Genomic DNA, 56958 nt, shown 5'->3' with positions numbered 1-56958 from the left:
CGCGACGGCTCGCAGTCCGTTCGCCTCGACCGCCGATTCGATGACCGTGAGGTCGATTGCCGGTTCGAGGTCGTCGGTATCGACCGCCGAGTCGAGTGCGCGTTTGACCGTGACGTACCCCGCGAGTGCGAGTGACCCGAGCACAACGACTGGCATGATATGCCGTTCGTTCCCCACTCGGGAAAGGGCGACGACCGCCGCCGCAGCGCGCCGCTGCAAGTCGATGAAGATTCGCCCGCCGTCGGTGGCTGTCGGCGCGCGAGAGTGCGCCTCGCGCACGACTCACGCGAGGTCTGCGCGAGTGAAGCGAGTGCAGGCTCGTCAGAACTGCGTTCTAACGGTGGATGAGCAAAACGAGCGAAGTGAGTGAGCGAATCGGTTGGGGAGGGTGTGGCGCGGTGTGGATGCGGAACCGACAAGCGCTCGAACCGCGAGCGAGCCGGAGGCGAGCGAGCGGCAGTTTTTAGTCCACCGGAAGAGCGAAGCTCTTCCAAGCTGCTTGAAAACGCTTCGCGTTTTCAGCATCACGAAACGGCGAAACCGTTTCGAACGACTTCGTTCACCTTTGGCTCACGAAGACAGGTTTTTGCGAGGACCCTGAGCGAACGGAGTGAGCGAATGGGGACGAGGTAAAAAAGTGGGAGGGAAACCTTTAGGCGGCTCTCCGACGGGCCACGCACATGGCCGAAACTGTCCTGCTCGTCGGCGGCGGCGGGCGCGAACACGCCATTGCACGGACCCTTGCCGGGAGCGATGCTGACCTCTACGGCTGTGCGGACACCCGGAATCCGGGCATCGCCGGCCTCGCGGCAGGATTCGAAACGCTCGATACGACCACCCCGCAGGCCGTCGTCGCCTACGCCGAGGCGGTCGGCGCGACGCTCGCCGTCGTCGGTCCCGAGACCCCGCTCGAAGCGGGCGTCGCCGATGCGCTCGCCGACGCCGGCGTCTTTCCGTTCGGGCCGCGAGCCGACGCGGCGCGCATCGAGACCGACAAGGCTTACCAGCGCCGGTTCATGCGCGAGCACGACATTTCGGGCTGTCCATCGTTCGCAACGTTCGACGACATGGGGCGGGCCTGTGAGCATATCGATGACAGCGACCACGATTTGGTGGTGAAGCCTGCGGGACTCACTGGCGGCAAGGGTGTGCGCGTCATCGGCGAGCAACTCACTTCCGAGGAGGCCAAGGAATACCTCCGCAAATCGGAATACGGCCGCGTGGTGCTCGAAGAGCGCCTCGTCGGCGAGGAATTCACTGTTCAGGCGTTCGTGGCGAACGGCGAGGTGCGCACGACGCCGGCCGTCCAAGACCACAAGCGTGCCTACGAGGGTGATGAGGGACCGAACACGGGTGGGATGGGAAGTTACAGCGCTGCCGCGCGTGAACTTCCCTTCATGACTGAAAGGGACTACGACGCGGCCGTGTCCATCATCGAAGAGACGGTTGCGGCGCTCGACGAGTACACTGGCGTGCTCTATGGCCAGTTCATGCTCACTGCCGAGGGGCCGAAAGTCGTCGAGTTCAACGCGCGCTTTGGCGACCCCGAGGCGATGAACACCCTCCCGGTGCTCGAAACCGACTTTCTGGACGTTCTCACGGCGGCCCGCGACGGGGACCTCCCGACACTCGCCTTCGCCGAGCGGGCGACCGTCTGTAAGTACGCCGTGCCGGCGGGCTATCCCGAGAATCCCGATGCCGGTGCGAAGGTCGATATCGACCCCGAAAGCGCGGGCGATGCGCTGCTGTTCTACGCGAGCGTCGACGAGCGCGACGACGGTATCTACACGACGACCTCGCGGGCGTTCGCAGTCGTCGGGATCGCCGAGACAATCACTGAAGCCGAGGAAATCGCCGACGAAGCACTCACTGCGGCGGACACGGCGGGGTTGCGGGTGCGCCATGACATCGGCAAACCGGACCTCGTCGAGGCGCGAATCGCCCACATGGACGACCTCCGCGGACGCGAAGGCTAATGGGCCGTCACGACCGCCTCGACGTGCATCGGACGCCGGGGCGGCGGAACTCGCTGTGGCACTGGCCCGACGCGAAGACCCCGTGGCGCATCATGTACACCTACGTGTTCGTCCTCGTCGCACGCATTGCACCCTCGCTGCGCGTCAAGAACTGGGCGCTCCGGCGCATCGGCGTCACAGTAGAGAGGGGCGTCTCGTGGGGTCTCGAAGCCACTCCCGACGTCTTCTGGCCGGAACTCATCACCCTCCGGGAGGACGCCATCGTGGGCTACGACGCAACCATCCTCTGTCACGAATTCCTCCAAGACGAGTATCGCACGGGAGCGGTCGTCGTCGGCGAGCGCGCGATGGTCGGTGCGGGCGCTGTCGTTCTGCCGGGCGTCGAAATCGGTGCCGACGCTCGCGTGGCCGCGAACTCGCTCGTCGCCGATGACGTTCCGGCGGGTGTGACGGTCGCGGGCGTGCCGGCGGCAGAGGAGTGAGGGTACCGAGTACGGCCAGCTTTATACGATAGCCACGACCTGCTGTACACGTCTCAATGAGCAGTCACACCGAAGACTCGTCGGACGAACCCGAATGGTCGCTGGTCGGCCCCGGCCTGCTCGTCGCCGCGACCGGCGTGGGTGCCGGCGACCTCGCCGCCGGACTCGTCGCGGGCAACCGATACGGACTGAACTTCGTCTGGGCCGTTCTCGTCGGCATCGTCGTCAAGTTCGCGCTGAACGAGGGGGTCGGGCGCTACCATCTGGCGACCAACGAGACCATCCTCGAAGGGATTCACTCCTTGGGACGGTGGGCGAGCGGCTTTTTCGGTGGTTACTCCCTTCTGTGGGGATTCGTCTACGGCGCTGCGGTCAGTTCCTCCGCGTCGCTGGCGGCGAACGCCCTCGTCCCAGCCGTCCCGTTCTGGGTGTATCTGGTCGCCCACCCGATCCTCGGCGCGGTGTTGGTGCTCGCCAACCGATACGAGACGTTCGAGAACGTGATCACCGTCTTCATCGTGTTGATGGTCGTCACCGTCATCGGCTCCGCAATCGCCGTACTGCCCCAGCTCGGGGCACTCATCGGAACCGGCATTCCGGCGCTGCCTCAGGGGTCGACCGTCTATGCGCTTGGACTCATCGGCGGGACGGGCGGGACGATTACGATGGCGTCGTACGGCTACTGGCTCGCCGAAAAGGAGTGGGACAGCCCGGAGTACATCCCGGTCATGCGCCGCGATGCCTCCTCGGCGTACCTCATCACGGGACTGTTCGTCATCGCGCTCATCGTCATGAGCGCGGCGCTGCTCTACGGGACCGGTGCGAGCGTCTCCGGGGAGGACGGACTGGTCGCCCTCGCCGACAACCTCGGCAACCAGCTCCATCCCGTGCTCCGGTATGCGTTCCTCATCGGCTTCTGGTCGGCCTCGTTCACGTCGCTGCTCGGCACGTGGCACGGCGTTTCGTATCTGTTCGCCGACTTCGTGCAGGAGTTCTCCGGGAACCCGATGGAGGCCGAGCGACTCCGGGACACCAACTCGTACACGTTCTACGTGCTGTGGCTCACGTTCCCGCCGATGTTGCTGCACTTCCTCGGCCAGCCGGTCTTTATAATCATCATCTACGGCGTGCTCGGTGCTGTCTTCATGCCGTTTTTGGCCATCACGCTCCTGTTGCTTCTCAATTCCGACCGTGTGCCCGCACCTGACCGGAATGGGGTGGTGTTCAACGCGCTGTTGGTCATCAGCGCCGGTCTCTTCGTCGTCCTGCTGGCGAACGAACTCAGCACGCTCGTGTAGCCCTCAGCAGCACCGATTTACCGAGTCATCGTCCCTAAAGACAGAAGTTGTGTGCGCTGTTATGCGGTTGCCGAAAGGGTAGTGTCCGCGCGAGCGCAGCGAGCGCGGTTCGCCGCGAGTGAGTCGGAGACGAACGAGCGGGAGTTTTTGATGAACGTTTTTGCAAGCGGGGTCGGGCGAGCGACCACAGGGAGCGAGCGCGACCCTCCGCAGTAAAAAGGTTCTTTAGGTGAAGCTGCCGAGCCCGGTTTGGGTCTGGCCGGATTTGACCTCGTTCCAGGAGATGTCGAGCGCTTCGAGCACGCGCGCAATCGGGCCTTTGAGCGTCTTGTCGAGCATCTTCGGCCAGTCGACGGCGAACTCGTCTGGAATCTGGTCGGCGTACTCGAAGCAGATGACGCCATCGCCGTCGCTCACGTCGCGTTTGAACTCGCGGTAGAGGTCGTTTTCGGCAATCTCCGGTTGGTCGGACTCGATGCGCTGGAAGAAACGGTCGTCGACGCGGTCGAGATAGAGTCGTTTAGGTTTGCTGCCGCGCTGGAAGTTCGTCCCCAGAAGCAGGTTCGCGTACTTCGCGCCGCGGACCTGTGCGGTGTCGGTGTCGTAGTTGCCGAGGCGTTTGCCGATGCCGCCAGGGACACCGACCTGTTCGACGTTCACTTCGCCGTCCTCGAAGCGTTCGATGACGCCACGGACGTAGGCCTTGACCTCGCTCAGGTCCTCGCCGTGGACGATGCGGTCGATGACCTCGTGCTGGACGCGCTTGGTGATGGGGGCGATGTCGGAGCGCTTGTACTCGAAACCCGTGATATCGACGTCATCGACGTCCTTGCCCTCCTTCCAGACGATGTGGCCGGCGTAGCGCTTTTTCTTCCCTGCTTGGAAGAATCGCCGATAGAGCTTCTCGAACTCGATTTCGAAGCGGTGCTCGTCGGCTCCCAACTGTTCGCCCGCGAAGGCGTCGTAGGAGTCGTTGATGTGTTCTTCGATGGTGCCGGCCTGTTCGATGGCCGACTCCTTGGTGACCTCGCCGCCGAGTTCGAGCATGACGCTGTCGGTGTCGCCATACGCAACCTGATAATTCAGTTCGTTTGCAGCGTCTTCGGTGTGTTCGATGACCTCGCGGCCAGTCGCGGTTACTGCGGCACCCATCTCGCGGTCGTAGAGCCGGAAGCGCTCCCAGCCGAGTACCCCGTAGAGGGAGTTCATGATGACCTTGACGGCGGCCTGCTGGCGGTCGAAGCGCTCGTAGGCCCCGCTTCCCGGACTGTGGTCGGCTCGCCGGGCTTTCTTCTCGTCGCGCTCTTCGAGCAGTTCGTCGACCATCTCCCGGATGATTCCATCCGGCTCTTTGCGGAAGTGCGTGCCGTTGGGCGCGCGATAGGTGTCGCCGTCGTAGGTCTCGGGGTCGACTTTCGTCTCCGGGCTCGCGTTCGTGGTGACCATACACATCGGGTACAGACTCTTGAGGTCGAGCACCGCCACCATCTCCCGAACACCCGTAATAGGGTCGAACACCGCGCCGCCCTCGTAGTCCTCCGATTCCTGCTGGCCCTTCGAGGGGAGCGCGAATTTACCATGCGCTTCGTGGAGGACGTACATGTCCACCGCATCGCCCGGCGTCGTGGCGTCTTCGAGTTTGCACCCCACAAAGGAAGCGACCTCCTGCCAGAACGGAATCACGTCCTGCTGGCGGTCGATTTCGACACAGAGTTCGACATCTCTGAGATTGTATTCGAGCAGGCGTTCGGGGTTTTCCTCCCAGAGGTCGCCAATCGAACCGGCATAGCGCTCCTTGCCGGCCCCGAGTTCGACCTCGCCGACGGCGTCGAGTCGATACGAATCGAGTTCGGAGAACTGCGTGCGCTGGTAGGCATAGAGCAGGTCGAAGACCACGCGTCCTTTCACGTTGGGGCCCTGCCAATCCGAGCGCCAGACTTCGTTCACCCGCGAGAGCCGGTCGGGGTCGAGGTCGTGGCTCTCGCAGTCCGCGCCGCCGAGTTCGTCCAGTCTGTCGATGAGGTAGGGTGCGTCGAAATCGGCGAAGTTCCAGCCCGTCAGCACGTCGGGGTCGGTTTCCTCGATGTAGTCGAGGAACGTCGCCAGCATTGCCTCCTCAGTGCCGAACCGGTGGACTGTGGCGTCGATATCCTCCTCGATACCGTCATACTCATCGAGTTCGTCCGGACCGATTCCCTCGCTGGCCTCGTAGAGCCAGACGGCGTACTCGTCGGTTCGGGAGTCGTGACTCGACAGACAGATGATGGTCTCCTCGCCGTCTTCTGGAAAGCCCGAGCGGTCGTCGACCTCGATGTCGAAGGTGCAGACGCGGGCGTCGGTCTCCATCTCGATTGGCTCGACTTCCTCGTGGGGCACCACGAGCGCGTCGTCGTTCGCACGCCGCTCGGGCACGCGAACCCCGCTGCCGATGTCCTTGTCGATGAGGAAGCGGTTCGGAAAGAGGATGTCCGCCTCGTAGTGTTCGAAGCGGTCACGAATCTGGCCGACGTCCCGCGGGGTCTGGCCGAATATCTTGGTGAGTCGCTCGCCGCGGATGCTCTCGTGGGCGTCGCCGTTCTCGTCGGACTCCTCCGCACCGGTGATACGGTCGTGGTCGAACCCATCATTCAAGTTTGCGGTCGGCGCGTAGAAATAGGGTCGAAAGCCGTGAACGCGGACGTGTTCGACCTCGCCCTCCGCGGTACGGCCGAAGACGTGGATGATAGGTGTTTCGTCCGTCCCTGTGCCCGCAATCGTGTAATCGACCTGTGTGACGGCGAGGTCGACTTCGCCATCGGCGTCGGGATAGCGCCGCGCGCTCGGGTCGACGAGTTCGGCCTCGCCACCCCCGTCGCCGGCGACCGTCCGCGCCGCCGCTACCGCATCCGTTCCGTCGCCGGCGGCGCTGTCAAGCGTCGCCTGCTGGGTGGACTCCGTCCCGGTCATGGCCGCCCTTCGCCGTCGCCGGTAAAAACACCGGCGGTCGGCCACGGCGAACCGAAACACGGTTGTTCGCCACGCAGGAGATACTGCTGTGGCCGATGACCTCCCGGACGGCTCGACCGACCAATACGAACCCGACGAGCCCGACCCAGAGGCCGAGTACGGTCCCGACGTGCCGTCGGTCTCGATACCCGATACCACCGATGCCGACGTGCCGCCCGAACTCGCACGGGTCTTCTGGAGCGTGGTCATCGCGGCCAACATCGGCCTGTTCGCGGTGAGCCTCGGTCTCATGGTCGGCGTCTTTCGTGGCCAGTGGCGACTCGGCGCGGGCGCAATCACGCTCGGGGTCGTTGCGCTGCTCCTCGGCTATCGGCGCTACCGACGCCATCAGAACCGCTAACCGCACGGCGTTCCCAGTGGTGGTATGCAGACCGTTCACACCGAGGACGGCGAGCGCTATCTCCTCGTGGACAGTTCTACGGAATCGAGCCGCGTGCGCGACCCCGCGACCGGCGAGGAGCACACCGTCGCCACCGAGCGGCTCGAACCCACGGACGAGCCGGCGCTCGATACGGCCGCTCGTGCGGTCTCGAAACCGGTACGACGGCTGGTGAGTGCCGTCCCCGACGAGAGCGCGCTCGGGTTGCTCTACGAAATCGACGCACGCGGAGCGGTGGCGGCCCGCGACCTCCTCTCGTACGACTACTGTGAGAGCGACCTCCACGGTCTCTGCGGGGAGTTCCGGGCGGCGGGCCTGCTCGAAGCGTGCGAGGTGGCCGGCGAGCGCGGCTACCGGGTAACGCCGGCAGCGAGCGCGGCCCTCGCCGAGCTGCGCGACGATTGACGCGCGAGCGCCCACAGTTTAGTAGCGCCCGCGAGGGCTATTCCTATGGAACTCGATAGAGGGGTACTCGTCGCAGCCGTCGTCGTCTTCGGGGCGCTGTCGCTACTGGTCGTCCTCCCGCTCGCCCAGTACGTGCTGCTCGCGCTGCTGCTCGGCTACGTGCTCCATCCGGTTCAAAAGCGCCTCGCCCCGCGGGTCGGGCCGCGCGTTTCAGCCGGCGGCCTCATCGCCGTGACGGCACTCGTGGTCTTGATTCCGGTCGGAACGGTGATAGCCGTCGCCGCCAAGCAGGCCCTCCAGGTCTATCGAGCCATCCGTGCTGGCCGCCTCGGAATCGGGACTGTCGAACGCTTCCTCCGCGAACAGCTCGGCGTCGCGTTCGACGTCAGCCAGTTGGTCGGCGAGGTGAACCCGAACGAACTGCTCGGCGTGGTCGAGCGCAGCGGCGGTACGGCGCTGTTCGGGAGCGTGATGAACGTCTTCGGTGGTCTCTCGAACGTCGTGCTCGGTCTCACAGTCCTCGTCTTTCTCACCTACTACCTGCTCACCGACGGCGCGGCCGCGCTGGGCTGGCTGCGCGGCGTCACGCCGTTGTCCAACGGCGTCTGGACGGACCTCGTCGAGCGGGTCGACCGGCTCGTGTGGGCCGTCATCGTCGGGAACGTCGCGGTTGCGCTCGTCCAGGGTGTGCTCACCGGCATCGGGTTGGTGGCCCTCGACTTCCCGAGCGCCGTCTTCTGGACGGTCGTCACGGTGGTGCTCGGACTCCTGCCGCTCATCGGCGCGTCAATCGTCTGGGTGCCGGCGGCGGCCTATCTACTCGTTCTCGGTCGCCCCGTCGCCGCCGTGCTGTTGTTCGCCTACGGCGCGACGGTCGTGAGTCTCTCGGATAACTACCTCAGACCGGTTATCGGCGGCCGCGAGGCGGGTCTCAACCCCGGCCTGTTCGTCCTCGGCATCTCCGGCGGGCTGTTCGTCTTCGGCTTTTTGGGCGTGTTCTTCGGGCCGGTCGTCCTCGGAACGCTCAAAGTGTTCGTCGAACTGTTCGCCCGCGAGCGTCGTTCCGACCGCCACACACCATCGAACAGCACGCGGGTCGATACCGCGCCGACCGCCGATACGCCGACCGCCGACGAGCGCCGCGCCAGCTGACCGGCCGGCCGTCGAGTGCGCACATCCAGGTGCTGCCATCGTCTCCAAGTAGATTTCAAACCCCCCGTTTAACGACGTAACGTGCGATTTAAACAGTTAGATACCACGTTTACCGTCGCGTCTCCTGTAGATGTAGTCGACGATGACCTCTCGAACCACGAACATGGATCGACGCTCGCAGTGCCGAGCTGTCGTCGGGTCACGACGAAACCGACCGAACGGGAACGACTGAACATGCTGGGACAACAGACCGGAGGAAAGCTCTCGGAACACGACATCCACGACGTACTGCGAAACGAACGACGAACGCGGACGCTGCGGTACCTGCGGCGCGAGCGGCGGACGGTGACGCTGCGGGAGCTGGCGGAGGCGCTTGCGAGCGCCGAGACCGGCGAGTCGCCGCCACCACGGAACGTCCGCGAGAGCGTGTACAACTCGCTGCATCAGACCCATCTCCCGAAACTCGACGGGTTGGGTATCGTCGAATACGAATCCAACCGGAAACTGATTCACCTGTGTGCGGCGGCCAGACGGGTCGAATTATACATGGAAGTGGTGCCCGACCACGGCGTGACGTGGGCGACGTACTACCGGACGCTCGGGATGCTCTCGCTCGTGGTACTGGGACTTGCTGGGCTCGGTGTGCCGGCGTTCGGGGCGCTGCCGACCGTGGCATGGGCCGGGGGTTTTCTGGTGCTGTTCGTACTCTCGGCGCTCTTTCAACTCCACGACCGGCAGGGGTTCGTCCTCGGGCAGCTCCGTCCATAACCCTCTAGCCTACCGCTATGGTCCGCCCGGCGGGAGGAGTTCGACACCGGCCATCCCCAACAATGCGAGGAGGAGACCGACGACGAACAGATGGCCCAACACGATCAAGACGTTGCGTTTCGTCGCTTGCGGTTGGATGCCCGGGACGGACAAGAAGAGCCGCCATGCGCTGTCGAGCGGCCTGCCTTCGGTCGCCGCAAACTCGTTATCCCACATCGATCCGTCGCGGTCGCGGTATCGGTTCTCGTCCATGGTCGTGTTTCACTCGTCGAGTGGGTTTATCGTTCCTATTCCGGACAGCTATTTAGGTAAGTGGCCGATGGGAGGCGTCCAACCGCTTCATCAGGCGTTCGTGGCCGCTACTGTCGAACGAATACGAGACACACCAATCGATAGCGACTCATGGGATGACGACGCCGGTTTCGTCCACGTATTGTGCGAACGGGCGGCCTCTCCATCGCATGCCGCTGGCCGCCACAATCACACCCATTGAATCGTGTTTCGACCGCCAACAGGGACCGGACGAACCACGTCGACCATGACCGGCCGATAGTACCGGGTATCATCCACGCTTGAGCAGTCATGGTCCATGCACTTATCGCCCCCATCGCTATCTCCGCACGGGAACGCGGGTTACGGAGGGTGGAAACTTCATGGGCCACCTCCACGAGCGTGTCTCTGGCATCACCGCGCCCCGTGTTCCCGGCAGCTGCCAACGGGTGGCTGTGCATGCCGTTTCCGTTCGTCACGGCAGCCAAAGAGTCAAGAGTTGACCCCATGAACGGTCGATATGAATGCCGACAGCAGCCACGACGCCATCGTCGTCGGCGTCGGCGGGATGGGCAGCGCAGCCACGTATCATCTCGCCCGCCGCGGGCTGGACGTCCTGGGACTGGAGCGCTACGACATCCCGCATACGATGGGGTCCTCACACGGCATCACGCGCATCATCCGGCGGGCATACTACGAACATCCCTCGTACATCCCACTGGTCGAGCGCGCCTACGACCTCTGGGACGACCTCGCAGCGCTGTCGGAGCGACCACTCATCCACCGCACCGGTTCCATCGACGCCGGCCCGCCCGACGACCCGGTGTTCGAGGGGTCGCTGCGCTCGTGCGAGGAACACGACATCCCCCACGAGGTGCTCACGGGCGCGGAACTCGCCGAGCGCTTTCCCGGCTACCACCTGCCCGAGGACTACCGTGCGCTCTATCAGGAAGACGGCGGGTTCGTCGTACCCGAGCAGGCTATCATCGCCCACACGCAGGCCGCACAGGCCGAGGGAGCCGAGATACACGCCCGCACGCGGGTCGATGGTTGGACGAAGACGCCCGACGGTGGCGTGCGTGTCGAGACCGCCCGAAAGAGCTACGAAGCCGACAGGCTGGTGCTCGCGGCCGGCGCGTGGAATCAGGAACTCGCCGACGCCTTGGAGGGGGTCGCGGTGCCCGAGCGGCAGGTGCTCGCGTGGCTCCAGCCCGAAACACCGGAACTGTTTCAGCCCGAGAGCTTCCCCGTCTGGAACCTATCGGTGCCCGAGGGTCGGTTCTACGGGCTACCGGCCTACGACGTGCCCGGCATGAAACTCGGTCGGTATCACCACCGCGACGAGCAGGTCGACCCCGACGACTGGAACCGCGACCCCGACGCCGAGGACGAGCGCCTCCTCCGCGAGTTCGCCGAGGACTACTTCCCAGAGGGTGCCGGTCCGACGATGGGTCTCGCCACCTGCATGTTCACCAACTCGCCGGACGAGCACTTCATCCTCGATACGCTGCCCGCGCACCCACAGGTGGCTGTCGGAGCCGGCTTCTCGGGACATGGCTTCAAGTTCGCCAGCGTCATCGGCGAGGTACTCGCCGACCTCGCTACCGGCGGAACTGACCACCCAATCGAGATGTTTCGCCTGAATCGCTTCGAGTGAGTCAGGCGACGTTCGTCTCCTCGCGCAATCCACCCTCTTCGAAACGGTCGCTGCCCAGCACGCCGATATCGACGAGCGATGGTTCGCCGTCGTGGACGATTTCGGCGACGAGCTGTCCGGTCGCGGGCGCGTGCTGGAAGCCATGTCCCGAGAAGCCGGCGGCGACGACCAGCCCCGGCAGTACCTCCTCGATGACGGGGTGGTGGTCGGGTGTCACGGCGTACAGCCCCGCCCAGCCGCGTTTGACCGTCGTCTCGGGACCGAAGTGGTCGGTCCACCCGCTCGCGTTCTCCAGTGCCGCCGTCGCCCAGTCGAAATCCATCGTCTTGTCGTAGCTGCCGGGGTCTTGGGTTGGGTCCGCCTCGCCGAAGTGGCCGCCGACGAGCGCTTGCCCCTCGCGCTCGGGCCGGAAGTACAGCCCCGTATCGAGGTCGATGGTCAGGGGCGCGTCCTCCGGGACTGGCGTTTCGGGATTGGCGATGAGTATCTGCCGGCGCTTCGGCTCGATGGGGAGGTCCACGCCCGCCATCGCACCCAACTGTCCGGCCCACGCACCGGCGGCATCGACCACCATCTCGGCCGCGATGTGCTCGTCAGGTGTCTCGACGCCGCTGACGGTTCCGTTTTCGACCACGATGTCCTCGACGGGTGTTTTCGTCAACACGGTCACATCATCGCCGAGTGCCTGCGCGTAGCCCTGCGCCGCGAGGTTCGGGTCCGCGAAGCCGTCGAGCGGCGAGTAGGTCGCGGCGACGAATCCTTCAGGATTGATGCCCGGTGCGTATGCGGTCAGCTCGCTCGGGTCGAGATACTCACTCTGCCCGCCGCGCTCGTTCTGGAGCACAACGTTTTCACGGAACTCCGCTGCCGTCGTCTCCTCGCGCGTGAGGAAGAGATAGCCGGTCTGCCGGTGGGCGATGTCGACGCCGAAGCGCTCCTCGAACTCGTTCCAGATGGGGAGGCTCGCCAGCGAGAGGTCAATATTCACGCGCGTCGCAAACTGTGTCCGGATGCCGCCGGCCGACCGCTGGGTGCTCTCGCCGCCGATGCTGCCCCGTTCGCAGAGCGTTACTTCGATATCGCGCTCGGCGAGGGCATGGGCACACGACAGTCCGACGATGCCGCCGCCGACCACTACGACGTGCATCGGTGTTCCTCTGCCCGCCGTCGCAAAACGTTTTGCTCGCCGTCGGTTCGGTATGATTCGCTCATTTCGACACCTTCTGTAGCTCCTCGATCTCCCCGTCGGACCAGTCGTAGAACGGTTCGTCGATGTCGCGCAGCGTCTCGACGCAGTCGTCGTATCGGTCGCGTGCCTCGGGGGCGTATTCGTCGTCGGAGTGTGCCCGAATCCACTCGCGGAGTTCGGCGAGCGCCTGCGGCGAGTAGGTGTCGATCTTTCCCTGTTCGTCGAGCAGTTCGAGCTTGCGGTCCTCGTCGCGCAGCGTGCGGAACAGCGCCCAGACCGCCGGAACCCAGAGGAGGGCAATCGACCCGACCATGACGACCCACGCGGCCGCGCTGAGTGCCATCTCAGTCACCCCCCGACTCGACGGGTTTCCCGCGCCGACGCACTGTGCGCATGACGAGCACCGCGCCGACGAGCAACACAGTCATGAGAACGACGCCGCCGACAGTTTGGAGCGTCGAGGCGGCGATGTTCGTCACGAGGTAGTAGGCCATGATGAACACCATGACGCCCGGGATGACGTATTTGATGACGGGGTCCCACCACCCGCCGATGTGGATGTCGGCGTTGCGATTGAGTTCGATGACGCGGAGGCGCTCGGGACCGACCTTCCAGCCCACGGTGCCGATTATCAGCAGCGTCGCCAGCGGCAGCCCCCAGTTGCCGAACATGAAGTCCATGATTCCCAGAAAGCTCGACGAGTAGGCGCTCGGGATGCCGAGCAGCCAGATGACCGTGCAGACGACGAGCACGGTTTGTGTGCGATTCAGCCGCGTTTCCTCGGCGACGGTCGTCACGGCGACCTCGGTGATGACGAGCGCGGTCGAGAAGGCCGCGAAGAAAAACCCGACGAAAAAGAGGATGGCCCACACCGGCCCACCGGCCATCTGCGGGAAGACGCTGACCAGCGAGATGAAGGTCAACTCGGCACCGGCGGTCGGTTCGAGACCGAACGCGAAGACCACGGGAAAGACGGTGAAGACCGCCAACAGCCCGATGCTCGTGTTGCCGATGGCGGTGAAGATACCGGCTCCGAGCGGAATGTCGTCGTTCGGTCTGAGGTAGCTGCCGAGCGTGAGCGCGATGCCCCAGCCGAGACCGGTCGAGAACAGCGCCTGTCCGAGCGCGGCGATCCACGTCTGGCCGCGCACGAGGTAGTTCCAGTCCGGCGTGAGTGCGAAGGCAAGCCCCTCGGTCGCGCCGGGCAGCGTCAGCCCACGGACGGCGATGACGATGAGGGTGAGAACGAGCAGCGGAATCATCCACTTGACGACGCGCTCGATGCCGCGGCGAATCCCGAAGGAGAGCACCACGGCGACGAGGGCAATGGCGAGCGTGTGCGTCCCAATCGTCAACAGCGGGGAGGCGGTGAAGGCGTTCCAGAAGGGCACAGACTCGAAGCCCGGCTGGGAGAAGGTCAACAGGAGCGAGTGGATGGCGTAGTAGATGACCTGCCCGACGACCGGGAGGTAGTAGGAAGTGAGTGCAATCGTGACCACCACGACGACGAGTCCGAACCCCTCGGACCAACCGCGCCCATAGGTCTTCTTGAACGCACCGATGACGCCCTGTTTGGTGTAGGAACCGAGCGCGCTCTCGGCCATCAGTCCCGGGATGGCGATGACGAACAGCAGGACGATGTACGCCAGCAGGAAGGCCCCGCCGCCGTTCTGGCCGGTGGTGTACGGCATCCGCCAGATGTTGCCCGAGCCGACCATCCCCCCGAGCATCGCCATCAGAAATCCGAACCGCGTGCCCCATTCCTCGCGGGCCGTTCGCGCGTCAGTTTCGCTTGCCATATGACACCACATCGGATATCAGGACACCTCATTATAAATTCATCGGCGGGATGTCCACGCCGGCCGAGTGCGCTTCGAGGGAACCGAGCGCTCGGAACGATCCGTCGTCGGTCAGCGACCGAGCGCCGCGGGTCCGCGCGCCGGATAGCCGATGAGGGTATCGACGCCGACCGACCGGAGTTCGTCGATGCGCTCGTCGATTTGTTCATTCGTGCCGACGAGTGCGAACCGCTCGATGGCCTCTAACAGCACCGACCGGGGTTTGTCCGTCGCCCCCGCGTCGGCTCCCATTCCGTCGGCGGCCGCGACGCCCTCGCCGCGCGCGTCATCGAGGGCGGCGGCGACCGAACCACGGCGGGCGACGTAGGCTCCGAGCGCGTCGAGGAGCGTGTCCTCCTCGGCGCTGCGGACGACCGGGGCATACACGGCGACCTCGTCGTCGAAGCCCGCCGCCCGGAGCGCGCGCACCTCGCGGACGGTCGGCGGCGCGAGCAGCTCGAACTGGGTGCCGCCGGCCGCCAGCGCGACCCGCCCGATGCCCTCGGTGCCGACCCACGCCGCCGGTGCGCGTTCGCGGGCCGCACCGATGCGCGGTGCGATGGCGCGGTTGCGCTCGCGTTCGGTGAGGTAGGCGGGATTGCCCGCGACGAGCACTCGGCCGACGCTTTCGGGAAGCGTCTCCGAGAGGTGGTCGTCGCCGAGCGGGTCGAAGCCGTCGGCGCGGACCGGCGTCGTGACGGACAGTCGTGTCTCGCGGGCGCACTCGGCGAGTACGTCGGAATCGGGAACGTGCTCGCGGCCCTCGTAGTCGACGACGGCGCGGTCGACGCCGGCGAGGGCGACCGCTGCGACGTCGATCTCGGTCGGCTTGAGCGCGACGCCGTCGAACCCGCTCGCAAAATCCTGTAGCTCGGTCACGAGCGTTCACCACCGGCACTCGAAGAACACGGTTCGGTACGACTATCGCGGAACACGATCCATCGTCTGTGCGACCATGCCGCCGTTCCGAGAATCGACGACAAAACTCCATCGGTTCGCGCTCCCGCCGAACCGTGGCGCTCATTGAACGCGACGGCGAAGCGACCGCAACGGACGACACCCGGATGACGAGCGGACAGGAACAGCATGCAAACGGCAACAACCGACCAGCACCCGACGCACACCGGGACGGAGACGGCGTATTTCTCGCTACGGGGGATGCACACTCGTGCCTGCGAGTCGTTTCTCGAAACCCTCGCGACCGACATCGACGGCGTTCACGACGCGGCGGCGAGCTACAGCGCCGAGACGGTTCGCGTGACCCACGACCCCGAGCGGGTCGACATCGATGCCATCGCCGACGGTCTCTCGCGGTGGGGGTATCGGGCATCCGAGCCCGAGCCGACGGCGACCGACGCCGACCGCAGCGCGCTCGCGTTCGACCACCTCAGGACGGCCTTCGCCGTCATCGTCATCGCGCCGGTCTACATGCTCTATCTGGTCTTCTTCTATCCGGTCTACCTCGGGGTCTACCCCGAGGCGTATCTCGACAATCATGCAATCGTCGTCGGCCTCTACGGTCCGGTCGTCCTGTTCACGACGATTGCCGTCTTCGGCGTCGGCTTCCCCGTCTTTCGTTCGGCGTATATCAGCCTCCGCGAGCGCCGGCTCACCCTCGACGCCCTGATCGCGCTGTCGGCGCTCGCTGCGTACACGTATTCGGTGCTCTCGCTCGCCTTCTTCGACAAAAGCTATCTCTCCTTCGACGTCGCGATGACCATCGTCGTCGTGGCGACGATTGCCAACTACGTGCGCTCGAAGTACAAACAACGCAGCGTCGCGGACCTCACGGAACGCCTCGACCGTTCGGAAGCACGTGCGACGCGACTCACAGACGGCGGCACCGAGACGGTTTCGACCGACGACTGCGAGGCGGGCGACACGCTACTGGTCAAGCCCGGCGAGTACGTCCCGCTCGACGGTCGGGTGCTCGACGGCCGCGGGGCGGTCGACGAGGCGCTCGTCACCGGCGAGGCGCGCCCACAGCGGAAGGTCCCCGGCGACGGCGTGGTCGGCGGCTCGGTCGCGGTCGATGGAGCCTTCGAGGTCCGGGTCGGCAACGGCGCGACCAGTCTACTCGACCGGCTTCGTGCGCTCGTCTGGGACCTCCAGGCGACGCGGACGAACGCCGCCCGGCTCACGAGCCGTATCGCCACGGGCTACGTCCCGCTGGCCACTGCGCTCGCGGTCGTGACGTTCGCGGGCTGGCTGCTCGCCGGGGCGACGCTCGATACGGCGTTGCTGACGGGGCTGTCGGTGCTGGTCGTCGCCTGTCCGGTGGCGCTGACGCTGGCCGGTCCGCTCGCGCTCGGGCGTGGTCTCGCGGCGGCGGCCGACCGTGACGTGGCGGTGCTCGACCAGACGCTGCTCGAACGCATCACCGACGTGGATGTCGTCGCCTTCGATAAGACCGGGACGCTCACGACCGGCGAACTGCGTGTCACCGGCGTCGATGCGCTCGGCGACCGCGACGAACTGCTCGCGCGTGCGGCCGCCGTCGAGTCGCGCTCGGGCCATCCGGTCGCGGCGGCCATCGACGAGCGGGCGACGCCAACTGGGGAAATCGGCGAGTTCGAACGCTATCGCTACGGCGTCAGCGCCACTGTGGAGGGGTCGCGGACGGCGGTCGGTAACCCGGCGCTGTTCGACGAATTCGGGTGGGACGTTCCAGAGACGGTGCGGGCGCGAGTCGCGGAAATCCGTGCGGCGGGCGACCTCCCGACGGTCGTCGGCTGGGACGGCGCGGCGACCGGCGTCATCGCGCTCGCGGACGCACCACGGGAGAGGTGGGAAGACGTCGTCGAACGGCTCGCGGCCGACGGGCGGCGGGTCGTCTGCATCACGGGCGACGACCCGCAGGTCGCCGCCCGGTTCGAGAACTCGGCCATCGCGGAGGTGTTCGCGGATGTGCCGCCAGAGGAGAAAGAAGCAATCGTGCAGGGACTCAGAGGGGAGGGGAGGGTGGCGATGGTCGGCGACGGCACCAACGACGCGCCGGCGCTCGCGGCGGCCGACATCGGCGTGGCGATGGCGTCGGGTAGCGACTTCACCGCCACGGCCGCCGACGCGCTGTTGACGGGTGACGACCTCGATGCATTCGTCGACTGTCTCGCAATCGCCCGCGGGACGCGTCGGCGACTCGTCGAGAACCTCACGCTCGCGCTCGCCGTCCCGGTCGTCGGGCTGGCGTTGGCGGTCGCGGGCGTCGTCACCCCCGTCGTCGCGTCCGCGCTGCTCGCCGTCGGCACCCTTCTCGTCGTCGCCAACAGCCGTCGCTCGCTGTCGATGGAGGGTTCCTGAACGCGACGCAGGCCATCGACGAGAGTTGCTGTCTCGCACCGAACGAACGCACGATGGCCAACGAACACCGGAAGAGCTACGGACGCGCCACGAGGTGAGTCCGCCATGAGCGTTCGCGCCCGCGACATCATGACGAGCGAGGTCGAGACCGTCGACCCGGACGAGGAGATAAGTACGGTGCTGACGCGGCTCTCGCGGGCCGCGTTCAACGGCTTTCCGGTCGTCGACGACGGGCGGCTGGTCGGCATCGTCACGCAGGGCGACCTCGTGAAACTCTTCCAGCCGAGCGACCGCACGCTCTGGATTCCCATCGGTCTGCCACCCTTCATCGAGCCAATCGACTACGCGTTCGACTTCTCGTGGGACGACCTCGACGTAAACCTCGACCTCGCCAAACACGCCGGCAGGCCCATCAGCAGCGTGATGACCAGCGAGGTCGTCACCGTCGCGCCCGATGCCAGCGTGGACGAGGTGCTCGCGGTGCTGGCCGACGAAGAGCGCGACATCAATCGGGTGCCGGTCGTCGACGACGAGGAAATCGTCGGCATCATCACCCGCGAGGACCTCCTGCGGACGCTCGACCGCGAGCAAACGTGACTCTCGTGTGCCGTTCCAGTTTTCCATACCGACGACCGGGTGTGGACAGCGACCGCACGCGGCGCACTCGGTGGAAATCACACCGTCCCGGCGAGTGCCAGCAGTCGCTCCTGTAGCGTCGCCGGCGAGCGGGCGAACAGCCGACACATCGCCTCCCAGCCGAGCGCTCCCCTGTCGAACACCGCAGTGGGAACCGTCTCGCGGCCGGCCATCGCCCGCTCGACCGCCCACGCCGCCGAATCGTCCGCACGCTCCTCGCCCACGGCGTCGGGTTCGGCTGTCCGGTCGACCTCGACGGCGTCGAAGTGTTGGGTGACGGCCGCGGCAACCGCGTCGTCGAGGCGGACGTTCGCGGCTGCACGGAGCGCGGAATCGTGTTCCCGGGCGGCGAGCAGCAGCCGGGCGACGTGATCGGATGCACCGAGCCGGGGACAGTCGGCAGCCACCACGCCGTCGGTGGTCCGGTGGAGTCGTCCATCGATTGCGGCCACGTCGTCGGCATCCATCGCGTACGGCGTGGCGATGGCGACGTTCAGACCGACTTCGGGAACGAGCGCGGCGACATCGTGGGTTTCGAGCGCATCCACGAGGTCGCGCACCTCAGCCAGCGCGCCAGCGCGGGCGGCGTCATTGTACAGTCCGGCGAGGTGGTTGACCGGTCCAGCGCCGTTGCCGACCGCGAGACCGTAACGAACGGCGCGGTCGATGAACGTCTCGGCGCGTTCGACGGCCGCCGGTACCGTCGCTCCGCCAGCGAGTTCGGCAGCGATGGAGGCAGAGATCGTACAGCCGCTGCCGTGGGTGTCGGCGGTGTCCCGGCGTGGTTTGCGGAACGTGCGCGTTTCGCCGTCGGCGGAGAGCACGTCGACGAGTTCGTCCTCGTGGAGGTGGCCACCGGTCACGAGGACACCATCGGGACCGTCGGCGGCGATTTCCGCGGCAGCCGCGCGCATGTCGTCTTCGTCTTCGACCGCCATATCGGTGAGTACCGCCGCCTCCGGCAGGTTCGGCGTCACGAGCGTCGCCTGTGGGAGCAGCTTCTCCTGAAGCACGGTCTCGGCCTCCTCGGCGAGCAGGCGGTCGCCGCTCTGGGCGACCATCACGGGGTCGACGACGAGCGGGAACTCGCGGGGAGCGAGACAATCGGCGACCGTCTCGATAATGACTGTCGAACTGAGCATTCCAGTCTTCGCCGCGCCGACGGCGAAGTCGTCCGCGACGGCGCGAATCTGTGCCGCTATCACGTCGGTCGAAACGTCCTCGATTGCCTCGACCCCCCGCGTGTTCTGGGCGGTGACGCTCGTCAGGGCGCTCGTCCCGAAAACGCCGTGGGCCTCCATCGTCTTCAGGTCGGCCTGCACCCCGGCCCCGCCGCCGCTGTCCGACCCCGCAACCGTCAACGCGACGTCGCGCTCGGTCATGGGTCCACCTCGGCTCCCGGCGACGAATCCGTTTCGGCCCGCGCGCCCCGGACGAGCATCACGAGAAGGGAGACGAAGACGACGGCGACTGCCGCGAGGCTACCCCAGACGAGCACCGCGAACGCGAATTCGCCGACGATCATCGCTCGACCCCCTGAGCCTCCGTTCCGTCGTTCGTCGGCCGTCCCCCGTCGGTCACGGGACCGGCCGCGTCGTCGAGCGAGTGGACCTCGGCGGCGAGGCTATCGAGGTCGAACCGGCCATCGGTCAGTCGCGCCGAGAGCACCGATATCAGGGCGGAAACGCCCGCTGCGCCCGCGAAGGAGTGGATGAACGAGCCACCGGGCAACAGCGACCCGACGGTCGGGAGTGCGGTCAGCGTGCCGTGGAACGTCGGGAAGTAGGCGAGCCCGACGAGCAGTCCGGCGACGCTGGCGAGCAGGGCACCCCGCTCGTTCGCACGACCGGAGTAGAGACCGTGCAGGAACGGGACGAACGTCGCCGCGCCGAGGAGGTCGGCGAGCAAGAACAGTTCGAGGACCGAGTAGCCCCGTGCGCCGATGGCGATGGCCGCGAGGGCGACGACGACCGTCAGCGCGCGGGCGGCGTACTGGAGCGTCCGTTCGTCGGGGTCCTCAAGCACGCGCGAGAGGTCGGCAGTGACGATGCTCGCGATCCCGTTGAACAGCGTGTCGGCCGTGCTCGTCACGAGCAGGACCACGAGAACGACGACTCCGAGCGTCGCCCACTCGGGCAGCGCCGCGGCGACGGCGACGAACAGCGCGACGCTCGGACCCGCATCGCCCATCAATCCGAGTCCGGCGGCCGCGACGCCGAGCAGCCCCGCCAGCAGGATCATCGGGACGGTGACGACCGCCGCGATGGCGAACCCGCGCCGGAGCGACGTATCGTCGGCGGCGGCGAAGACGCGCTGCCAGCGGCCCTGATTGAAGACGCTCGCGCCGGTGATGGCGATGACGACGTAGCCGCCGAAGGCGAGACCGGGCACGAACCCGAGGTCAAGCAGGTGTGGGTTCGCGCTCACGATGGCTTGGTGGATGGCACCGGTGCCGCCGAGTCCGACGACGACCGCCGCGAAGCTGAGGGTGAGCAGCGGCAGGATGACCAGCGTCTGGACCGTGTCGGTGAAGATGCTCGCCACGAGCCCGCCGTAGCCGGTATAGACGAGCACGAAGCCGCCGATGATGCTCGCGGTGAGCCAGGCCGGCACATCGGCCACGAACGCGAGCGCGTCAGCGGCGGCGGTCATCCCCGCAGCCAGCGAGATGAACATGTAGAAGACCGCTATCAGGAGGGCGTAGCCGTACATCCACGGACCGTAGCGGCCATAAACGTACTCGGTCAGCGAGTGGCCCTGTGGGAGATACTCACGGAGACGGACGCCGACCGAGATAAAGAGGAACAGCGGAACGGCGCTGCCGATGGCGTAGCCACCGACCGCCGCGAGCCCACCGAATCCCGCGCCGGCCTCGGCGGGACTGAACAGTATCCACGCACCCATCCCGGAGGCGATCAGCGTGGCCGCCGTCGTCCCCGAATCCGCCGAGTTACGCGCGCTGATGTAGTCCTCGACCGAGAGCATGCGCGTGTGGGAGTGGGCGACCCCGAGGACGGTCATGGCCGCGAGCACCGCGACCGTAACCCCGAGCGCGAGCGCGGTCGCGACCACTCAGACGACCTCCTGCCGGCGCGCGTGCGGCCAGGATTCCTCGGTATAGGCCATCCCCCAGAAGGCGTGTTCGAGCTGCGCACAGCGCCGGAAGGCGGCTTCCATCTCGTCACGGAGCGATGGATGGCGCTCGGCACAGCGGTCGACCAGTTCACTCATCCACGCCACCGATTCGCGGAACTCGTCACTAGTGTACTTCTCGATGAACGGCGTGTAGCGGTGCTCGTCGTCGGAGCGCTCGGCCATGTGCTCGGCGATATCGAGATAGCCCCGTCCGCAGGGGTAGATCGCGGCCGCGCCCACGCCGAGCGGGCGCTCGGTGGCGGTCCGCAGCAGATAGTTCGTGTAGGCGACACACGTGGGAACCTTCTCGACGGCCGCGAGGTCATCGGGGGTGAGACCGTACTCGGCGGCGAACTCGCGGTGGAGGTCCATCTCCTCGTCGACGATGGTCCCCGCGACCGCAAAACAGTGGGCCATCGTTTCCTCGTTGCGCGCTTTCGTCCCGAGCACGGCGAACGTGCGCGCGTAATCGTGGAGATAGCGGTAGTCCTGCTCGACCCACGTCCGGAACGCCGCTTCGTCGAGGGTCCCGTCGGCCAGTTCGCGGACGAACGGGTGGGCCTTCTGTGCGGTCCACAGCTCGGATTCGGTCTCGACGAGGTGGTCGCTGAAACGCATCGAGGGGACATCGGAGTCCACCAGTGATATAACTAACGAATACTACTTAGTAATACCAGTTGTCGTTTAGATAGATTTCGATGCGACGGAAGGTTCCGACGACGGAATCCACCGTTCACGAGACCGCGGAAGACAGTAGGTAAGATAAATTTTGAAATTAGCAACCAACACACAGATGCCATTCTCATTGATGAACTCATATAGTTATGAGAAAAACGACGAGGTGTTTCGACGCCGTGAGAGCGACACGCCATCCAGAGGTGGGTCGTCGAGAACCCCATTCGGAGAAACACGGTCACAGAGACCACCGGATTCGAAGTTCTGCTAGAAAGCCGAAGAGACGAACCACAGAGCGTCCGTAATGGGGTGAGGGACCGTGTGAGTGGCCGATAGTGAACACCCGAACCGGTGGCGAATCGTTATCGACTTTCGATGCGCCACCCACAGTGGCGGGCGACGATTGTCGGTCTCGTGTTGCCGACCGGGTGTTGCTGTTTGGCTCGGGTGAAAACGCTCTATACCTACCGATGCGAATGGCGTCACCACTCAACGAGAACGCGAATCGGAGAACACCATCAGTTCCAGCGACATCACACCATCCGTACCGGCCAAATTTCTATCGCTCTCTGGATTCCAGAAGTTATCTTAACATTAGCTGTGTGTTGGTGGGGACGATTGTTTTCGTCTCGAACCATCGACCTCACAACCTCACCAGTCATCCTTCGAGGGAAGTCATGGGGCCAGTATCAGAAGGACCGATGGCGGCCGGCCCCGTCGTCGTGTGTATCTCCCGCGCGCGAAATCCGGTTGATTTCGATCTTTCGGAGGACTTCATTCGTCGATTTCGGGGACGACCGGCCCACGCATCCAATCGAGGCGACGACCCGGTGTGACCGAACGGTTCGGAGTACATGACAACAGTGTCGTTGTCATGGTTGATCCGAACGAACAGCAGTTCATCGGTACGGTCGACGAGCTCCAAGCGTCGTGAAAGCCGGCCCTCGGTGGATTTTCGGTGTGGCGAATGTCGAAACGTGGCTCGTGATTCGGGCAGTAGCGCGGCTATTTCGTTTTTCGAAATCAGGAGTGGGATCGACGCTCGCTTTCGAGACGTCGTCGATGGAGCACGTTCCGTTATTCTAGCCGGCTCGAACGGACCGAGGCCGGCTTGGACGGATGGTTGCTACTTCGTTGCGTTCCCTCTACTCAGACAAGGCGACGTTTCGGTGATTTCTGGAGGAGGAACGGATACTAGACGGAAAGAAACAGGTAAGTCGTAAATATGAACAGCTATTTTGTTATAGAGTGTACTGCGGCCAAAGAGCGAAATCGCTGTCGGTGAAAGAGCAGCCGCTTGAGCGGTCCGGTGGCTGCCTGAGGGCAGTGACCTGTTATCGACGACTTTCGAGTCGTGCTAACCACGTTCGCTTTCGAAGCAACGATATCACTCACGGACACATAGGCGAGGGTGAACGTCATCGTATCCCCATCCAGTTCCGAACAGCGGAGCTTTCATACTGTGCACGGTGTGTCGTTCGACAGTATTAACTGACCGGCAAGCCGAGCGGTCGAACGTATGAGTGAACTCACAGTGGCGGAGTCGAATCAGCTCGACGAGGATGCATTCGTCGACCAGTTCGGAAGCGTCTACGAGACGTCGCCGTGGGTAGCCGAGCGGAGTTGGTCACACCAACCGTTTTCCTCGGTGAGGGGCCTCCAGGAGACCTTCGAAGCGACCGTCGAAAACGCCTCGCGCGAGCGCAAACTGGAACTGCTGCAGGCCCATCCCGACCTCGGCGAACGGACCGAGATGACCGACGCGTCCCGAGAAGAGCAGGCCTCGGCCGGGCTTGACCAGCTATCCCCGGAACAGTACGAGGCGTTCCAACGGCTCAACGAGACGTATCGGGAGAAGTTCGGCTTCCCGTTCATCATGTCGGTGGACGACGAATCCCCGGAGGCGATACGGAGCGCCATGGAAGAACGCATCGAGCACTCCCGGGACGAGGAGTTCCGGACCGCGCTGGACGAAGTACACGAGATCGCACGGCTGCGACTCGAAGACATGCTGTCGTAAATCCGCACGCACGCGGCGATTGCACAGCGGTTCGGCGAAACGGTGAGCAACAGCGTTTCGGTGCCTTCCACGTCCCGTTGCCGTTTTCGGACCGGTGTGGCGACGGAACGTCATGATAGACGGTGAATAAAGTCTTTTGTAGTGGGTGGGAGAAACGGAAAACTGTCGATGACGACCAACAAATACCGGTCGCCCGAACCCGAGGACGGTGAACGGCTAATGAACTACGGCAAGGAGAAGATCGCCGTCTATCGAACGTACGCGGAACCGCTGGAGGACGTCCGCACCATTCCGGAATCGTCGTTCGACGGCCGAGACAACACGCTGTTCGGGCTGGACGTTCGCGTCCGGCTGGAAGGTGAGGAGTTCTTGCCGTCGTTCAGCGAGGCTGACAACAGCATGGTGGTCGCAACGGACACGATGAAGAACTTCGTCCACCATCAGTTGGGCGAGTACGACGGCGCGACGACCGAGGGGTTCCTCGATTTCGTGGGTCGGCAGTTCCTCGATGAGTACTCCCAGATCGATGCCGTGCAGATGTCGGCCGACCAGATTCCCTTCGACGAATTGGATGTGCCCACCGGCGATGGTGAGTTCGAACCCAGCGACCTCGTCTTCCGCGTCTCCGAGGACGAATCCGGCTTCGGCGAGGTCTACCTCACCCGTGGCGACGACGGCCCGACGCTCGAAGAGCAGACCAGCGGCATCACGGACCTGCAACTGGTCAAGGTGAAGGGCAGTTCGTTCACCGACTACGTACAGGACGAGCACACGACCCTGCCCGAGCGCGAGGACCGCACGCTGTACGTCTCGATGGACATTTTCTGGAACTACGAGAACCCCGAAGACGCCCTCGGCGAGGAACCACAGCGCTACGTCCCGGCCGAGCAAGTGCGCGACATCGCCCACGTCATGTTCGACGAAGTCTACTCGAACTCGATTCAAGACCTCATCTATCAGATCGGCCTGCGCGTGCTCGAACGGTTCCCGCAGCTCGAATCGGTCAATTTCGAGGCCAACAACCGCACGTGGATCGCGGTCCGCGAGGAGATCGACGGCGACGAGGACGTCAGAGTGCTGCGCGAGCCGGACCGACCGACCGGCTATCAGCAATTTTCAATGGATCGAGACGACCTCGGGGAGGAATAATCCGATGAGCGCAGAACTCACAACCCACGTGCTCGACACGAGCCGGGAGGGTCCCGCCGAGGGTGTCGAAGTGACGCTCCAGCGCATCGATTCCGCCGGCGACCCCGAAACGGTCAGCGAAGGCACGACCAACGACGACGGACGCCTCGACGAACCGCTCCTGACGGTCGACGAGATGGAATCGGGAACCTACCAACTGCTGTTCGACGTCGGAACCTACTACCGGGAAGGGCCGTCGGAATCGACGTTCCTGGAGACGGTGCCGGTGCGATTCGTCATCGACGACCCCGAGGAGCACTACCACGTCCCGCTGCTGCTCTCGCCCGGTGGGTACACGACCTATCGGGGTAGCTGAGCGGCTATCCGACGGCCCTTCGCACGTGTTTCGAGCAGGGCCGTTGTGGACGGGCTTTGCAGGGGGGTGGAGGGGGGGGACACCGACCGAAAAAAGCGAAGCGCCGTCCGTCTACCGGTCGAGGAGCCGACCGACTTCGAGTGCCGTAGCGGCACGTATCGGGACGTAGAGGCTGTCTTCGGGCGTAAATCAGCATCGTTAAGTGACTTCGAGCGAGACCCGATGTCAGGCAATGTATGACACAGTCAGGTGATTCCGGCCGGTCGAGCGTCGTCTACGACATCGAAGAGAAGCCACCGCTCGGGGAATCGATACCGCTCGCCTTTCAGCACGTGCTGGCGATGGTGCTCGGCAACATCGCCGTCCCGCTGATAATCGCCTCCTCGTTGGGGCTTGCGACCGGCCAAACGACGTTCCTCGTCCAGATGGCGCTCATCGTTGCCGGTGTCGCGAGCCTCGTGCAGGCGTACCCCGTCGGTCCCGTCGGCGCTCGGCTGCCGATAATGATGGGCACGAGCTTCGCGTTCCTCGGGACACTGCTGCTCATCGGGCAGGACGCCGGTCTCCCGGCGATATTCGGCGCGGCGCTCGTCGGCTCGGTCGTCCAGATATTCATCGGGGCGAACTACGAGCGGTTCAAGCCGCTGTTTCCGCCGCTGGTCAACGGCATCGTCGTGATGCTCATCGGGCTAACGCTCATCCCGACGGGTATCGACTACGCCGCCGGCGCAGCGTCCGGTCCGGGCGCGGAAGGCTACGCTTCGCTGATGAACCTCGGCGTGGCCTCGCTCGTGTTCGTCGTGACGCTCGTGTTGAATCAGTTCTTCCGGGGTATCCTCCGCATCGCGAGCGTCTTTTTCGGCATCCTCGTCGGCTACGTCGTCGCGGTGTTCCTCGGAATGGTCGAGTTCGCGCCGGTCGCACAGGCCGGCTGGTTCGCCGTTCCCGTCCCGCTGAAGTTCGGCATCGCGTTCGAACCCGGAGCAATCATCGCCGTCGCGGCCGTCTATCTCATCGTCGCGATGGAGACGATTGGCAACATCTCGGCAATCGTCTCCGAGACCGGACGGAACGCGTCGAACAGCCAGATTCGTGGCGGGCTGCTCGGCGATGGCGTCATGAGCGGTATCGCATCGATCTTCAACGCCTTCCCGAACACCTCCTTCGCCCAGAACGTCGGTCTGATTAGCTTCACCGGCGTCGCCAGTCGGTACATCGTCGGCATCGGGGGTGCCATCCTGCTCGTCTCCGGGTTCATTCCGAAGGTCGGTGCGGTCATCACGACCGTGCCCGACCCCGTCCTCGGTGGCGGCACGCTCATCCTCTTCGCGCAGATATTCACCAGCGGTCTGAACATCATCCATCGTGAGGTCGTCCTCACCCAGCGCAACACGACCATTATCGCGACGGCCGTCGCCCTCGGGCTGGGCGTCACGTTCCGTCCCGAACTGGTGCAGAACCTCCCCGAGATGGTGCAGACGCTGTTCGGTTCGGGCGTCGTCATGGGCGGACTCGCCGGACTCGTGCTCAACATCGTGATTCCCCGGGACAGTCCCGTCGACAGCCCCACGGAGAACGAGACTACCGCAACGGAGACCAACGATTGACCGAGCGAGGACGACGATTCGACTACCCATCCGCCGGGTATAGTGTTCGTTCGGAGAACACCCACGGTGGCGAGCGTCTCAGTTCCATTGAAGCGTCGAGTCACCGATAGTTTTAGGACCCCTTCTCACGGAGCACGTAGCATGAAGCGGGCACTCGTCGTCGTCGAAGGAACCGAATCGACGAAGGAACTCATCCGGGAAGCCGGCGAACTCGCCGCTGGAGTCGGTGCCGAGCTGTTGTTGGTACACGTGACGACCAGAGAAGCGTTCAGCGAGTACGCCACCTCGATGGCGGACATCCCGGAGCGCGACGTCGGCTATAGCACCGAGCGAGCGCGTGAAGGGGCACGCCAGTTCGCCGACGACATCGGCACCGAGGTGTTCGAAGGTCTCGACGTCGAGTACGACGCCATCGGCGCGCTCGGCGACAAGGAAGAGCAGATACTCGACGTCGCCTACGAACGGGACTGTGACCACATCTTCATCAACGGGCGAAAGCGCTCGCCGACGGGCAAGGCGATCTTCGGCGACCTCGCCCAGTCGGTTCTCCTCAAGTTCGACGGCACGGTGACCATCACCACTCACTGAGCCACCGCTTGCGTTCCAGCGGTCGATTCGCCACGAGCAATCACATCCCTCAACAGGAAACCGACGACAGCCGGAACGCCTGCGTCAGTTACCGACGTTGGTGGCGCGCTCGACGACATCGGTACCGTAGAGTTCTTCGAGGTCGTCGTGTTGGTCCGGTCGGTGTTCGTGGACGTCCTGGAAGAGGGTCACGGGCGTCATCGCGGCCTGATAGGTCGCCTCGTCCCACATCCGGTCGTTGCTGACGTCGACGTCGATGCCGTTGATTTCGATGGTGGCGGCCCGCTCCATCGCAATCGCGCCGGTGCCGGCATCGCGCGCCTCCTCGAACTGCTCCATCGAGTCGACGATGTCGTCCATGCTCGGGACGTATTCGACCATGTCGAGCAGTTCCTCGCGCAACTCCTCGTCGTCGAGGTACTGCTCGTCGCTACCGACCCGCAGGGTGTACCCATCGCTACTCTCGTCGAGCGAGACACGCTCGCCGGTGTAGACCTCGCGGTCGCCATCGCTTTCGAGGGCGACCTGCTGGCTCCCGTCGTCGAGCAGCCACCGCCCCGATTCCGGTGGCAGCGGCGATTTGTTGGCCTCGACGACCTGCCCGGGCGTGAGCGCCCAGATGCCGGTCATCCCCTTCGCTTGGTTGGCGGTCATCCGCTCGCGGTAGCCCTCGACGTCACGGATGTCGTCGTAGGGACCGTCGACCGCAATCAACCCGGCGGCGCTCGCGCCACGGGAGGTGTTGTGGCGGAGTTCGGGCCACGGCGGCAGGTTGCCCGTCGGCGTGATGGCGCGCATGTCCTTGGTGTAGTCGACTTCGCCATCCACGAGCATGAACAATCGTTCGAGGTTGTTGGTGGGCTTGCCCATCTCCTCTCGCAACTGCCCCATCGCCAACTCCGACTGGCCGCTCTCGATGATCACCGACATCGCTATCGAACCTTCTTCGAGGCCGTGCTCCTCTTCGACGATGGTGACGAACTCGTCGGCCTTCTTCCAGTCGTCGATGCCGCCCACCTCCGGGATGACGAACCCGTCCAAGTGCTCGATGGCCCCCTCCGCGGGGTCGGCTATCCGCAGCATCCGCTCGAAGCCCTGATATCGAGTCGAGGGACTGTCGCGATGCCAGACCACCCGCGGGTGGATTTCGCCGGGGAACTCCGCGCCGTTCTCGGCAACGACGTCGATGATATTGCGAGCGCCCTCGTCGCGCATCGAGGGGGCGGTGGCGTCCTCGTTGTCCGGCACCCACACATCGGGTGCCTGCATGCCTCGCAGCCCGCTTGCACTTTTTATCATCTTCGCCGAATCCTCCTCGCCCTCCACGGCGGTGGGGGAGGTGAAAAACGTCCGCACGAACTTCCTGTCGTGGAGTCGCTCGTCGTGTCTCTGTGTCATTGGTTGATACTGTATCCGTCATCGGTTCGCTGGCTGCACATCGAAGACCCTTCTGTGACGTTCATCCTGCATTATCATGTGATTCGAGAACCTACTTTAAGTTTCGGTATCGCTGTGGGACAAATCGACCGTGCCGGGTGTGCCGACCTGTCCGTTGGCAGGTCACGCCGCCTCCATCGGAAGCGAGTATCGGGTGGTTTCACAACGTTTATGAGATGGGCGGTTGCGTCGATGGGTATGGGAGAACTGGAATTCGACATCGACGGCGATGTCTACACGGCCGAACTGCTCGAAGACGAGGCTCCTCGCTCGGTCGAGGCGATTCGGGACTTCCTGCCGCTCGAATCACACCTGATGCACGTCCGCTGGAGCGGGCACGCGACGTGGGTCAACATCGACGAAATCGAACTTCCCGAAATTCCCCGCGAGAACCACACTGTCTACCCCTCCCGCGGTGACATCCTGCTCTACCCGGGCTACCGAAATGAAAAAGAAATCCTCGTTCCCTGTGGCTCGACGTGCTTCAAGAGTCCAGCGGGCGAACTCGCCGGCAACCATGTCGCAAAGCTCGACGCGACACAGGAGGAACTCCGCGAAATCGAACAGGACACATTGAAGAACGGACAGAAAGAGATCGTCGTCCGCGAAGTCTAACTGGGCAGCGACGTTTTCGAGCGGACTGTATCGCTAACCGGGCCAAGTGGCCGGTCCGTGTGGTTGTCCGATGGCAGCTAGCTGACGACCGAGGTTTGTCGGCGAATGATTCGCAATCAGAAACGAACGGCGATTCGACCGCGATAGTGCGCCTTAGACGCTCCAGTCGGGTCGCTCGCGCGGGACGAACTCGCCGTGGCCGGTTTCGACGACTTCACCGTCGTCGGCGACGACCTCGCCGCGAACCAGCGTCGTCTCGACGCGGCCGGTGACCTCACGACCCTCGTAGATCGAGTAGTCGGCGACCGAGGCGTTGTCCGCGGCGGAAATGGTATAGGACTCGTTCGGGTCGAACAGGACGATATCGGCGTCGGTGCCGGGGTCGAGGGTGCCTTTCTCGGCGAACCCGAAGGTTCGTGCCGGGTTCGCACACATCGTCCGGACCAAGAACGGGTACGAGAAGCCGCGCTCGTTCACCGCCTCGTCGTGGAACACCGCGAGGCTCGCCTGGAGTCCGTTGGCTCCGTACGGGTCCTCCCACCACTCGGTGGTCTCCTTCCGTTCGCGCGTCTGGGCGACGTGATCGGTCGAGACGACGCTCAGCGCGCCCTCACGGAGGTGCTCGAACAGCCCATCGTTGTCGTCGGCGGTCCGCAGCGGCGGCGTGAGCTTCGGGAGGTTGCCCAGCTCGTCGTAGCGCTCCTTCGTCAGCGTGGTGTGATGGACGCAGGCCTCGCCGCGAATGTGGCTCCCATCGCGCTGGTAGCGCGCGAGCGCGTCCGCCGCCTTCCGGGAGGCGGTGTGGAAGCCGTAATACTGTGTCCCGGTCTCGTGAGCGAGCCTGGCGACATCGTCGGCGGCCATCGCCTCGGCGTAGTCCGGCCGTGCCTCGGCGAGCCAGCGGGGGTCGTCCCGCCCCGCTTCCCGGAACTCCTCGGTCAGGGACTCACAGACGCTATGGTCCTCAGTGTGGACGACCGCGACGGCACCGAGGTCCTGCAATGTCTCGAACACCCGACGCATGAAGCCGTTCGAGAGACCGAAATCGTAGGTGCTGTACATCTTGAAGGAAGTGATGCCGTCCTCAACGAGACTCTCTAGCTCGTCGAAGGCGTCCTCGCCCTCCCGAAGAAAGCCGCCGTGCAGACTGAAATCGACCACCGGGTTCTCGGCCTTTTCGTGCTTGGTTTCGACACCTTCTCGCAGCGTGCCCTCCTCGTCCCACGCGCTGTCCTCGCTGACGTACGCCTGCCAGCCGAAGTCGATGACCGACGTCACGCCGCCGAGCGCGGCCGCGCTGGTCGCCGATTCGTAACTATCGAGCGAGACGTGGTCGTCGATGTGGACGTGCGGGTCGACCACACCCGGCATCACGAGACGGTCCGAGGCGTCGATGGTGGTCGACGCCGCCGGCAGCGTGTCTTCGTCGCCGACGCCGACGATGGTTCCATCGTCTATCGCAACGGCACCATCGAAAGTGCTCTCGCTCGTGACGACGATCCCGTTTGCAATCACTGTGTCAACGGACATCGACTGCCGATTCTACCCAGCGACGTATAATCGTTTGGCCGTTCGATGCCACTGACGAATCAAACCTGGCACAAACTCTTCGAGTGAGGCGGCGTTTCGGGAACGATTGCTGAACGTCGTCCCGAACACCAACGAAAGATATATGATGTCACTCCACGACGTGCGAGATACGATGCCATACGAGGAGATACCATGACCGAATCGAGTGCGGAAGGGTTGGAACCGATTCCGGACGGCGAGCGGTCGATGAGCCTCTCCCACTATATCCCGGTCTGGTGGGCGTCGTTCATCATCGTGCAAGGATTCGCGACGGCGTTTTTCGCCGTCTATCCGCAGGGACCGCTGAACGTGGTGCAGGCAGCGGTCGCGATGACCATTGGCGCGGTGACGTCGGCGGTCTTCTTCGTCCTCAACGGTCGCTGGGGCTACGAGGAGGGAATCCCCTTCGTCGCCCAGGCGCGGGCCGCCTTCGGTACTCGCGGGGCAGTCATCCCGAACGTCGTTCGCTCGCTTCCGGCAATCATCTGGCTCGGCATCGGCAACTGGATCGGCGCACTGGCGATTCAAAGCATCACCATGACGCTGTGGGGGTTCGGTAACGTCCAGCTATACTTCGTGCTGTTCTTGGTGCTGAACGTCGCCCTCGCGTGGGGCGGTATCAGTTCGATCAAGTGGTTCGATTCGATTGCCGCCGGTGTCATCATCGTCCTGCTCGCGTACACGGTGTTCATCGTCGTCTCAAGACAGGGCATCTCGTCGGGTTCGATCACCTACGGCGGGACGTGGGGGCTGCCCTTCCTCACCATCGTCGCGGCCCACGTCGGGACGGCGATGACGGGCGCACTCAACGCGTCCGACCTCAGTCGCCACCTCGAAAAGGAGCGTGGCTCGTGGAACCACATCCTCGGCCATCTGCTCGGGGTCGCCCCAGCAATGTTGTACATGGCGCTCGTGGGAATCATCTTCGGCACGTCCATCACGACGAACACCCAGAACCCGGTGTTCGCCATCATGGACGTGGCACCGAACCCGACGGTCGGCGTCGCCGTGATGGTGTTCGTCCTCGCGGCCCAGACCTCCTCGAACCTGACCTTGAATCTCATCCCGACCGTCCACGTCCTTCAGGACGCCATCGGTACCACATGGGAGCGCGGTCTCATCATCACGAGCGTGCTCTCGGTCGTGACCTTCCCGTGGGTGCTGTTCTCCGCCGAGGGTGGTATCTACTTCCTGATGATCAACGCCTACGCCGTCCCGCTGGGGCCGGTCCTCGGCGTGCTGCTTGCCGATTACTGGGTCTTCCGGTCCGGGGAAGCCTCCATCCCATCGCTGTACGACAAGAGCCGCGACTCGAAGTTCTGGTTCATCAGGGGCTTCTCGGTCACGGCGCTTGCGAGCGTGCTCGTCGGGTCGCTCGCAAGCCTTGCGATGCTCGACCTCTCGTGGATGATCGGTCTCCCCGTCGGCTTCGTCACCTACGTCGTCTGCCGAAAGCTCGACCTCGACGCGCGCACCACCGAGTACCTCTCGGAGTCGCCCTCGCCGGCGGCCGACTGAAAGTCTTCAGGCGACGGCGCTCCCCGTCTCACGACGAGCAGGCTCGACACGCGACGGAACCGTCGCGACAACCCACACATTCAAGCCGAATCACGTGGTAGCGATACGCGAACGATGAACGCAATCGAAGAGCCGTCCCGCTGTGTCGACGAGGACCGACTGCGCGACGACATCGAGACCAACGGCGAGTACGGGGCGATATCGGTCGCGGAGGGGCGTGGGCGGACGGTGCTCCCGGGGACGGAGGCGAACCGGCAGGTGCGCGAATATTTCATCGAGCGGCTCGAAGACGCCGGACTCGGTACTCGGGTCGATTCGGTCGGCAACGTCGTCGGTCGGTGGGTGCCCGACGGTGCCGACCCGGACGCGCCCGCGGTCGCCGCCGGCAGCCATCTCGACTCGGTGCCCGAGGGTGGCATCTTCGACGGCGTACTGGGCGTTTACGGTGCCCTCGAAGCCGTCCGTGCGCTCCAGGAGACCGGCGTCGACCTCGGACGACCGGTCGAAGTCGTCTGTTTCACCGAGGAGGAAGGGACGCGTTTCTCGAACGGGGTGCTCGGCTCGGCGGTGGCGAGCGGACAGCAATCCGTCGAGGAGGCGCTCGCACTCGAAGACAGCGAGGGTATCACGCTTGCGGACGCCCTGACGGATATCGATGCGAAGGGGACCGGCCGGCTCGACGCGAGCGCGTGGGACTCGTGGCTCGAAATCCACGTCGAACAGAGCAGCCGGCTCGAAGACGCGAACGTACCCGTGGGCATCGTCACGTCGATCACCGGGACGATTCGTTGCTCGGTCGACATCATGGGTGAGGCGGACCACTCGGGTTGTGCGGCGATGAGCGAGCGCACGGACGCCCTCGCGGCGGCGAGCGAACTGGTCCTCGACGTCGAGGCAGCGACCGAGGACGTCGTTACCGAGAAGGGCGACACCGTCGTCGGCACGGTTGGAAAGCTCGACGTCAGCCCGAACGCGATCAACGTGGTTCCCGGACGGGTCGAGCTGGGTATCGACATCCGTGACGTCGAGTACGACTCGATGGCAACCATCGTCGGCGAGGTCGAAGCGAGCCTCGCACGCCTCGAAGCAGAGCGCGGCGTCGCAACCACCTTCGAACGGCCCTACGACATCGAGCCGATAGCGATGGACGACCGCTGTACGAACGCGCTTGCGGAGGCAGCCACAGAGAGCGGCATCTCGACGATGGAACTCCATTCCGGGGCAGGCCACGACACGATGCACGTCGCGAAAGTCACCGACTCGGGGATGATATTCGCTCCCTCGCGCGACGGCATCTCCCACAACCCGCTGGAATGGACCGACTGGGGAAGCTGTGCGACCGCGACGCGCGTTCTGGCGGGCGGGATTGCCAGACTGGCACGCACTCCATCCGTCTGACCGGACCGCTCGTCGTGAATCGGACGTTTATAAGGAAACCCATCGTCGTGCTCGCCATCGGGCGTCGGGAACTCGCCCACGCATGCACTGTGACGTGCGGTCGGGAACCGCGAAAATCGACCGTTGGACGACTGGCGAGCGTTCAGGCCTCTTCGCGTTCGGCGATGTCGTCGAGCACCTGCCCGGCGTGCCCGCCGGGCGTAACGTTTTCGTAGACGGCTTCGATGTCGCCGTCCGGGCCGATGACGAAGGTGTTCCGGAGCGCGGTCCCGTCGCCGGCGGAGTCGTAGCGTTCGGCGACGGTCCCGTCCTCGTCGCTCAACAGCGCGAATGGGAGGTTCTCGTCGTCACGGAACGCCGCGAGGTCCGCGACCGAGTCCATCGAGACGCCGAGCACCTGCACGTCGTGCTGGGAGAATGCGTCGAACGCGTCGCCGAAGTTGTTCGCCTCGACGGTGCAGCCCTCCGTTCCCGCTTTCGGATAGAAATAGAGGACGACGCGCTGGCCCTCGAAATCCGCAAGCGAGACCGACTCGCCGTCGTGGTTTTGCAGACTGAACGCCGGTGCTGACTGGCCTTCCTGTAGCATACACGGAGACACCGGCGAGACGGGGATAACGCTTACGACCAGTCCGAGCGGTCCCATCCGGTGACCGCCCACGAGTTGGTGTAAGTGTATACATCGGCGGACGAGGATGGTGGGTGGTGGCTGGGTTCGGCGGGCATCGAACCGATGGATTTTACTGGCTGGGTGTGGGTGTGAAACGCAATGGCAGAAACAATCGGTTTCGTCGGACTCGGTATCATGGGTCTCCCGATGTCGAAGAACCTCGTCGATGCGGGCTACGACGTCGTCGGACACAACCGGTCACAGGGACCGGTCGACGAGCTGGTCGACTACGGCGGCGAGCGAGCCGACTCCCCGCAGGAGGTCGCCGAGCAGACGGACGTCGTCGTCACATGTCTCCCGGACTCGCCAGTCGTCGAGTCCATCGTCCGTGACGACGACGGCATCCTTGCGGGGCTGAGCGACGGGATGACGGTCATCGACATGTCGACGATTTCGCCGACGGTCACCGAGGACCTCGCGGCGGACATCGACGAACAGGGTGCAGACATGCTCGACGCGCCCATCAGCGGCGGCGAGGAAGGGGCTATCGACGGCACCCTCTCCATCATGGTCGGCGGCGACGAGAGCGTCTTCGACGCCCACGAGGACCTCCTCGCAGCGATGGGCGCAACCGTCACCCACTGCGGCCCGAGCGGGGCCGGCCAGACGACGAAGGCCTGCAACCAGATCGTCGTCGCCGCCCAGATGGTCGGCGTGAGCGAGGCGCTCGTCTTCGCCCAGAAGGCCGGCGCAGACCTCGATTCGGTCGTCGAGGCCATCAGCGGCGGGGCCGCCGGTTGCTGGACGCTCGACAACCGCGCACCGTCGATGATAGAGGGGAACTTCGACCCGGGCTTTTTCGCTTCCTACCAGTACAAGGACCTTCGCATCGCCACCGACGCCGGCGAGGCCTTCGGCGCGCCCATGCCACAGACTGGAATCGCCCACGAGCTGTACAAGGCGATGGAGACGACCGGCCGGGGCGACGACGACAATTCGGGTGTGATGCAGGTCATCGAGGACCTTGCCGGTGAAGAGGCGCGCGTGGACTGAGACCGAAGGTAGCGAAAAGACCGATACCGCGCTCTATCGCGTGTCGGTGATATTCCCTTCATAGACGACGCCACGCTCGGCATCGAGCGTCACGGTCGCCTCGTCCGGGAGGTCGGCGAGGTCCACCCCGCCGATCATCGGAACCCCGAGTTCGCGGGCGACGATGGCCGGATAGCCCGTGACGCCCTTGTGGCCGCTGATGATACCGGCGAGGGTCGCGGGGTCGCCGGTGAACTCGTCGTCGAAGTCGGTCGGCAACGCCAGCACGCTGCCGTCGGGCACCGCAGTGAGGTCGCCGTCGGTGGCATGGTGAAGTGGCCCGGTGGCGACGCCCTCGACGACCGAGCGCCCGGCGGCGACGATATCCGCCGCGACGTGTATCTTGAGCATGTTCGTCGTGTTCGCCGCTTCGAGGTCGGTCATCAATCCCGCGAGGACGACCACGCTGTCGCCGCTGGCGACGATGCCGGCATCGACGGCCGTCTGGACGGCGTTCTGCACGACGACGTCCGTGCTCTTCTCGCGCTCGGTGAGCGGCGCGAACCGGGGCACGACCCCGGCCGAGAGCGCGAGATGACGACAGATCTGTCTCGATGGAGTGACGGCGACCACCGGCACGTCGGGGCGGTATTTCGCGGCTTTGAGCGCTGTGTAGCCCGATTCGGTGGCCGCGACGATTGCCGTCGCATCGATATCGCGGGCGAGATAGCGTGCGGAGCGAGCCAGCACGTCCGTCCGGGCGCTGCCGGGTTTGGGCACGGTCTGCTCGTTGCGTTCGGCGTACTCGTCGCTGGCTTCGACCTCGCCGACGATGGTCTCCATTGCATCGACCACCCTCGCCGGGTGGTCGCCGACGGCCGTCTCGCCCGAGAGCATCACTGCATCAGTACCGTCGAGCACCGCGTTCGCCACGTCCGTGGCTTCGGCGCGCGTGGGTCGGCGCGCGTGGGTCATCGAATCGAGCATCTCCGTCGCCGTGATGACTGGGACACCCGCTGCACGGCATTTCTGGATGATGCGTTTCTGGACGAGCGGTACCGTCTCCATCGGGCATTCCACCCCGAGGTCGCCCCGGGCGACCATCACGCCGTAGGCCGATTCGATGATGCCGTCGAGTCGCTCGACCGCGCCGGCACGCTCGATTTTGGCGACGACGGGCACGTCCGCGCCGTGGTTCTCCAAGGCCTCGTTGACCGCGTAGACGTCATCGGCGTCGCGGACGAAACTCGCGGCGACGAAGTCGACGTCGTGGTCGGCCGCCAGCGCCAGTTCCTGTTTGTCTTGTTCGGTAATCGGCTCCAGATCGAGGTCGACGCCCGGAACGTTGATGCCCTTCTGCCCGCCGAGCGTGCCGCCGCTTTCGACTTCGACGACGGCGGTCTCGCCCTCGACCCGGCGGACGACCGTCTCGATGCGGCCGTCGTCGAGCAGCACGCGGTCGCCGGGGCTGACGGCCGCGATACTGGTCGAGAGACCGACCGCCTCGGGGGTCGCGGTCTCGCCCTTCGATAGCCGTATCTCGGTGCCGGCGTCGAGTTCGATGGGTTCGTCGAGCGGCGCGGTGCGGACCTCCGGTCCGGGCAGGTCGAGCATGGTTGCGACCGACCGGCCGACGGCCGACCCCGCCGCACGCACCGTCTCGATGAGGTCGGCGCGCTCGTCGGTGGTGCCGTGGCTCGCGTTGAGCCGTGCGACCGACATCCCGTTCTCGATGAGCCGCTCGATAGTCCGTTGCTCGGCGGTCGCCGGACCGAGCGTGCAGACGATCTTCGTGTTTCTCGTTGTCATACTCCGGTGGACGCTATCGGCACAGGGGATAAAAACAGTTCGACAGTCATCGCCGAGCGTATCGTGAGTGCCACGGCGTCGCTGCATCCAGTCGTGGTGTCCGTCGACGTGCCCTATCGGTGAACACAAGGGTTTCATCGAGTTCCATCGCTATCGACGCCACGGGCCGTCCACATCGGCAATTATTTACAATTGAGCGCGATACGGGCCTGCATGGAGGCATACGACATCGCCGTCATTCCGGGCGACGGTATCGGGACCGCGGTCACGAGCGCCGCCATGGAAGTGCTCGACACCGTCGCGGAGAAACACGGCTTCGCGCTCGAACGGTCGACCTACGACTGGGGCAGCGAGCGGTATCTGGAGGCGGGTGCGATGATGCCCGACAACGGACTTGACCGCATCGAATCGGCCGATTCCATCTTCCTCGGTGCCGTCGGCCATCCCGAGGTCCCCGACCACGTGACGCTCAATGGCCTGCTGTTACCCATCAGGAAGGGCTTCGACCAGTACATCTGCAAGCGTCCGAACAAGCTGTTCGAGGGCATCGAAAGTCCGCTCCGGGGCTACAAGGGCGGCGACGTCGACCTCGTCGTCTACCGCGAGAACACCGAGGGCGAGTACGCCAACGTCGGCGGCCGCGAACACCACGGGTTCGACCACGAGACCGCCGTCCAGTCGGCGCTGTTCACCCGACAGGGCACCGAACGCATCGTCCGCAGCGCCTTCGAGGCGGCGACCGAGCGCGACGGTCACCTCACCTCGATAACCAAATCGAACGCGCAGGCCCACTCGATGGTCTTCTGGGACGACATCGTCGAAGAGGTGGGTGAAGACTTCCCCGAGGTCGAGGTCAACAGCCTGCTCGTCGACCGGTCCTCGATGGACCTGATTCGTCGCCCCGAGGAGTTCGACGTCGTCGTCGCTTCCAATCTATTCGGCGACATCACGACCGACATCGCCGCCATCATCACCGGCAGTCTCGGTCTCGCGCCCTCCGGTAACATCAACGAGGCAAACGACTACCCGGACATGTTCGAGCCGGTCCACGGCAGCGCCCCGGACATCGTCGGCGAGGGCGTCGCCAACCCGCTCGCGTCGATACTGACCGGCGCGATGATGTTCGAACACCTCGGTGACGGCGAGGACGCCGCCGCGGACGACCTCCGGGGAGCCGTCGAGGAACAGCTCGCCGACGAGTCGGCACCGCACACGCCCGACCTCGGCGGCGACGCGAAGACGGTCGAGGTCGTCTCGGACCTCACCGACCGGCTGTAGGACACGACTGAATCTCTCGGTATCACGGTCGAGACCTTCGAAAAGTGCTGTAAAGACGATTTTCACGAAAATCGCGTGCGCGCTAACCGAGGTGTTCGGTTGCGGTCGAACGGGTCGATGTCGTGGTTCCGATGGAGCGCCGTCGGTTCAGGCGACGCGGTTCTTCAGCGACTCGCCGGCCTGATACCGGCGGACGTTCTCGGCGACCAGTTCGGCGATGTCGAGGTGGTAGCGGTTCGTCGCCGACCCGCGGTGGGGCGAGATGATGACCTCCTCGAAGTCCCACAGCGGCGATTCTTCAGGAAGGGGTTCGGTCTCGAAGACGTCCAGTCCCGCGCCGGCAATCGCCCCCGTGTCGAGCGCGTCGACCAGCGCCCCCTCGTCCACGATGGGACCGCGGGCGACGTTGATGAGATATGCATCCTCGCGCATCGCCTCCAGTTCGGCGGTGCTTATCATGTCCTCCGTCGCCGGCGTGTGCGGGACGGCGACCGCGACGAAGCGGGCGTCGGCGATGGCTTCGGGGAGGTCGTCGGGGTGGTACACCTCGGAGACGCCCGGTACCGATTCCTGGGAGCGACGGACGCCGACGACGTCCATCCCGAGCGCGTCCGCGCGCTTGCTGATGCCCTGGCCGAGCGTCCCGAGACCGATGACACAGAGGCGCTCGTTCTCGACGGTGAAGGGGCGCTGGTAGTCGGGTTCGTACCAGTCGGTGTCGTTCTGGTGGTCGCGGTAGATATGAAGCATCCTGGCCAGCGAGAGCATGTAGCCGACGGCGATCTCGCCGACGGTCGTTCCGTGAATCCCCGTGCTGTTGGTCAGCGGCGTGCCGCTCGCCTCGTACTCATCAGTACTGAATGCGTCGTAGCCCGCGCGGATGACGTGTACCCAACCGGCATCGAGAAACTCGGGACGGGGTTTGAACGACGCGACGGCGTCACCCTCGTCGTAGGTCTCGCCGTCATCGACTAGCTCGACGGGAATCGAGAGCTCGTCGAACGCCTCGACGAACCCCTTTTTGGGAATCTTGTTGCCGATCGATTCGTGAACGCAGAGCCGTTGCAGGTCGGTGTCGTCGGTCATCGCTGAACAGCCGTGCGAACGCGAGCGCGTCATTTGACTCTGTTGGAACGGTTCGCTGACAGGACGGCGACGACCCGGCTATGCGATAAACTTATGAATACCCCGGGTTGTTGCGTAGATGTCCATCGAGCGGACGGAAGACTAGCATGAACGTTAATGAATCAATCGCGGAAGTGCTGAAAGCGGAAGGCGTAGAGTATCTTTTCGGATTCCCGAGCAATCCGCTGTTCGACACCGGCTCGGCGGAGGAGGCGGGCGTCCGCACCATCATCACACGGCAGGAGCGCACCGCGCTGCACATGGCCGACGGCATCGGGCGCATCTCCTCGGGCGAGAACATCGCGGCCTTTGCCTGTCAGCACGGTCCCGGCACGGAGAATTCGGTTGGGGGCGTCGCGCAGGCGTACACGGAGTCGGCACCGCTCGTTGCGATTCCAGCCGGCTACGATCAGGCCGATACCGACGTCGACCCGCGGTTCAACTCCTTTCTCACCTACCAGCCGGTGAGCAAGACCTGCGAACAACTGACCGACCCCGACGCCGTCGACGACACGATGCGGCGCGCGTTCAACACGGCACGGAACGGGCGACCGCGGCCGGCCGTCGTCGAGGTCCCGAAGGACGTCTTCTCCGAGGAAGTCGCCGACTTCGAATACACGCCGACGAGTGCGAACCGCTCGGGTCCCGACCCCGCAGGCGTCGAGGAGGTCGCCGACGTGCTGCTCGAAGCAGAAAATCCGATCCTCTACGCCGGGCAGGGCGTCCACTACGCGAAGGCGTGGGAGCCGCTCAAGACGCTCGCGGAGACGCTCGAAGTTCCGGTTGCGACGAGCCTCAACGGCAAGAGCGCCTTCCCCGAGGACCACCCGCTCTCCATCGGTGCCGGCAGCAAGAGCGAGCCCGGCCAGCTCCACCACTTCCTGCAGGAGTGTGACGTCATCTTCGGCGTCGGGTGTAGCTTCACCGACACCGCCTACGGCATCACCGTGCCCGACGGCAAGACGGTCATCCACTCGACGCTCGACGCGGGCGACATCGACAAGGACGTCGCCTCGGAATACTCGCTCGTCGGCGACGCGAAGCTGACGCTCGATGCGGTTCACGACGCCGTCGAGAGCCGCCTCGACGGGCCGCGCGGTCGCCGCGAGGACGTCGTTCGGGAGATCGAATCGGTCCGCGAGGAGTGGCTCGAAGAGTGGCGGCCGAAACTCACCTCCGACGAGACGCCCATCAACCCCTACCGGGTCGTCCACGAATTCGACAAGGCGCTCGACAAGGAGGGGTCCATCGTCACGCACGACGCCGGCAACGCGCGCGACTTCATGGCCCCGTTCTTCGAGGTCACGGAGCCGCTCTCCTACGTCGGCTGGGGGAAGACGACCCAGCTCGGTTACGGGCTCGGTCTCATGATGGGCGCGAAGCTCATCCGTCCGGAGAAGACCTGTGTCCACATCATGGGCGACGGTGCCATCGGCATGACCGGCATGGACTTCGAGACCGCCGCCCGCGAGGACATCCCGGTCATGGAGGTCGTGCTCAACAACTTCGAGATGGCGTCGTACGACACGCCCTTCTCGGGCCACTACGCCGACTTCGCCGAATCGATGGGCGGCTACGGCGAGCGCATCGAGGAGCCCGGCGAGATCGGCGACGCCATCGAGCGCGGTGTCCAGAAGACCGAGGAAGGCACGCCCGTCCTCCTCGAATTCCTCACCGCCAAAGAGACCGACAAGTCCATCTTCTGAACGGGCCGAGCTGTTCACCGATTCGGTCGTTCGTCATTCGAGCGCTGGCGTCGTTCACGAGTCGGTAGTAATTGCTGGTCGAATCGCCGCTCACCGTCATCGGAACGAACCGGCGGCCACCAACTATTTTTATAGATGGGGGTGGAACGGTACGACATGGCGCACAACAGCCAAAGCGCTCCGTCTCCACGGTGGAGCGGGCCGAAACGGTGTCCGTTCTGTGGATGCGAACTCGACAACGGCGGCGAAGCGTTCGTCCGACACGTCGATGTAAGCGAGGAGTGTCATGAGGGCTTCGAGCGCTGGCGAACCAATATCGTTGGTGACATGAAGGGCGAATGGACCAGCTAGCGCGCGTATTTGGGGGACTGTGTTCGTGATTCGAAACCGAGAGGGACTCGCGAAGACGGGCGCTCACGAGACCGCCCTCGACTGCATCGAGGCGGGTATCGAGGCGGCACAGCCGACGCGCGTGATGAACGAGGCGCTCGAACTCGATGGGAGGGAGCTGACGGTCGGCGATGCGACCGTCGACCTCGACGGGTATGACGAAGTCGTTGTCGTTGGCGGCGGGAAGGCTGCCGCGCAGATGGCGACCGTCATCGAGGACGTGCTGGGCGAGTGGCTCACCGACGGCGTCGTCGTCACGAACGACCCACAGGAGACGAGTCGCATCAGGGTCGTCGAAGGCTCGCACCCGACGCCGAACGAGGCCGGCGAGGAGGGCGCGCGGCGCGTGCTCTCGCTCGCCGACGGGGCGACCGGGGAGACGCTCGTACTGTGTCTGATTTCGGGAGGTGGCAGTGCGCTGTTGCCGGCTCCCGTCGATGGGGTCAGCCTCGCGGAACTGCAGTCCCTGACCGACGACCTGCTTTCGAGCGGGGCGACGATTCACGAGATCAACGCCGTGCGGAAACACCTCTCGGCCATCAAGGGTGGGCAACTCGCCGCAGCGGCAGCGCCGGCGACCGTTCACAGCCTCCTCGTCAGCGACGTCGTCGGCGACGACCCCAGCGTCATCGCCAGCGGGCCGACCGTCCCGGACGAATCGACGTACGCCGACGCGCTCGCCGTTCTCGAACGATACGACATACAGCCCTCGACCGCGGTCGAAGCACATCTCGAAGAGGGTGTTGCGGGCGAGCGACCCGAAACCCCTGCTGCCGGCGATTCGGTGTTCGAGCAGGCCCGGCTGCACGTGCTCGCCAACGGGTTCACCGCGCTGGCGGCAGCACGGACCGTCGCCGAAGAGCGAGGCTACACGCCGGTCATCCTCTCCTCCCGAATCGAGGGTGAAGCGCGTGAGGCGGCGAAGACCCACGCCGCTATCGCCGAGGAAGCGCGTGCGAGCGCCAACCCCGTTTCGCCGCCGGCGGTGTTTCTGTCGGGCGGCGAGACGACGGTGACGCTACGGGGAGACGGGACCGGCGGTCCCAATCAGGAGTTCGTCCTCAGCGGTGCGCTGACCGTCGAATCGGCGGGCGTGGTCGTCGCCAGCGTCGACACGGACGGAAAGGACGGTGCGAGCGACGTCGCGGGCGCACTCGCCGACCGGGAGACCCTCGACAACCGTCGGCAGGCACGGACGGCGCTGGCGACGAACGACGTCTCTCCGTACCTCGTCGAGAGAAACGCGGTAATCGAGACCGGAAAGACGGGCACGAACGTCAACGACCTGCGCGTACTGGTGGTCGACGATACTGACTCGCCGTAGACCACGATGGTCGCTCGGATACCGTTCTTTGCAGCGAACCGTCGATTGTGCAGTCAAGACGCGATGTTCACCTGATCATCATTCGTGCGATTCATCATGAGGGCGACGAGCGAGTGGCTTCGTGTTTCGAACCGCCGTCGATATCCGGGAGGAGTGCTCCGGAACGTGCTATTCGTAGGCGACGTTGAGTTCGATGACGTTTTGCGTGTCGAGGAGGAGTTCCGGCAGTTCGTCTTCGAGCGTTTCGTCCTTCAGCCGGCTCCGCGGACCGGAGACGCTGATGGCACCGAGAGGCGTGCCGTTCGGGTCCGTGATCGCCGTCGCAACACAGCAGAGTCCCTGTAGCCGCTCCTCCCGGTCGACCGCCCAGCCCTGTTCGGCGATGGCGTCGAGGTCCTCGAACAGGACTTCTCGGTCGGTTATCGTGTGCTCGGTCATCTTCGGGAGACCATGGCGGTCGATGATTGCCGAGACCCGCCGTTCCGGAAGACAGGCGAGGATCGCTTTGCCCATCGCCGTCGTGTGGAGGTAGACCTCCCGACCGGCGTGCGTATCGAGGTTCACCGCGCGGCTACTGTCGGCCCTGTACAGGAAGACGCCACGACCGTGCTCTTCGACCAGCAGGTTCGCCATCTCGCCGGACTCCTCGGCCAGCCGCTGGATCTCCGGCTTCGCCGTTTCGTAGATCCGTCGCTGTCGTCGGGCACCCACCCCGAGACCGAGAAATCGCAGTCCGACGTAGTAGACATCGCCGTCACCTTTGAGCACGTACCGCTCCGCTTCGAGCGTCCTGAGGTGCTTGTAGACGGTACTCTTCGATAGCTCCAACTGGTTTGCGATCTCCGTGATACCGGCCCCGTTGTGCTCGTGGAGGAACTCGACGATTCTGAGTGATTTCGTCGTCGTCTTCACGGCCGTTTCGTCCTTCAACCCTGATGATTCCATATTACAGAACATGCACGTCGCAACGTAAAACAATTGTTCTTTCCCAGGGAGTGGGTCGAACGGCCAGCGTGGACACGGAAAGCGTCGTTCCACGAGTCCAGTGTCTCGGAATCGGCACAAACGTACTACCAGCGGTGGGTTCCTGTTCGTGTGTACTGGAATATCGTTTCGAAATATGAAATACGATTCGCTCTCTCCGAGCTACCGCGTCGATTTCGGTGGTCGAAGGCGAATACGGCTGCCGGACGGGTCCGTGCGAACGGAGTGTTTTTATCAGTAGCCGCTGTAACGTTTCCGATGGCCGAACCGAACGAATCCGACAGCGACGGTGGAACAAACCCCGGCTCGAACAGCAAGGTCGCGAAAGTGATTCGTCGACGCGGTCTCGACGGTCTGGGCGATGAACTCGTCGAACACTGGACGGGAGAGGGGACCGAGCGGATGAGTCTCCGGGAGCTCGCGGACCATTTCAATCGGAAGCTGCTCGCACAGACATTGCGGGATGGGTCAATGACCACGCTCGATGGGGAGCCAGCGAACATCTACCGGCTGTTGACCGACGACAGCGTGAGCAGTGGTGCCGCCGTCCAGGCCACGAACCGTCTCGAACAGCACGGCATCGACGTCGAGCGGCTCACGGCGGAGTTCGTCTCGCGGCAAGCCATCCACACCTACCTGACGAAATACCGGGACGTGAGCCACTCCTCGTCCGACGGCGACCCGGTCGAAACGGAGACCACGAACGTCCAGCGACTCAAGCGACGGATGACGACCATCATCGAAAGCAAAATCGAACGACTGCGGAACACCGACCGGCTCGCGCTCGGCGAGTTCAACGTGCTGATAGACGTTCGCATCCTCTGTGAGGACTGTGGAGCTCAATACCAAGCGACCGAGTTACTGGAACGGGGGGCCTGCCGGTGTCCACAGAAATCTCCCTGAATCTGCTATGACACCAGTACACTTGTCATATGCCCCGGGAAGCTCGTTCGCGACTTCGCCGATAGCCGGCCCGCCGTCATATGCCGAAAAGCGGCTTCGAGTCGGCGTCGGTCGTGGCGGACGGTCCCGTTCCGGCTCCGAGTCGCGGTCTCGTCGACCGTAATCGCGCCGACGGGGACGAAAACTTTTGAAAGACGGGGTACGAGCATCGATAGATGGACCGCTCGCGCAGAACGGAAATCGAACGGCATCTCCCGGAAGCGGAGATCGACGAGCTGCTCCGGGAGACCGAAAACGACCGTCGTCTTCGACGGATCGGCTTCGTCAAGAACCTCTATCAGGGAGACACGATTTCGGAAGCTGCCGGCCGGGAAGGGCGCTCGCCGGCAACCGGAACACGCTGGGCGAGAGCCTGGAACAGAGGCGGCTTCGACGAACTCATGCCGAGCTTCGGCGGCGGCAGACCCCCGAAGCTCGACGAGGACGAACGGGACGAACTGGTCGAGCTGCTTCGTGACGGCCAACCCTGGCAGTCGGAGGCTATCAGACGGCTCCTCAAAGAGGAGTTCGACGTCGAATACCATCCGAACTATCTCGGTACGTTCCTCCGGAATCTCGGTCTCTCCTACGTAGGCTCATGGATGGAGCGTCCACATCAGCCGGAGACGCACCAAGAACGCGGGAGATGGGTCGTCGATGGGGACGTCCCGTCTGACAGCTGAACCGCCGTTGGCCGTGATGGAGAACGATTTCACACTTTCGGGATTATCTTTGCTGTGGCTCACGCATCGACGATCCGCCATCGCGTTAGGCAACACGATGTCGCGGACATCGCAGCCAGCAATACCTCGGTGGACGGCCGATGGCCCTGCCCTCGTGTTGAGAGCGTCGCTCGATATAGCGAGCGCGACTTCGTCCTGCCGGCGGCAGCCGTCCCGACGTTCTTCGCTATGACAATCGCCCCGCTGCCGTGTCAACCGACGGATGGTAGTGGCATGCCAGTGGCGTATATTCCGAAGAGCCGACGACGGAGCGTCGCCGTATAGGGAGTGTTCGCAGTCACTTTTTTGTATGCAGGCCTGAAACGAGGTGTAATGGGAACTGAAGAGCTCGTTCGGGAGGACATCCGGATTCACGTCGCGAACATCGGCGGTATCGACCGAACAGAGACCGAAGTCTCGCCGGGTGTCACCGTCCTCGCGGGTCGCAACGCCACCAATCGCACGTCGCTGCTTCAGGCGGTGATGGCCGCACTCGGTAGCGATAGCGTCTCGCTCAAAGGTGACGCCGACGAGGGACGCGTCGAACTCACCATCGGCGACAGCACCTATACGCGCACGCTCACGCGCGAGAACGGCACCATCGCCACTAGCGGCGACCCCTATCTCGACGACGCCACCGTCGCCGACCTGTTTGCATTTCTCCTCGAATCCAACGACGCCCGGCGCGCGGTCGCCCGCGGCGAGGACCTCCGCGACCTCATCATGCGACCCATCGACACCGACGCCATCCGCGCCGAAATCGGCGAGCTGGAGGACGAACGCCGGCGACTCGACGACCGACTCGACGACCTCGACGCGCTCGAAGGCGACCTCCCCGACCTCGAAGCCGAACGCAAACGCCTCGATTCCCAGATTGCCGACAAACGTGACGAACTCGAAGAGAAAGAGGCCGAACTCGACGCCGCCGACCGCGACGTTGACGAAACCCGCGAGGAAAAAGCCGAACTCGAAGACACGCTCGACGAACTTCGTCGGACGCGCTCGGACCTCGACGACGTCCGTTACAGTATCGACACCCACGAGGAGAGCGTCGCCGCTCTCCGCGACGAACGCGCCGACCTCGAAGCCGACTACGACGAGCTTCCCGACGCGCCCGCCGGCGAACGGAACGAACTCGATCACGACATCGAACGGCTCCGCGAGCGCGAAAGTGACCTCGAAAGCGAACTCTCCGAACTCCAGAGCATCATCGGGTTCAACGAGGACATGCTCGACGGCGAGGAACTCGGCCGTCTCGATGGTCTCGGCGAGACCCGAGACGAGTCGGACGGCTCGGTGACCGACCAGTTGGTCGCCGACGAAACCGTCACGTGCTGGACGTGTGGGAGCGACGTCGACACCGACCAGATCGAAGCCACGCTCGACCGCCTGCGCGACCTCCGCCAGGAAACGCTCAGCGAGGTCAACGCCGTCCGTGAGGAACTCGACGACCTCGTCGCCGAACGGAACGCGCTTGAGGAGAAACAACAGCAGCGCGAGCAACTCGAACGCCGACTCGACCGGATCGAGGACGAACTCGACGACCACGAAGCCACCCTCGAGAACCTCGCCGACGAGCGCGACGCGCTGACCGACGCAATCGAGGAGCTCGAAGCCGACGTCGAACAGCGCGAAAGCGACGAGTACACCGAACTGCTCGACCTGCACAAGGAAGCCAACCAGCTCGAATTCGAACTCGGTCGGCTCGAAAGCGACCGCGAGGAGGTCGCCGAGGAAATCGCCGACATCGAAGAGCGACTCGAAGAGCGCGACGAACTCGAAGACCGACGCGGCGAGATTCAACGCGACCTCGAAGACCGCCGCACGCGCATCGAGCGCATCGAAACCGAAGCCATCGAGGAGTTCAACGGCCATATGGAGACCGTTCTGGGGCTGCTCGACTACGGGAACATCGAACGCATCTGGATCGAACGCACCGAAGAGACCGTGCGCGAGGGTCGCCGGACGGTCGACAAAAGCGTCTTCGAGCTGCACGTCGTGCGCACCACCCAGTCAGGGACGGCCTACGAGGACACCATCGACCACCTCTCCGAAAGCGAACGCGAGGTCACGGGATTGGTGTTCGCGCTCGCGGGCTACCTGGTGCACGACCTCCACGAAACCGTGCCGGTGATGCTCTTGGACTCCCTTGAGGCGGTCGACTCCGAACGCATCGCCACGCTCGTCGAGTACTTCGCCGAATACGCCGACTATCTCGCGGTCGCACTGCTGCCAGAGGATGCTGCCGCGCTCGACGATGACTACGAGCGCGTGACCGAGATCTGACCCTCGTCGACTGCCCCGTCGCATCTCCACCTCGGCCCACCGAACCGAAGCGATATCAATATAAATATTTGTATTTTTCATACCCCACTACTCAGTTATTTAAGAGTGAGTTATGGGTTGAGCGTCGCCGAAGCAGCACGGAGATTCGGTATGCGAATTGTCATTTCATCTATTCTTTAGAGGGGCGAGCGTCAATGGCTTCCCAGTGCTGACGGCGTTCATCGAGTAGCTGATGGACGTATCCAAAACGAGTCGGCGACATCACATCTCGTTTCAAGCGATTCGAGCAATCCCGGATGAATGCTTCGCTGCGCCGCACCTCAGTTCGGCCGGTGGCTATCACGGTTACCGAACAGCTAGTCGCGCTGCGAGGCGTTGACTCCGAGACCACGCTGGCAGGAATCGCCCGATTCCCCGTCGGTTGGCCGCTGCTCGAATCAGTCGGGCCACGAGTAAGTCCCATACGCGAGTTCTCCACTCGCCCGAGGTTCGATGCGGACGGAATCCGTACACACGCGAGAGTATCAGTCCTTCATTACTTTCGCAGTCGGGGCTACAACGAGAGGAGTTTGCGGGTTCTCCAGACCCGCCCCGGCGCATATCCCAGCTATGGAGAAAGGTATGAAAATACAATTATTTCTATTCAGTAGTCGATTCGACACCGGGTACTTCCCGCCGTTCTGAACGGTATCACTGACTCGACCGAAGCAGTGGGGTTCGACCGCCCGCCGATTGTCGTCGGGTTCGCAATCCCACGGCGCTCGTCCCGCCGCTGCCGATGGGTGAGGCGTGCGTGGTTCGTCAGCGGTCATGCCCCTGCTCGCCTGTCCGTGCGCGTTCGTCGATTCGACACCGGTGTCGGTCGTCTCGGGCATCACGAGCGCCGCGAAAAACGGCGTCCTCATCAAGGGTGGCAATCACCTCGAAACGATGGGACGGTCGACGCCGTCGCCTTCGACAGGGCCAGCACGCTCACGAGAGGTGCACTCAACGAGAACACCGAGGAGGACGTACTCCGCTGTGCTCGCGGCCTCGAAAAGCGCAGTGAACACCCCCTCGGCGACGGTCGCAGGGTTTTCATCGCTCGGTCGCCACGTCCGGGCATGGGTGTCCGACCGCCACAGGACGACGCCGACGAGCCGGAGAGCCTCGCGTTCGGCATCGCCGCGCTTGCCGAGCACCTCGACCGCGCCGGCGTCTCCTACCCAATCGATTCGGCGACGCTGGTTCGTACACTCGACGACCCCGAGATTCCCTGCGACCCGGCCGGCAACGGGTTGGCGCTCTCGACGGCGCTCGAACGCACGGGACAGGAACGGTTCGACTCCGAGGAGGAACTGCTCGACGCGCTCCATCCAGTCTTCGAGAAACACCGCCGCTCGGCCTCCGTTGGACTGCTGGGACGGCTTCGGTCGCTGTTCTAATCGCGCTCGCCGGACCGACCGCTCACCCGCTCGACGCGCTCTCGACCGTCCGGCCGGGCGTCGGCGCTTCGCGCGTCGTCGTTCTGAGGGCCGTACACACCGGCGTTCGGTCGCTCGGCGCTCCCGACGAGGCTCTCGAACCGGCGCGTCTGTTCACGGTTGATGGCGAGAATCATGTCCGAGAGCACGCCGAACATCACCAACTGGACGCCGACGATGACCGCGAAGGCCGCCGCGACCGCGACCACTTCGTGAGAGATTCCCCGTAGTAACCACTCGGCGAGGACGTACGCGGCCAGCAGCGCGCCGACGACTCCCGAGAGCGCGCCGGCGCTGCCGAAATAGAACAGCGGGTTGTTGGTCTTGGCGAGCCGATAGAGCGTGAGCAGGATGCGCGCGCCGTCGCGCACGGGCCGGAGGTTCGTCTCCGATTCGGCTGGCCGGGCGCGGTAGGTGATGGGCACCACTGTCGTGGGAATTCCGTGTTTGACGCACTCGACGGCGAGTTCTGTCTCGATGCCGAATCCCTCGGCCGTCGGATGACAGCGCTCGAACGAGTCACGGGTGAACGCACGATAACCACTGAGAACGTCGCCGACGTCGCGGCCGTGAACGATGCGGAAGGCGCGGTTGATGAGTCCGTTGCCGAACCCGTTGAACCGCGTCATCGCGCCGTCGGCCATGTCGGCGTAGCGGTCGCCGATGACGTGGTCGGCCTCCCCACTCAATAGAGGGTCGAGTAGCGCCTCGGCGTCGGCCGGGCGATAGGTCCCGTCGCCGTCGAGCATCAGAACATAGGGAGCCGTCGAGTGGGCGATACCCTCGCGGACGGCTTGGCCCTTGCCGGCACCCTTCCCGCGGCCGGATTGCTCGATGACGCGCGCGCCGTGGTCGCGGGCGATTTCCCGGGTATCGTCGGTCGAGTGACCGTCGACGACGAGGACGTTCGAAAAGCCGCGCTCGGTAAATCCGTCGATGACGCCACCGATGGTCGCGGCCTCCTCGTAGGTCGGAATCAGCACACAGACGTCGCCGCGGTCGGCCATTTCACGGCTCTCGGCGGGCCATGCGCAAAACGCTTTGGCACTCGCCGCGCTCACTCCTCGTCGCGTCGTTCGCTCAGGTGCTCCCAGACCTCCGCACAGCCACAGCCGTCCGGGACGTCCGCAAGATGCTCGTCGTCAGTGTCGGATTCCATAGTTACTCGCTCTCCGAGTCACTGATTGTGGCGCGGTCGTAAATACCTTTCTCCGACGGCGCGTTTACAACCCCGCCCGCCGGAGGGTCGGTATGAGCGACCCCACGGGAACCCTCGACAGGCTGGGTCTCACCGAGTACGAGGAGCGCGCGCTGACCGAACTCTTTACATTGGGACGGACGACCGCGCCGACGCTCGCCGAGAGCACGGGGATTCCGAAGGCGCGCGTCTACGGCGTGCTCGACGCACTCGCCGATCGCGGGTTCGTGGAGGTGATTCCCGAGCGGCCCAAACGCTACCAGCCCCGTTCGCCCGAAACCATCCTCGACCGCGCCGTCGAGAACCGCCGACAGGACTACGAGGGGTTTCGTGCGGACCTCGACGAACGTCGTGCGGCGTTTCTGGATGAGTTCGGCCCGCGCTACGAGCGCGCCGGCGAGGACGTCACCCCCACCGAGGAGCTGTTCTCGGTCGTCGACGTCGGCGAGCCGAGCGAGAGCGAGACCCGACGGCTCTACCACGAGGCCGACGAGCAGCTGCGCATCATCACCAAGAGCTTCGAGTACCTCGACACCGTCGCGCCAGCGCTCGCCGACGCCATCGAACACGACATCGACATCCGCCTACTCATGCTTCACCCCGACCATCTCGATGGGGACAACGCCGCGATTCAGGCCGACATCGTCGAGCGAATCGAGGGCGAGTATCCGGCCGTGGGGCTGCGATTCAGCACCGAAAAACTCCCGTGGCGGGGCACGCTCGCCGACCCGAGCATGGACTACGAGACCGGACGGGCCATCGTCCTCGTCGAGGAGAAGGACGTCCCGCTGTCGATGCGACAGGCCGCACTCACCGAGAACGGCTCGTTCGTCGCGGGGCTGAAGCGCTATTTCGACCTCATCTGGGAACACGAAAGCGTCGCCGAGTATCCGGCCACGTAGCCCGAAACTGGCGGCCACCGGTGTGGCGGCGAACCATGCGATTCACAGGAACTATACCACACCGATGTGGTTTGTACCCATCGTGAGATATAGCGCATCGGATTTACTGAAGGCTCTCAGACATCCGTTCTTGCTCGGTCGTGAACTGCATATGCTATCGCTGCGCGCGAATCGATGTTTCCACGGCGAGTTCGTCCCGCACGAGGGAATCGACGTGATGGAGCGAGACTGGGACAACCTCCTCATCCTCGATGCGTGTCGATACGATTACTTCGTGGACGAAAACTGGCTCGACGGCGATTTAACGCGCGTCACCTCGCCAGCAACCAACAGCTTGAGCTATCTGCAGGAGTGTTTCATCGGGCGCGAACTACACGATACCGTCTACGTGACGGGAAACCCGTATGCGGAAGAAGTTCCCCCGAAGACGTTCCACGACGTGGTTCCACTGTACGGTGACGAGTGGGACGAAAAGGGCGGTACGGTTCGCCCGGAGACCGTCGCCGCAGCCACCGAGCAGGCCGCGACGGACCATCCGAACAAGCGACTCGTCGCCCATTTCATGCAGCCACACGTCCCCTACATCGGTCGTTTCGGTTCGTCACTCGAATACAATCGGGCGTTCGCCGGTGACGTCTGGTCGGACCTCCGGACACGCTACGGCGACCTCACGGACGAGGACCTCCGGGAGGCGTATCGTGAGAACCTGCGGTTCGTCTTGGAGCACGTCGAGCAGTTGCTCGACGAACTCGACGGAAAGACGGTGATAACGGCCGACCACGGCGAACTCCTCGGCGAGCGGATTTGGCCGATTCCAATCAAGGGCTACGACCACTATCCCCACCTCTACACCGACGGACTCACCGAGGTCCCGTGGTTGGTGCTCGATGATGAAACCCGGCGCGAGATAGTCGCCGAGGAACCACAATCGGCGAGCGAAGAGCGAGATGCCGACGTTGTAGCCGACCGCTTGGAGGCGCTCGGGTACGCCTGAGTGCGAACGGAGTCGGTGCGACGACGAGCCACAACACACTATACCGGGGGTTGCATCGAGCTATCCATGAGCGGAATCGGCGGGAAGGTCGGCTACGCCGCACGCGAACTCGCGGCCAACGCCGACGACCCCGAGTGGTGGCGTTCCCGATTGGTCCACCGCATCAACGGGCCGGTACAGCGCCGATTCGCGGATGCAGTGCGTCCGGGCATCGACGTTCTCGACGCCGACTGGGATGTCTTCATCGTGCTCGACGGCTGTCGGGCGGACCTCTTCGAGGAAGTCCTCGGCGTGGGTGCCGACCGGGGCGGCCCGTACGATTCCTACCGTCGAGTGCGCTCGCGCGCCAGCCAGACCGGCGAGTGGCTCCGGACCACCTTTCCGAAAACCTACGGCGATACCGTCTATGTCGCGGGGAATCCGATGGTGTCGATGCTCAAACCTGACGTGTTCCATCACCTCACCGAGTCGTGGCGCGACGGCGTGGACGCCGAACTGAACACTATCGCCGCCCCGCAGGTCACCGACGACGCACTGAAGGCACGCGAGCAGCATCCACGGAAACGACTCGTGGTTCACTACATGCAACCCCACTATCCATTTGTGGGGTTTCCGGACCTCCATTTCTCGTCGTTCGAGATGTTCCACGAGGTCGGCGTCGAACTCGCCGGCGACGACCGTGCGAGCAGCGTCTGGGGCGCGCTCGGGAAAGGACTGGTCGAACGGGAAGCGGTCTGGCGCGGCTATCGGGCGAACCTGGAGTATGTGCTGGAGGAGGTCGAGCGGTTGGTCGATGGCTTCGCGGACGAGCGCGTCGTCGTCACATCGGACCACGGCAACCTGCTCGGCGAGCGCCTCTGGCCCGTGCCGCTCCGCGAATACGGCCACCCGCCCGGTCTTCGTACTCCGGGACTCATCGAGGTACCGTGGGCCGTCCTCACGGGCGACGACCGACCGGAAATCACGACCGGAACCGTGCAGTCGACATCGACGGCGGACGAACAGGATATCAACGAACGACTGGCGGCGCTCGGCTATGTCTAGTCAGTGGTCGCACCGCACCGTTTGTACACCATAAGAGTCTGTTCGGCAATGCTCTGCCAGTCGTTGTCCGCGATAGTTGTGACGTTCGCGTCGCCGATTTCCATCAAATCAGCGTCAAGCGCTCGTTCGAGTGCGGCCGATAGGCTATCGTTCGCTTCTGAAGGCGTATCGTATAGCAGTGGTTTGTTCGCTTCGGTGACTGTTTCCTCAATACCACCAATCCGAGGAGCGACAACCGCTCGGCCGAACGACATCGCTAAAATCGCACTTCCTGATGTGAAAACGTCCTCGAACGGGAGGACAACAGCGTCGGCCGCATTCATGAGATACTGTATTTCGTCGTCAGGCACGAAACCGAGTTGAAGTCGAACGCGGTCGTCCTCACACGCAGTCTGCTGGACTGTTTCTCGAAGCATATCTGTTTGTGGGTTGCCAGCAATGACCAGACAAGCATCAGAATCGTTGATTTCTGAAAACGCTCGAATTAGTGACGGAATTCGTTTGTACGGACGAATTAGTCCAAAGAACAGAAATACGGTTTCATTTGAGAAGCCGAATCGCTCTCGTGCTGTCTTCCGAGAGACTGCATTCTGGTACTCCTCAATGTAGTGTCCATGCGGTATGACCGCGACTTGTTCGGCGTATACGCGGGGAAGGTCATACGCCTCGATGACGGCATCAGTCGCTGACGGAAAGTGAACCAGTAGCGCATCGCAGAGTCGTTTCGTCAGGAAACGCTTGGACCGACGTTCGAAGTCAGGGTCACGATTGGCGTGTTCGAACAAATCGTGAACCGTCCAGACTATTCGGCACCCGCGTGTCCGTGCGAACCCAAGAAACGAGAAGAACAATCCTGTTTTCAATACACTCAGCGGCCGGTTATCCGAGAGCAAAAAATGGGCTGGAAAATGAAGATGGATAATATCATACGAACGACGCACTGCGCGGATGAGCGTCGGTAATCCAAGCGGAGCACTATACTGTTCTGTATCAACGGCGATACCGAGTCGTTCGAGTTCAGTGGCCAATCGACGCTGGTATGGATTTCCCGTTGGACCACCATATGGAATAAAGAGTACTCTCATTTGTCGCTGACGACTCGCTCAACCACCGAAACTGTTCCTATACGACTCGGTAATGCCATAACACGGTAGAGAGTATTATTTTGTGATGTAATCAGAGAGTAACTCGTACGGAGACCGATGGGTTCAATCCTCCGGGCGGTAGCGGAATAGACGATGCGGCTCGGTCAGACCTCGGCCATCACCTTCGTCTCGCAGCTCGTCGTCTCCATCGCTGGCTTCGCGGTGACGGTGTACATCACTCGCTTCCTCGGAGAGTCGGTGTTCGGGACCTACGCTGTGTTCATGGCGGTGCTCGTCTGGCTGAAGATCATCGGCAACAACGGGATTCGGATGGCGCTCATCAAACGCCTCAGCGAATCGAGCCGGGATGGCGGCTACCTCTCGGCGGGACTGGCGGTGCAGGCGCTCGTCTTCGTCGTCCTCGCCGCCCTGATTCTGCTGTTTCGGGACTACATCAACGCCTACATCGGGTTCGCGGCGAGCATACCGCTCGTCGGGGTGCTGTTCGTGTCGTTTTGCTACGCCCTCATTACCGGGACGCTCGAAGGCGAACACCGCGTCCACATCGCGTCGATGCTGCAACCTGTCGACCGCACGCTCAGGAGCGTCCTCCAAATCGCCGCCGCCGCGCTTGGGTTCGGCCTACTCGGACTGGTCTGGAGCTACGCCGCCGCCGCGGTCGTCGCCGGGGTCGTCGGGCTTGCGTTCGTCACGGTGCGCCCCTCGATGCCCGACCGCGAGCACTTCGAGCGGCTGACCGGCTTCGCGGGCTACTCGTGGCTCACCGGCGTCGAGTCGCGGGCCTTTTCGTCGATGGACACCATCGTGCTCGGGTTTTTCGTCGCCAAGGGACCCATCGGCGTCTACGAGGTCGCGTGGAACCTCGCCTCCGTGCTCGCGGTGTTCGGGGTCGCCATCTCCCAATCGCTGTTCCCGGCGGTGAGCGCGCTCAGCACCGGCGACGACCGCGAGTCCGTTGCGTCGCTCACGAACGACGCGCTCGCGTACACCGGCCTATTCGTGATTCCCGGATTGGTCGGCGCACTCGCGGTTGGCCGGTCGGTGCTCGCCATCTACGGTCTCACGAGCGGGTACGTCGTGCTGGTGGTTCTCGTGGTCGCCCGCCTCGTCTACGCCTACGAATCACAGTTCGTGAACGTTCTCAATGCCATCGACCGACCGGACGCCGCCTTCCGGGTCAGCGTCGCGTTCATCGCCACGAACCTCGTGCTCAACGTCGCGCTCATCGCCGAGTTCGGCCTGCTCGGGGCTGCGGCCGCGACCACGCTCTCGGCGGTCGTCGGTCTTCTGCTGGGTTATCGTGCGCTCTCGATACAGATGCCGGTCGCGCTCCCGGTCGGAGAAATCGGCAAACAATGTGTCGCCGCCGGGGTGATGGGTGTGCTCGTCTACGCCGGCCAGTCGGTGTTGGGCACGGGCGAGGTGACGGCACTCGTCCTCGTGCCGGTCGGCGGCGCGGCCTACTTCGCGGTGCTCTCCGTGCTTTCGACGCGATTCCGGTCGGTCGTTCGGGACAACCTTCCTACCGGCGTGCTTCCGTAGCCGAAACTCCGAACCTTCAAACGAGTAGCCCGCCCACCATCGGCGATGGCGGAGCCCGAGGTCTCGCTGCCCGATCCGC

At 64.2% G+C, this 56958-nt stretch carries 50 protein-coding genes and 2 pseudogenes (2 of these 52 running past the window's edge); 33 read left to right on the top strand and 19 right to left on the bottom strand.

Going from position 1 to position 56958, the window contains the following annotated elements; genetic code table 11:
- A protein-coding gene (locus ACQUQO_RS04955) for a hypothetical protein (protein ID WP_435076847.1) crosses the window boundary here: on the bottom strand, positions 1-279 show its start. 468 nt of this gene lie to the left of the window's left edge; 279 of the gene's 747 nt are visible here — the first part of the coding sequence; the start codon lies at positions 277-279; its stop codon lies beyond the left edge, outside the window.
- Between the two features lie 401 nt (positions 280-680).
- Between ACQUQO_RS04955 and purD the strand changes: the two genes are divergently transcribed.
- Genes purD through ACQUQO_RS04940 form a run of 3 tightly spaced genes read left to right on the top strand, consistent with a single transcriptional unit; the run spans position 681 to position 3756 of the window.
- Positions 681-1976 carry a phosphoribosylamine--glycine ligase gene (purD, locus tag ACQUQO_RS04950; RefSeq protein WP_435076846.1) on the top strand — a complete coding sequence of 432 codons (1296 nt, stop codon included), beginning with the start codon at positions 681-683 and terminating at the stop codon, positions 1974-1976.
- Positions 1976-2458, top strand: a complete 483-nt coding sequence (locus ACQUQO_RS04945; RefSeq protein WP_435076845.1) for an acyltransferase — start codon at positions 1976-1978, stop codon at positions 2456-2458. The genes purD and ACQUQO_RS04945 overlap by 1 nt, the downstream gene beginning before the upstream one ends.
- 56 nt (positions 2459-2514) lie before the next feature.
- Positions 2515-3756, top strand: coding sequence for an Nramp family divalent metal transporter (locus ACQUQO_RS04940; RefSeq protein ID WP_435076844.1), 1242 nt, complete (start codon positions 2515-2517; stop codon positions 3754-3756).
- Between the two features lie 225 nt (positions 3757-3981).
- On the opposite strand, the gene ACQUQO_RS04935 is transcribed toward ACQUQO_RS04940, so the two are convergent.
- Positions 3982-6702, bottom strand: a complete 2721-nt coding sequence (locus ACQUQO_RS04935; protein WP_435076843.1) for a DNA-directed DNA polymerase — start codon at positions 6700-6702, stop codon at positions 3982-3984.
- An 88-nt stretch (positions 6703-6790) separates the two neighbouring features.
- Between ACQUQO_RS04935 and ACQUQO_RS04930 the strand changes: the two genes are divergently transcribed.
- The 4 genes from ACQUQO_RS04930 (at position 6791) to ACQUQO_RS04915 (ending at position 9466) form a co-directional block, all read left to right on the top strand.
- Entirely contained in the window at positions 6791-7102 is a 312-nt protein-coding gene (locus ACQUQO_RS04930) for a DUF7322 domain-containing protein (RefSeq protein ID WP_435076842.1), read from the top strand.
- A gap of 24 nt (positions 7103-7126) precedes the next feature.
- Entirely contained in the window at positions 7127-7546 is a 420-nt protein-coding gene (locus ACQUQO_RS04925) for a DUF7346 family protein (protein ID WP_435076841.1), read from the top strand.
- 45 nt (positions 7547-7591) lie between these two features.
- A complete protein-coding gene (locus ACQUQO_RS04920; protein WP_435076840.1) occupies positions 7592-8698 on the top strand; it encodes an AI-2E family transporter in 1107 nt (368 codons plus the stop codon).
- Positions 8699-8932: 234 nt separating this feature from the next.
- On the top strand, positions 8933-9466 hold the full coding sequence (locus tag ACQUQO_RS04915) for a DUF7344 domain-containing protein (protein ID WP_435076839.1): 534 nt from the start codon (positions 8933-8935) through the stop codon (positions 9464-9466).
- A gap of 15 nt (positions 9467-9481) precedes the next feature.
- Here ACQUQO_RS04915 and ACQUQO_RS04910 read toward each other — a convergent pair whose 3' ends face one another.
- The gene (locus tag ACQUQO_RS04910) at positions 9482-9718 is read right to left on the bottom strand and encodes a hypothetical protein (RefSeq protein ID WP_435076838.1); all 237 of its coding nucleotides are present in this window, start codon (positions 9716-9718) and stop codon (positions 9482-9484) included.
- A 538-nt stretch (positions 9719-10256) separates the two neighbouring features.
- Between ACQUQO_RS04910 and solA the strand changes: the two genes are divergently transcribed.
- Entirely contained in the window at positions 10257-11393 is a 1137-nt protein-coding gene (gene solA, locus ACQUQO_RS04905; RefSeq protein WP_435076837.1) for an N-methyl-L-tryptophan oxidase, read from the top strand.
- A 1-nt stretch (position 11394) separates the two neighbouring features.
- Here the strand turns inward: solA and ACQUQO_RS04900 are convergent, their stop codons facing one another.
- The 4 genes from ACQUQO_RS04900 to ACQUQO_RS04885 form a co-directional block, all read right to left on the bottom strand.
- Entirely contained in the window at positions 11395-12540 is a 1146-nt protein-coding gene (locus ACQUQO_RS04900; protein WP_435076836.1) for an NAD(P)/FAD-dependent oxidoreductase, read from the bottom strand.
- A gap of 61 nt (positions 12541-12601) precedes the next feature.
- A complete protein-coding gene (locus ACQUQO_RS04895; protein ID WP_435076835.1) occupies positions 12602-12925 on the bottom strand; it encodes a hypothetical protein in 324 nt (107 codons plus the stop codon).
- A 1-nt stretch (position 12926) separates the two neighbouring features.
- On the bottom strand, positions 12927-14381 hold the full coding sequence (locus tag ACQUQO_RS04890; RefSeq protein ID WP_435076834.1) for a sodium-dependent transporter: 1455 nt from the start codon (positions 14379-14381) through the stop codon (positions 12927-12929).
- A gap of 111 nt (positions 14382-14492) precedes the next feature.
- On the bottom strand, positions 14493-15299 hold the full coding sequence (locus tag ACQUQO_RS04885) for a DUF7388 family protein (protein ID WP_435076833.1): 807 nt from the start codon (positions 15297-15299) through the stop codon (positions 14493-14495).
- A gap of 207 nt (positions 15300-15506) precedes the next feature.
- Here ACQUQO_RS04885 and ACQUQO_RS04880 point away from each other — a divergent pair, with 207 nt between their 5' ends.
- Positions 15507-17720: a heavy metal translocating P-type ATPase gene (locus ACQUQO_RS04880; RefSeq protein WP_435076832.1), complete on the top strand. Its 2214-nt coding sequence runs from the start codon at positions 15507-15509 to the stop codon at positions 17718-17720.
- 105 nt (positions 17721-17825) lie between these two features.
- Complete coding sequence (locus ACQUQO_RS04875; protein WP_435076831.1) at positions 17826-18317, top strand: CBS domain-containing protein; 492 nt, start codon at positions 17826-17828, stop codon at positions 18315-18317.
- Positions 18318-18394: 77 nt separating this feature from the next.
- Here the strand turns inward: ACQUQO_RS04875 and thiD are convergent, their stop codons facing one another.
- From thiD to tenA, 4 genes are read right to left on the bottom strand one after another with little or no spacing between them, the layout of a single operon-like run.
- Positions 18395-19738, bottom strand: coding sequence for a bifunctional hydroxymethylpyrimidine kinase/phosphomethylpyrimidine kinase (gene thiD / locus ACQUQO_RS04870; protein ID WP_435076830.1), 1344 nt, complete (start codon positions 19736-19738; stop codon positions 18395-18397).
- Complete coding sequence (locus tag ACQUQO_RS04865) at positions 19735-19881, bottom strand: hypothetical protein (protein WP_435076829.1); 147 nt, start codon at positions 19879-19881, stop codon at positions 19735-19737. The genes thiD and ACQUQO_RS04865 overlap by 4 nt, the downstream gene beginning before the upstream one ends.
- On the bottom strand, positions 19878-21428 hold the full coding sequence (locus ACQUQO_RS04860) for a sodium:solute symporter family transporter (protein ID WP_435076828.1): 1551 nt from the start codon (positions 21426-21428) through the stop codon (positions 19878-19880). The genes ACQUQO_RS04865 and ACQUQO_RS04860 overlap by 4 nt, the downstream gene beginning before the upstream one ends.
- A complete protein-coding gene (tenA, locus tag ACQUQO_RS04855; protein ID WP_435076891.1) occupies positions 21429-22109 on the bottom strand; it encodes a thiaminase II in 681 nt (226 codons plus the stop codon). It abuts the gene before it with no gap.
- Positions 22110-23685: 1576 nt separating this feature from the next.
- Between tenA and uraD the strand changes: the two genes are divergently transcribed.
- The 5 genes from uraD to ACQUQO_RS04830 all read left to right on the top strand — a co-directional run bounded on the left by uraD (position 23686) and on the right by ACQUQO_RS04830 (position 27885).
- Positions 23686-24186 carry a 2-oxo-4-hydroxy-4-carboxy-5-ureidoimidazoline decarboxylase gene (uraD, locus tag ACQUQO_RS04850; protein WP_435076827.1) on the top strand — a complete coding sequence of 167 codons (501 nt, stop codon included), beginning with the start codon at positions 23686-23688 and terminating at the stop codon, positions 24184-24186.
- Between the two features lie 168 nt (positions 24187-24354).
- Entirely contained in the window at positions 24355-25335 is a 981-nt protein-coding gene (gene pucL / locus ACQUQO_RS04845; protein WP_435076826.1) for a factor-independent urate hydroxylase, read from the top strand.
- Between the two features lie 4 nt (positions 25336-25339).
- Entirely contained in the window at positions 25340-25690 is a 351-nt protein-coding gene (gene uraH, locus ACQUQO_RS04840) for a hydroxyisourate hydrolase (protein ID WP_435076825.1), read from the top strand.
- A gap of 236 nt (positions 25691-25926) precedes the next feature.
- Positions 25927-27297: a uracil-xanthine permease family protein gene (locus tag ACQUQO_RS04835; protein ID WP_435076824.1), complete on the top strand. Its 1371-nt coding sequence runs from the start codon at positions 25927-25929 to the stop codon at positions 27295-27297.
- Positions 27298-27438: 141 nt separating this feature from the next.
- Positions 27439-27885, top strand: a complete 447-nt coding sequence (locus ACQUQO_RS04830; RefSeq protein WP_435076823.1) for a universal stress protein — start codon at positions 27439-27441, stop codon at positions 27883-27885.
- 84 nt (positions 27886-27969) lie between these two features.
- Here ACQUQO_RS04830 and aceB read toward each other — a convergent pair whose 3' ends face one another.
- Positions 27970-29283, bottom strand: coding sequence for a malate synthase AceB (aceB, locus tag ACQUQO_RS04825; protein ID WP_435076822.1), 1314 nt, complete (start codon positions 29281-29283; stop codon positions 27970-27972).
- 237 nt (positions 29284-29520) lie between these two features.
- Between aceB and ACQUQO_RS04820 the strand changes: the two genes are divergently transcribed.
- Positions 29521-29937, top strand: a complete 417-nt coding sequence (locus tag ACQUQO_RS04820; RefSeq protein WP_435076821.1) for a DUF3830 family protein — start codon at positions 29521-29523, stop codon at positions 29935-29937.
- 153 nt (positions 29938-30090) lie between these two features.
- Here the strand turns inward: ACQUQO_RS04820 and ACQUQO_RS04815 are convergent, their stop codons facing one another.
- Positions 30091-31467 (bottom strand): dihydroorotase, encoded by a 1377-nt coding sequence (locus tag ACQUQO_RS04815; protein WP_435076820.1) that lies wholly within the window; start codon positions 31465-31467, stop codon positions 30091-30093.
- Between the two features lie 192 nt (positions 31468-31659).
- Here ACQUQO_RS04815 and ACQUQO_RS04810 point away from each other — a divergent pair, with 192 nt between their 5' ends.
- Both ACQUQO_RS04810 and ACQUQO_RS04805 read left to right on the top strand, forming a co-directional pair.
- Positions 31660-33024, top strand: coding sequence for a cytosine permease (locus ACQUQO_RS04810; RefSeq protein ID WP_435076819.1), 1365 nt, complete (start codon positions 31660-31662; stop codon positions 33022-33024).
- Positions 33025-33138: 114 nt separating this feature from the next.
- Positions 33139-34422, top strand: coding sequence for a M20 family metallo-hydrolase (locus ACQUQO_RS04805; RefSeq protein WP_435076818.1), 1284 nt, complete (start codon positions 33139-33141; stop codon positions 34420-34422).
- Between the two features lie 142 nt (positions 34423-34564).
- Here the strand turns inward: ACQUQO_RS04805 and ACQUQO_RS04800 are convergent, their stop codons facing one another.
- Positions 34565-35011: a peroxiredoxin gene (locus ACQUQO_RS04800; RefSeq protein WP_435076817.1), complete on the bottom strand. Its 447-nt coding sequence runs from the start codon at positions 35009-35011 to the stop codon at positions 34565-34567.
- Between the two features lie 180 nt (positions 35012-35191).
- Here ACQUQO_RS04800 and ACQUQO_RS04795 point away from each other — a divergent pair, with 180 nt between their 5' ends.
- On the top strand, positions 35192-36085 hold the full coding sequence (locus ACQUQO_RS04795; protein WP_435076816.1) for an NAD(P)-dependent oxidoreductase: 894 nt from the start codon (positions 35192-35194) through the stop codon (positions 36083-36085).
- Positions 36086-36118: 33 nt separating this feature from the next.
- On the opposite strand, the gene pyk is transcribed toward ACQUQO_RS04795, so the two are convergent.
- Complete coding sequence (gene pyk / locus ACQUQO_RS04790) at positions 36119-37873, bottom strand: pyruvate kinase (RefSeq protein ID WP_435076815.1); 1755 nt, start codon at positions 37871-37873, stop codon at positions 36119-36121.
- Between the two features lie 213 nt (positions 37874-38086).
- Here pyk and ACQUQO_RS04785 point away from each other — a divergent pair, with 213 nt between their 5' ends.
- Positions 38087-39151, top strand: coding sequence for an isocitrate/isopropylmalate dehydrogenase family protein (locus ACQUQO_RS04785; RefSeq protein ID WP_435076814.1), 1065 nt, complete (start codon positions 38087-38089; stop codon positions 39149-39151).
- Between the two features lie 147 nt (positions 39152-39298).
- Here ACQUQO_RS04785 and ddh read toward each other — a convergent pair whose 3' ends face one another.
- A complete protein-coding gene (gene ddh, locus ACQUQO_RS04780) occupies positions 39299-40237 on the bottom strand; it encodes a D-2-hydroxyacid dehydrogenase (protein ID WP_435076813.1) in 939 nt (312 codons plus the stop codon).
- 146 nt (positions 40238-40383) lie between these two features.
- On the opposite strand from ddh, the gene ACQUQO_RS04775 reads away from it, so the two are divergent.
- The 3 genes from ACQUQO_RS04775 (at position 40384) to ACQUQO_RS04765 (ending at position 43696) form a co-directional block, all read left to right on the top strand.
- Positions 40384-41982 (top strand): thiamine pyrophosphate-requiring protein, encoded by a 1599-nt coding sequence (locus ACQUQO_RS04775; RefSeq protein WP_435076812.1) that lies wholly within the window; start codon positions 40384-40386, stop codon positions 41980-41982.
- A 156-nt stretch (positions 41983-42138) separates the two neighbouring features.
- Positions 42139-42333, top strand: coding sequence for a DUF7501 family protein (locus tag ACQUQO_RS04770; protein WP_435076811.1), 195 nt, complete (start codon positions 42139-42141; stop codon positions 42331-42333).
- Positions 42334-42358: 25 nt separating this feature from the next.
- On the top strand, positions 42359-43696 hold the full coding sequence (locus tag ACQUQO_RS04765; RefSeq protein ID WP_435076810.1) for a glycerate kinase type-2 family protein: 1338 nt from the start codon (positions 42359-42361) through the stop codon (positions 43694-43696).
- 168 nt (positions 43697-43864) lie between these two features.
- Here ACQUQO_RS04765 and ACQUQO_RS04760 read toward each other — a convergent pair whose 3' ends face one another.
- Positions 43865-44641, bottom strand: coding sequence for an IclR family transcriptional regulator (locus ACQUQO_RS04760; protein ID WP_435076809.1), 777 nt, complete (start codon positions 44639-44641; stop codon positions 43865-43867).
- A gap of 297 nt (positions 44642-44938) precedes the next feature.
- Here ACQUQO_RS04760 and rdfA point away from each other — a divergent pair, with 297 nt between their 5' ends.
- The 5 genes and pseudogenes from rdfA (at position 44939) to ACQUQO_RS04735 (ending at position 50054) form a co-directional block, all read left to right on the top strand.
- Positions 44939-45583, top strand: coding sequence for a rod-determining factor RdfA (gene rdfA / locus ACQUQO_RS04755; protein WP_435076808.1), 645 nt, complete (start codon positions 44939-44941; stop codon positions 45581-45583).
- Positions 45584-45798: 215 nt separating this feature from the next.
- Positions 45799-46260, top strand: a pseudogene (locus ACQUQO_RS04750) (IS630 family transposase); the annotation flags it as partial.
- Positions 46261-46677: 417 nt separating this feature from the next.
- Positions 46678-48630, top strand: a complete 1953-nt coding sequence (locus ACQUQO_RS04745) for an archaea-specific SMC-related protein (protein WP_435076807.1) — start codon at positions 46678-46680, stop codon at positions 48628-48630.
- Positions 48631-49446: 816 nt separating this feature from the next.
- A pseudogene (locus ACQUQO_RS04740) lies at positions 49447-49694 on the top strand (heavy metal translocating P-type ATPase); the annotation flags it as partial.
- A gap of 39 nt (positions 49695-49733) precedes the next feature.
- On the top strand, positions 49734-50054 hold the full coding sequence (locus ACQUQO_RS04735) for a hypothetical protein (RefSeq protein ID WP_435076890.1): 321 nt from the start codon (positions 49734-49736) through the stop codon (positions 50052-50054).
- Here ACQUQO_RS04735 and aglJ read toward each other — a convergent pair.
- Positions 50051-51100 (bottom strand): S-layer glycoprotein N-glycosyltransferase AglJ, encoded by a 1050-nt coding sequence (gene aglJ, locus ACQUQO_RS04730; RefSeq protein ID WP_435076806.1) that lies wholly within the window; start codon positions 51098-51100, stop codon positions 50051-50053. The genes ACQUQO_RS04735 and aglJ overlap by 4 nt on opposite strands.
- 244 nt (positions 51101-51344) lie before the next feature.
- Here aglJ and ACQUQO_RS04725 point away from each other — a divergent pair, with 244 nt between their 5' ends.
- The 3 genes from ACQUQO_RS04725 (at position 51345) to ACQUQO_RS04715 (ending at position 54231) form a co-directional block, all read left to right on the top strand.
- A complete protein-coding gene (locus ACQUQO_RS04725) occupies positions 51345-52193 on the top strand; it encodes a TrmB family transcriptional regulator (protein WP_435076805.1) in 849 nt (282 codons plus the stop codon).
- Between the two features lie 151 nt (positions 52194-52344).
- Entirely contained in the window at positions 52345-53187 is an 843-nt protein-coding gene (locus ACQUQO_RS04720; protein ID WP_435076804.1) for a sulfatase-like hydrolase/transferase, read from the top strand.
- A gap of 66 nt (positions 53188-53253) precedes the next feature.
- Positions 53254-54231, top strand: coding sequence for a hypothetical protein (locus ACQUQO_RS04715; protein ID WP_435076803.1), 978 nt, complete (start codon positions 53254-53256; stop codon positions 54229-54231).
- Here the strand turns inward: ACQUQO_RS04715 and ACQUQO_RS04710 are convergent.
- Positions 54228-55316, bottom strand: a complete 1089-nt coding sequence (locus ACQUQO_RS04710; RefSeq protein ID WP_435076802.1) for a glycosyltransferase family 4 protein — start codon at positions 55314-55316, stop codon at positions 54228-54230. The two genes, ACQUQO_RS04715 and ACQUQO_RS04710, sit on opposite strands and share 4 nt — an antisense overlap.
- 153 nt (positions 55317-55469) lie before the next feature.
- Between ACQUQO_RS04710 and ACQUQO_RS04705 the strand changes: the two genes are divergently transcribed.
- Entirely contained in the window at positions 55470-56879 is a 1410-nt protein-coding gene (locus tag ACQUQO_RS04705) for an oligosaccharide flippase family protein (protein WP_435076801.1), read from the top strand.
- Positions 56880-56924: 45 nt separating this feature from the next.
- Positions 56925-56958: the 5' end (the start) of a glycosyltransferase family 2 protein gene (locus ACQUQO_RS04700; protein ID WP_435076800.1), read on the top strand. It continues 914 nt past the right edge of the window; the window shows 34 of its 948 coding nt (coding positions 1-34); it begins with the start codon at positions 56925-56927; its stop codon lies off the right edge, out of view.

The sequence above is a fragment of the Halococcus sp. AFM35 genome (assembly GCF_051195015.1).
Classification (GTDB): Archaea; Halobacteriota; Halobacteria; order Halobacteriales; family Halococcaceae; genus Halococcus.
Note: the sequence above shows the minus strand (reverse complement) of the source record. Positions and strands in the feature narration are given on the sequence as shown.

Excerpts from the sequence above, each read along its gene's own strand:
- purD (WP_435076846.1), top strand. The coding sequence starts at position 681 with ATGGCCGAAACTGTCCTGCTCGTCGGCGGCGGCGGGCGCGAACACGCC.
- ACQUQO_RS04945 (WP_435076845.1), top strand. The coding sequence starts at position 1,976 with ATGGGCCGTCACGACCGCCTCGACGTGCATCGGACGCCGGGGCGGCGG.
- ACQUQO_RS04940 (WP_435076844.1), top strand. The coding sequence starts at position 2,515 with ATGAGCAGTCACACCGAAGACTCGTCGGACGAACCCGAATGGTCGCTG.
- ACQUQO_RS04935 (WP_435076843.1), bottom strand. The coding sequence starts at position 6,702 with ATGACCGGGACGGAGTCCACCCAGCAGGCGACGCTTGACAGCGCCGCC.
- ACQUQO_RS04925 (WP_435076841.1), top strand. The coding sequence starts at position 7,127 with ATGCAGACCGTTCACACCGAGGACGGCGAGCGCTATCTCCTCGTGGAC.
- ACQUQO_RS04920 (WP_435076840.1), top strand. The coding sequence starts at position 7,592 with ATGGAACTCGATAGAGGGGTACTCGTCGCAGCCGTCGTCGTCTTCGGG.
- ACQUQO_RS04915 (WP_435076839.1), top strand. The coding sequence starts at position 8,933 with ATGCTGGGACAACAGACCGGAGGAAAGCTCTCGGAACACGACATCCAC.
- ACQUQO_RS04910 (WP_435076838.1), bottom strand. The coding sequence starts at position 9,718 with ATGGACGAGAACCGATACCGCGACCGCGACGGATCGATGTGGGATAAC.
- solA (WP_435076837.1), top strand. The coding sequence starts at position 10,257 with ATGAATGCCGACAGCAGCCACGACGCCATCGTCGTCGGCGTCGGCGGG.
- ACQUQO_RS04900 (WP_435076836.1), bottom strand. The coding sequence starts at position 12,540 with ATGCACGTCGTAGTGGTCGGCGGCGGCATCGTCGGACTGTCGTGTGCC.
- ACQUQO_RS04895 (WP_435076835.1), bottom strand. The coding sequence starts at position 12,925 with ATGGCACTCAGCGCGGCCGCGTGGGTCGTCATGGTCGGGTCGATTGCC.
- ACQUQO_RS04890 (WP_435076834.1), bottom strand. The coding sequence starts at position 14,381 with ATGGCAAGCGAAACTGACGCGCGAACGGCCCGCGAGGAATGGGGCACG.
- ACQUQO_RS04880 (WP_435076832.1), top strand. The coding sequence starts at position 15,507 with ATGCAAACGGCAACAACCGACCAGCACCCGACGCACACCGGGACGGAG.
- ACQUQO_RS04875 (WP_435076831.1), top strand. The coding sequence starts at position 17,826 with ATGAGCGTTCGCGCCCGCGACATCATGACGAGCGAGGTCGAGACCGTC.
- thiD (WP_435076830.1), bottom strand. The coding sequence starts at position 19,738 with ATGACCGAGCGCGACGTCGCGTTGACGGTTGCGGGGTCGGACAGCGGC.
- ACQUQO_RS04865 (WP_435076829.1), bottom strand. The coding sequence starts at position 19,881 with ATGATCGTCGGCGAATTCGCGTTCGCGGTGCTCGTCTGGGGTAGCCTC.
- tenA (WP_435076891.1), bottom strand. The coding sequence starts at position 22,109 with ATGCGTTTCAGCGACCACCTCGTCGAGACCGAATCCGAGCTGTGGACC.
- uraD (WP_435076827.1), top strand. The coding sequence starts at position 23,686 with ATGAGTGAACTCACAGTGGCGGAGTCGAATCAGCTCGACGAGGATGCA.
- pucL (WP_435076826.1), top strand. The coding sequence starts at position 24,355 with ATGACGACCAACAAATACCGGTCGCCCGAACCCGAGGACGGTGAACGG.
- uraH (WP_435076825.1), top strand. The coding sequence starts at position 25,340 with ATGAGCGCAGAACTCACAACCCACGTGCTCGACACGAGCCGGGAGGGT.
- ACQUQO_RS04835 (WP_435076824.1), top strand. The coding sequence starts at position 25,927 with ATGACACAGTCAGGTGATTCCGGCCGGTCGAGCGTCGTCTACGACATC.
- ACQUQO_RS04830 (WP_435076823.1), top strand. The coding sequence starts at position 27,439 with ATGAAGCGGGCACTCGTCGTCGTCGAAGGAACCGAATCGACGAAGGAA.
- aceB (WP_435076822.1), bottom strand. The coding sequence starts at position 29,283 with ATGACACAGAGACACGACGAGCGACTCCACGACAGGAAGTTCGTGCGG.
- ACQUQO_RS04820 (WP_435076821.1), top strand. The coding sequence starts at position 29,521 with ATGGGAGAACTGGAATTCGACATCGACGGCGATGTCTACACGGCCGAA.
- ACQUQO_RS04815 (WP_435076820.1), bottom strand. The coding sequence starts at position 31,467 with ATGTCCGTTGACACAGTGATTGCAAACGGGATCGTCGTCACGAGCGAG.
- ACQUQO_RS04810 (WP_435076819.1), top strand. The coding sequence starts at position 31,660 with ATGACCGAATCGAGTGCGGAAGGGTTGGAACCGATTCCGGACGGCGAG.
- ACQUQO_RS04805 (WP_435076818.1), top strand. The coding sequence starts at position 33,139 with ATGAACGCAATCGAAGAGCCGTCCCGCTGTGTCGACGAGGACCGACTG.
- ACQUQO_RS04800 (WP_435076817.1), bottom strand. The coding sequence starts at position 35,011 with ATGCTACAGGAAGGCCAGTCAGCACCGGCGTTCAGTCTGCAAAACCAC.
- ACQUQO_RS04795 (WP_435076816.1), top strand. The coding sequence starts at position 35,192 with ATGGCAGAAACAATCGGTTTCGTCGGACTCGGTATCATGGGTCTCCCG.
- pyk (WP_435076815.1), bottom strand. The coding sequence starts at position 37,873 with ATGACAACGAGAAACACGAAGATCGTCTGCACGCTCGGTCCGGCGACC.
- ACQUQO_RS04785 (WP_435076814.1), top strand. The coding sequence starts at position 38,087 with ATGGAGGCATACGACATCGCCGTCATTCCGGGCGACGGTATCGGGACC.
- ddh (WP_435076813.1), bottom strand. The coding sequence starts at position 40,237 with ATGACCGACGACACCGACCTGCAACGGCTCTGCGTTCACGAATCGATC.
- ACQUQO_RS04775 (WP_435076812.1), top strand. The coding sequence starts at position 40,384 with ATGAACGTTAATGAATCAATCGCGGAAGTGCTGAAAGCGGAAGGCGTA.
- ACQUQO_RS04770 (WP_435076811.1), top strand. The coding sequence starts at position 42,139 with ATGGCGCACAACAGCCAAAGCGCTCCGTCTCCACGGTGGAGCGGGCCG.
- ACQUQO_RS04760 (WP_435076809.1), bottom strand. The coding sequence starts at position 44,641 with ATGGAATCATCAGGGTTGAAGGACGAAACGGCCGTGAAGACGACGACG.
- rdfA (WP_435076808.1), top strand. The coding sequence starts at position 44,939 with ATGGCCGAACCGAACGAATCCGACAGCGACGGTGGAACAAACCCCGGC.
- ACQUQO_RS04745 (WP_435076807.1), top strand. The coding sequence starts at position 46,678 with ATGGGAACTGAAGAGCTCGTTCGGGAGGACATCCGGATTCACGTCGCG.
- ACQUQO_RS04735 (WP_435076890.1), top strand. The coding sequence starts at position 49,734 with ATGGGTGTCCGACCGCCACAGGACGACGCCGACGAGCCGGAGAGCCTC.
- aglJ (WP_435076806.1), bottom strand. The coding sequence starts at position 51,100 with ATGGCCGACCGCGGCGACGTCTGTGTGCTGATTCCGACCTACGAGGAG.
- ACQUQO_RS04725 (WP_435076805.1), top strand. The coding sequence starts at position 51,345 with ATGAGCGACCCCACGGGAACCCTCGACAGGCTGGGTCTCACCGAGTAC.
- ACQUQO_RS04720 (WP_435076804.1), top strand. The coding sequence starts at position 52,345 with ATGCTATCGCTGCGCGCGAATCGATGTTTCCACGGCGAGTTCGTCCCG.
- ACQUQO_RS04715 (WP_435076803.1), top strand. The coding sequence starts at position 53,254 with ATGAGCGGAATCGGCGGGAAGGTCGGCTACGCCGCACGCGAACTCGCG.
- ACQUQO_RS04710 (WP_435076802.1), bottom strand. The coding sequence starts at position 55,316 with ATGAGAGTACTCTTTATTCCATATGGTGGTCCAACGGGAAATCCATAC.
- ACQUQO_RS04705 (WP_435076801.1), top strand. The coding sequence starts at position 55,470 with ATGCGGCTCGGTCAGACCTCGGCCATCACCTTCGTCTCGCAGCTCGTC.